Here is a 55,446-nt window from a genome sequence, read left to right as displayed (position 1 = left end):
TCTCAGATCTTTAAGTTCGCGGTCGGGTCGGGTTCCCGCCGGGAAGATCCGTCGTGCCCAGGTCGCGCGAGGATCCCTGACCCTTAACCGGTTCACCCCGGTCGACGTAGCCGTCGGGCACCACCGCCTGGGATCCCTTCGATGGACGGCGGGTCGGGATCGGGCCGGTCGCGGTCACCGGAACGGACGTAACCGAGGTCGTCGACGGCAGGATCGCGTGCCTCCGGGTGCCGCTCGACCCGCCGACCGGTCGGGCTTGCCACGGTGCGACATCACGGTTTCCGCGGGTTCGATCTCAGGTGAGCCGCTTCCCTTCGCGGCGCCGGACGCTGCCGGTGTCAGGTCAGGGACAGCGATCGAGGTCCGGCCGCCTCACGATCTCACCCGGAGCACGATCTTGCCTCCGAGCCGACCCTCCTCGGAGCGCGCGTGGGCGCTGGCGAGCTCGTCGAGGGGAAACTCCAGGCCGACTCGCGGCACCACGAGGCCGCGCTCGAGGAGGCGCGTCACGGCGTCGAGCTTGCGGCCGTCCTGGCGCGAGAAGACGAAGTGGTAGGTGGCGTTCCGGCCCCAGGCGTCGATGAGGTTCTGAGGCGTCGCGGTGTCGACCAAGGTGACGACGCGCCCGTCCTCGCGGAGGATGCGCGGGGAGCGCGCGAGCGTGTCGCGGCCGATCGTGTCCAGGACGACGTCGACGCCCCTGCCCTCGGTCAGGCGATCGACGGTGTCCACATAGTCCGCGCGCTCGAAATCGATGACGGCGGAGGCGCCGAGCCGCTCGACGCGCGCCACGTCGCTGCCGCGCGCCGTCGCCAGGACCCGTGCCCCGATGGCCTTCGCGACCTGGACGGCGATCGCCCCGACGCCCCCGGCACCGCCGTGGACGAGGACGGTCTCTGTAACCTGCAATCGGGCCCGCTCGACCAGCCCTTCCCAGACGGTCACGCCGACGAGGCTGACGCTCGCGGCCTCGGAATGGGTGAGGTTGACCGGCTTGCGCGCGACGATGCCGGCATCCGCCACGTGGTACTCGGCGTACGATCCCGGACCGTCGAAGATCCGCGGCGTGTAATAGACCTCATCCCCCGCGCGGAACTCGGTCACGTCGGATCCGACCTGGTCGACGACGCCGGACACGTCGTGCCCGATGATGGCCGGCAGCGCGACCTGATCGGCGTAGTCGCCGCGGCGGATCTGGCAGTCGAGCGGGTTGATCGACGTGGCATGCACGGCCACGCGGACCTGCCGGGGTCCCGGCCGAGGGTCCGGCAGCTCCCGGAGCTCGAAGCTGTCCGGCCCCCCGAACTTCGTCAACACCATCGCCTTCAAGAGAGCCTCCCGTCCTGACCGGCCAACCTTGTGTCAGCCGGGCTGCGGGATGACGAACGCGTTCTCCTCACGGGGTCGATGAGCTACGTTCAGCCATGACGATGCGGAGATCGCTTCCCCCCCTCGCGGCGCTCCGGGCCTTCGAGGCGGCCGGGCGCCGCCTGAGCTTCCGCGCTGCCGCCGACGAGCTGGGTGTCACGGCGACCGCCATCAGTCATCAGATCCGGCTTCTCGAGCAGATCCTGGGGCTGCGTCTCTTCCACCGCGAGACGCGCCGGGTCCGGCTGACCGCCGAGGGCACCGTTCTGCTGCCCGTGCTGCGCGACGGTTTCGACGCGTTCGCCCGAGCCATCGATGAGATCCGCGGCCGGCACGCGGCCGGCGTTCTCACGCTCTCGGCCCCGACCGCCTTCGTGGCGAAGTGGCTCGTGCCCCGGCTCGCCGACTTCCGGGCCGCGCATCCCGGTTGCGATCTGCGACTGCACGCGTCCGACAGCCTGGTCGACTTCGCCCGCGACGGCGTGGACGTCGCCGTCCGATACGGGCCCGGTCCCTATCCCGGCCTCGACGCGCACAGGCTGGTGGTCGACCGGGTCGCACCCGCTTGCAGTCCGCGTCTCGCCATTCGATCCGAGAGCGATCTGGCCCGCCACCCCCTGCTGCACTTCGAGTGGCCCGACCTGACCGACGAGACGCCGAACTGGCCGGCCTGGCTGCGGAAGGCCGGGATCACCGATATCGATGGCGGTGCGGGCATCCGCTTCAGCGACGAAGGTCATGTCATCCAGGCCGCGATCGCCGGTCAGGGCATAGCACTGGTCTCGGTCGTACTGACCGTCGACGACTTGGCGAGCGGCACGCTGATTCAACCCTTCGGGCCCGTCCTCGACGCGCACCCCTACTGGGTCGTCCACCCGCGACATCCGGCCCAGGCGGGACGCGTCGGGGTGCTGATCGACTGGTTGCGCAACGCAGCCATCCGGTGACGCAGGACCATGTGGCGAGGTCTGTATGAAGGTTCGCGAGCGGCCATCCGTCGGCGGTTCGGCAATCTTTGTTCGGGGCGGGACCCGGCATCTCGACCATGATGCGGCGACCGTCCGAAGCGTTGGCCCAAACTCCCTGCTCGATCGCAGTGCTCGTCGTGGAGCGAAATTTTCGCCGATCGCCGGTAAATCTCGGCGTCATAGCAAGCCTAAACCCAGTGTCCGGTAAAACCGAAGCTTAAGTCAGAATGACAGGCGATGCTGTGTCGTAAAGGCGCGGATGAAGACCGTCGACGGGACCTGTTGCAAGCCCGCCAAGGCGGTCAACGACGAAGGAGTGCGAATCTGAGATCTTTCGCGATCGATCGCCATCGTGGACGGCCGTTGTGAACCGCCCGATAGGTTCCGCCGGCGACACGTGCCGACAGGCCCTGGAGTGCCTCCAGGCGCGTCTCAGTTCGATAGATCGCTTCGCGCTTCTCGAGCTGGTCAAGCGCGCTGCGAAAGAAAGCGGCCGCCCTTGCCCGATCGAAGAGTGGAAAATGCTCAGCCGTCGCTTCCGGAAGCCGCTCGACGATATCGATCATGGCGGTCGTGGCTTCCCTGTAGGGATCCAAGCCCCCAGCTACCGTCCTCCGACCCGCGCTCCGCTCGCGCTCACCGTTTCCGAACAGATTATGGGCGTGCTGCCGATAGCGGACCAGGGGTACATCGATCTCGACGGTCTGACCGACGACTTGCGCCAGGAACATTACCCAACGGTCGTGAGCGATCATCTCGCTGGGGACAATGAAATCGATGAAACGGTCATCGACATCCCACAGATCCAAGAGTTCCCGTCGAAAGACAATCGAAAATCCGAAGAACGTCAACCACGGATCGTAGGTGAGCGGTTTTCTGAGGCCGGTACGATGAATGCCTTGCCGAAAGACGCCAAGCTCGCGATTGCTGGGGTCGATAGTGATGGCCGTGTGGGCGATCATCGAGACGCTGCGATCGTCCAGATAGGGCGAGCAAAACTCGATCTTCTTCGTGTCCCAGATATCGTCCTGATCGCAGAAGGCGACGAATTTTCCACGCGCCAACCGAGCGGCTCTCAAGAAATTGCTTCGAAAGCCGAGCGCGGGCACGTTCTCATGGATTTTGAACTCGATTGCGCTGCCGCAAGAGAAATTTCGGACAATTTCCAGCGTGTCATCCGTAGATGCGTCGTCGGAAACGATGATCTCAAGAGGATGTACTGTTTGCCCGACGAGAGTTTCAAGCTGTTCGCGGATAAATCTCGATCCGTTATGCGTGGCAAGAACAACAGAAACACCATGTTCATATCGCATGATGATGTCCTGACGAAACGGATTGCTATCTTCTGCGGTCGGAGCAACAATCAGACCATCTCTCGGTCACGGGTGGCCTCTCGAGTTCTTGCTATCGGGTGAGCGCGTATTCATTTGGGGCCACAGTCTTAATCGAGCGGATTTGGATACAAATAAATGAACGGAGCTGTGGCGGCCGAAGCAGATATTCTGCTCCCTTCTCCCGGTAAGATGTCGACCAAGAACGTCTTTCTTAAACTCGAAAGTGGCGCTTTGCGCCGACGCGGAGGCTGTTGATTTATCATCTTAGTCGTCGGTACTGTCTATAGCCTTCGCCACAAAAAGCAAGAGCGCTAATGAAGTTCTTGTTCTGCACGTTCCGATCATTGACCTGTACCCGCCGGGGGCCGGAAGGGATATCGACGCGGCCGGATGACGGCGTGCGCTCCGACAGATCTGCGACGCCGAAGCTGACCGGCGGGAATCCACGCCACGTTGCCGACTCGCAAGCTACCCAACCCAGGCGTTCGGAGAGCGGTCGTTGCCTGCCGAAAGCCGCCACTTATCGATCGTCCAGCAACCTCGGATTGAAGGCGCGGTTGGCATCCCACTAAGGAATCCCATTCGCCCCGTGGTCTCGGTAGCCGGATCGAGCGAGAAGGCGATCATGATAGGCCGAGACGGCGGGATAGCTCGGGCGCTCCATTGGCGTCATGCGCCAACGGTTTACGGACAAGCCGAGAACGACATCCGCCAACGTGAAGGCTCCTCCGGCCACATAAGCTCCGGTTGAGGAAAGATGGTGGTCAAGGATCCCCATATTCGCGTTCCAGGCCTCGACCCCCGCCACTATCCGGTCTGGATCGGCGTAGGCCGGATCACGACGAACGAGGCCGAGGAAAGCCGCCCGCCAAGACGCGTTCAACTCGGTCGCTTGCCAGTCCATCCATTGTTCAACCAGAGCGCGTCCACGCGGGTCAGCAGGGAGCAGATCCGTCCGAGCGGCGCTCGCAGCGAGGTAGCGGCAGATCGTATTTGACTCCCACAAGGCCCCTGTCGCGTCTTCAATCACGGGCACGAGGCCGTTCGGGTTGCGAGCCAGAAATTCCGGGGGATCCGTTGCTTGGAAGCCGCTGCCGTAATCCTGGCGATCGTAATCCAATCCGATCTCGGCACAGGTCCAAAGCACCTTGCGAACATTGATCGAGCTGGCCTTGCCGAGAATGCGGATCATGGGAGCGGGTTAGCCAACGCTGGAATGATGAAGAGACGACCACAGAGGGCGTGGTTGCATCTTCCACCCGCGGAGTTAACCGCCCTTGTCCCAAGTGCGCAAAGCGGATGCAGCGAGCGACCTCGAGAGGATCTCGAGCGATGTCCAAGGCTACGCCCGCTTCGATGCGTCCACAATCCAGATGCGGTCGGGCAGGGAACCATTCATCTGAGACGTTGGGGAGAGCCATGCGCGGCGGCAGAAGCTGGCCGAAAGATGCCGGTCTGCTCCGGAGTGAAACTGCCGGAAAAGCCGACACCTCCTGTCGCGCGTCGTCAGAACACCGCGTGGTCGCCGCGCTCGGCGACCGCCTCGCCACGGACCACGCGCGCATAGTAGTCGAAGAGCGTCTCCGATCCCGTCGACGGAGTGGCCTGGGCATCGTATCGCCCGGTCGCCGGGTCCAGGACGAGCATGGACTCCGTCGCGTAGTAGCGCCCGATCCGCGCGAGTTCGGCCTTGGCGGCCAGGGCCGGCACCCATCGGCCCATCGTCGTCAGAACGGCGACGATCGCGTCCAGCAGCACGACCGGAATGTGCGTGAAGCGCGGTTCGCGCCCCAGAAGGGCGAAGAGCCGCTCGCCCTGCGCGCGCGGCGTGATCGCCTCGCCCGGGCCGCCGATCGGCAGAACGCGATTGCGGCGGTCCCCATCGTCGAGGCAGTCCGCGAGATAGCGGCCAAGGTCGTCGTCGCTGATCGGCTTGCAGGCCGTCAAGGTCCCGTCCCCGAACACCAGAAATGGCTTGCCGCGTTTCACGCGTTCGATCTGTCCCGAGAGCGATTTGAAGAAGGCGGTGGGCCGAACGATCGTGTAGTCGAGCCCCGATGCGATCAGCTCTGCCTCGAAGGCGCGCTTGGCGTGCTGAAAAGCGAGGATCGGCTTCTGGACGCAGATCGCCGACAGAAGCACGACATGCGTGACGCCGGCCGTCCGGCCCGCGTGCAAGGCCTCGACCTGCGCGCCGTAATCGATCGCCCAGGCATCGTCGGGCAGCCCCGTGCGCGAGGCGAGGCACGACACCAGGGCGTCGAAGCGTTCGCCGCGGACACCGTCGCGCGCCAGCGACACCGTGTCGGTCAGATCCACGATGCGCGCGGTAGCGCCTGAGGGGATTGCGGTTTCGGCAGGGCGCCTGACGAGGCAGACGACCTCGTGGCCGCGCGAGACCAGTGCCCGAACCGTTGCCCGGCCGATTGTGCCGGTCGCTCCCAGGAAGAGGACACGGCGCGGCCTCACACCGTCCGGTCGATCCGCTTTCATGATCGCTTCATCACGACGTTCAACCATCCTAGCGCGACGGCGACGCTTGCGCTGCCCCGTCGAACGGCGAAAGAGAAGATACGACGGGATTGGCAGAATGATCCGCGTCAATCTTGACGTTCAGCTGCGCGAGACCGCCTGTCCAGTGTCGACCCTTGGCCTGAGGTGGCTTCCGCTCTCCACCCCAGGCAGTCGCGAAGCCGGACGGTGCGCACCCTGTAAGCGCGCAACCGGCAGTTCGCTCACTTGCGTCGCGCAACGCGGGGTGCGCAACGCGAACTTGCTGGCGCCCTCCCTGACGAGCCCGCGCTACGCCGCAGGAAGGTGGCGGGCGGGTTCGGCACGCGCCAGCGGGGCAGTTCCAGCGCGCCTTCGAGGAACCGTCGACCGCGGACAGGACGCCGGCGCAGGCCGGGACCGGGGTGGCGAAGTAGGCCGAGAATCTGGCCAAGCGAATGCCGGACGCCGGATGCCGGGCGCAGCGGCGCCGAAGGTGGTGGCCTGCGGTAGACCGGCGAGGCGGAGAGCGTCACGATTCCCGGTCAGTGGGGTGCAGATCCCCGACGACGTAGCCGACGGCCTGCAGGGCTGATCGTTAGCCGCGCCCCTTGGCCGCGAACCCCCAGACCGGCCGTCTCGAGAACGGTCTCTTCGTCTCGCGATCGGCTTCGAGCCGGTCAACGCGAGGGCGATTCGAACGGCACCACCGTCGCCATAGGCTGAACGATTCCGGTCGTCGCTACACTGACCGGTCGACCAAATGTCTGTGCCCAACTCAACTGAATGACGCAGATTCTTTCTTGTCCAACAGATCGTCTCCGAGATATCTCAATACGTCGACGTTTAGAGAAGCCGATCCAGCGCACGACCGGATGCGCGCACTTGTCACGTGAACCAAGCGATTGCCCGATTTGATACCGAACGCGGGTCGAGCATTTGCACTTTTGTCTCACGATGCACATGGAATGCGGCTCCCTCCGGCAGCAGTGAGGGGCCACTGCAGAATTCAGCCGGACGAGCTGGATCTATATTTCCATACGCTGAGCCTCGATGTCGGCCAGATGATAATTCAGTAATAATTTACCCGTCGATGATGATATAACATTGTTCGCTTGAGCTAGAATCGCGGCCAATGCGCGGGCCTGCAACTAAATAACGTCGCGCGGTGATACATTCGAGCGCGAATGGTGGTCTCCCACAGGCGAAATGCTCGACGGTCCCGCGACGAACTCTTTATTTCTGGACCAGCGAGACGCCTGCTCAGATCAGTCACCCTCGGGGTGCACCGGGATGCGCACCGCCGTTGCTGCCCCCCTCGATAGCGCTGTCGCCGAGGGAAAAGGCTGCGGGTGAGGTCAGGCTGACCGGTTTTCATCGCTGCGGGCTGATCCGAGCGTTTACCGATCGGCCGCGTTTCGGTCACCGACGGCGGCACCGGGTTGATCTGCGGGACCCGCATCCGCCGTCGGACTGGAAGCGTGCCGAGTGCGCCAGTGGCGTCGAGACCGGCCGGAAATGGAGAAGCCCGCGGCGCCCACGGCAGCGCTCACGAGGACTGTCTGCGCGATCGAGGGCGACATCCCGCGCGAGGGCGACGAGATCGACCGGCTTCCCGGAAGCATGGACTATGACCGGACCGTGATCGACACGGGCTCCGGCGAGCGCTTACTCTGCCGCGAGGTCGAGGCCGCGGGCTGGCGCGCGGCGCGCGGGTGATGGACGCGCCCGTTTCTGAACTTCCCTCGACGTCAACCGTTCCTGTGCCACAGCAATCGCAGGGACGACTTCATGACTCGCACGCTCGCGGCGCTCGCAGGAGCCTTGTCCATCGCCCTGGCCGCGCCGGTCTCAGCGCAAACGGTGACGGGCGGCGCGGGAAACACCGGGGTCGCCCCGCCGGCGACAACCGGAGGTGCCGGCCCGGGTGCCCGGGATCTCGGACCGAGCGCGGTCACCCGTGGAAATGAGGCCAACCCGAGCAACTCGTCGATCCCGGGCACGACGCCGGGCGTCAACATTGGCGGTACCCCCACGGGCGGGCCGCCCGGTACTGGCGGCACGTCGGGCGGCCCGTCCCTCGGTCGGTAAGCCCGCTCGGCCCCGCCCCGATCTGCTCACGGGGCGGGGGAGCGCCTGATCTCACCAGCGTGTGAGCCGAGCCGATACGCAACGCGGCCCGGCGGCAGGTTCGCGGCCCGCGGTTACCGGGCGGTATCCCATGCACCGAAAGCAAGTTTTAAGATTACCGTTCTATAAGTCTGACATCGCATTGCGTTCCGATGTTGACCATGACCCTCGCGCTGTTGGCCGTCCTGATTGCCGGGGCGCTGTGTCTCGGAATGATCTCCGCGTTCCTGCCGTTTCAGCGTCCGCGCGAGGAGATCGAGTTGGCAGAGTTCACCGACGACGAATTCTTCGACATCGGCGGCCCGATCATCGATTTGCAGGCGACGCGCTAAGGGCGCTCGACACGGACTCGCCATTCATCGGTCGGCGGGGCATCGACAGGCGCGCCACGGCGCGCCGGGCAGGTCAAAGCGAGAGGTGCTTCGTGGACCCCCAGCCATTCACCATCGACACCGAGGCCCAGGCTCAGACGTACCTGACCGATCTCCTCAACAATCCGAAGAACCGGTCGATGAGCGAGATCGCGAGACACTGCGCCCTGCGAGTCCGCAATCCGAAGATCAAGGCGTTCTTTCTGACCGAGGGCGCGAAGATGCTCGCCGAGATGAAGGCCTAGGGGCGAGACAAGAAGGCTCCGACCGGCGAACCGGGCGGCCCGTCCGGATTCGAGCCCCGGCGGGCGTGCAGCGGCAGCGAGAACGTCCCGCGCGGCGGTGCCGTCGGGGCTGAAGGCGGTAGCCTCGAGGGCATGCCGAGGCCCGGTCGACGCGTGGGCAGGCGGGACGGTTTAAGCCTCCGACGAGGACGGCGCCCGGCCTGCGTCCAGGCTGACCTGACCGGCCGCCTTCGGACCGAGCTGATCGAGAGGATCTGCCAGGACCGGAGGAGCCGCACAGGCGGCGCAGTCGGACGACGCGCGCGGAGCAGGTCGCGCCGAAGCTGCACCAGATCGAGGTGCAGACAGCCCGGGGCAAGAACTTGGCGCTTGCGTGCGCGGAAGCGGAGATCTCTGAGCAGAGTGCCTCACGCTGGCGCAAGGCGTACGCCGGTCTCCGAGTCGATCAGGCTCGGAAGATGAAGGATCCGGAGCGCGAGAAGGCTCAGCTGCGGCGGCTCGTGGCCGATCTGACCTTGAAGAAGCAGATGTTGGCGGACGTGGCGGCCGGAGCCTCGTAGCATCCGAACGACGCCGCTAGGCGGTTGCAGACATCCAAGAGAGGTACGGTCTTCCGGAACGCCACGCCTGCCGGACCGTCGACCAGCACCGCGGCACGCGACGCGATGTGCCCTCCGTGTCGGCCGAAGAAGACGCGTCGACCCCTGCCATCATCACCCTGGCATCCGAGTGCGGGCGCTGCGGCTGCTGCCGTGTCACCGCACTGCTGCGAGCGGATTGCTGGCAAGCGGGCCAGGATCGGGTTCGGCGCATCGGGCGTCGCGAAAGGCTCGAGGTCCCGCAGAATCCCTTTGACCAGGGAGGGCGTAACGACCGCGCGTCGCGACGGCCGGGAGATCGGCGCTGACACAGGCAACGCCCCGGGCTTCGAGGACCTCGCGTGGGCCCCGGGCCTCGCCGACCGCCGGCTCGGGATGCGCGGCCCGATTGTCCAAGAAAGCCTCGCTTGGCACACGGGAAGGCCGTTGACGATAGATGACGATCATAATAGATTATGGGCGTCATATCAAACCGTAGAGGGCCCGCGGGGGAGCCGGCGATGGATGCGGACTGGTCATCGTACGCACCGGCCTGGCCGGCCCGGATTTCCGTGACCCTGAAGCCAGCCTTGGTCCTGGCCTCCGAGGTCGCGCCGGCCGCGGGGATGGTCGAGGGTAGCGGCGCCGAGATCGAGGGCCTTGCGCAGTTCGGAGGCCCCATCGGCGTGACCATCGTCGACGCCAACATCCAGGTCTCGGATGGCCGGCCGGGGCTCCTGGCCAATCCCCCCGAAGCCGGACGAGGGGGCCCGACCTCCCGAGTCCGCTCCTCGGACATCGCGTAGCCGGCCGCCGAAGCTGTCACGGACGAGGAAGCCTTCATGGACATCAGGACGCGCCGACTGCTGACGGCCCCTCTCCTGCCGACGCTGGCCCGGATGGCCGTGCCGAATGTCGCGGTCATGGTCGTCCAGACCTCCATCGGCCTGATCGAGACCTACTTCGTCGCCGAGCTCGGCACCGACGCCCTCGCCGGAATGGCGCTCGTCTTCCCGGTGGTCATGCTCGTCCAGATGCTGTCCGCGGGCGGCATGGGCGGCGGCATCCAGTCGGCGGTCTCGCGCACCCTGGGCGCTGGTCGGCAGGACGCGGCGGGTCTGCTCGCGTGGCACGCCGCCGCCATCGGCCTCGGCCTCGGCGCGGTGACCAGCCTGCTCGCCTTGACCCTGGGACCGCGCCTCTACGCGGCGATGGGCGGTACAGGTGCCTCGCTCAGCGCCGCGACGGCCTACGCGACCGTCGTGTTCGGCGCGGCGATCCTGATCTGGCTGTTCAACGCGCTGGCGGCGGTGATCCGCGGGACCGGCAACATGGCGCTCCCGGCCGGCGTCACCTGCGCCGGGGCCGTCCTGCTGATCCCGCTCTCGCCCGCGCTGATCTTCGGGTGGGGGCCGTTCCCCCGCCTCGGGGTCGTGGGCGGCGGTGTCGCCTTCGCCGCCTACTACGCCGTCGGCGCCACCGTCTTCGCCGCCTACATCTGGTCCGGCCGGGGTGTCCTGCGCCCGAGCCCTCGCCCGCCGAGGCTGACCTGGGCGCCGTCCCGCGAGATCCTGCGCGTCGGCCTGCTCTCCGGCATCGCCAGCATGACCTCCAACGTCACCGTCATCGCCGCGACCGGCTTCGTCGGGACGGCGGGACCGGCGGCGGTGGCGGGGTACGGGACCGGCGCGAGGCTGGAGTACCTGCTGGTCCCCCTGGTGTTCGGGCTCGGCTCGCCGATCGCCGCCCTCGTCGGGACCGCCCTCGGGGCCGGGATGCACGCACGCGCCCGTCAGGCCGCGCTGACCGGCGCCCTCGTGGCGGGTGTCCTGACGGAGGCCATCGGCCTCACGGCCGCCCTCCATCCTGCCGGGTGGCTCGGCCTGTTCGGGCACGATCCGGCGATGCTCGCCACCGGCTCGACCTACCTGCGCGTCGTCGGACCGTTCTACGGATTCTTCGGGGCCGGCCTCGCCCTCTACTTCGCGGCCCAGGGGGCCGGGCGTGTCGGCTGGCCGCTCGCCGCGAGCGTCCTTCGGATGGCCGTGGCCCTGGGGGGAGCCTGGATCGCGGCGAGGCTCGGGCTGGGCTTGGTCGGGATGTTCGTTGCCCTCTCGGCCGGCTTCGTCGCCATGGGCCTCGTCAACGCGGCCGCCTTCGCGACCGGCCGGATGTTCCTGGCGGAGCCCGCGCCGAGCACATCCCCGGTTCCGCCGGGCCTGACGGCGGCCGCCAATTCGGGGCGCTGAGACGAGGCCTGCGACGCGGACGAGGCCGATGGGTGCCGGCGCCTCCGAGGCGAACGGCGTCCGCGTCCCGGGGCCGCGTCTCCTTCGGGATGAGCGGGGCGCCCGCCCATCTCGAGGCGACGGTGCTGGGAGCACCCGAGGAGCAGTTCGGCAGGATCCTCGAACCGACCGACCCGCGCTCGCGATCCGTGACGGAGATCGCCGATGAATCCTCCGAGACCCTGGACCGGATTGGCGAGGCCCTCGGATCTGGCTTGCTTTCAAAAATGATGATCATAATTTATATTGGGTCGCAGCGGGCAAGGTGCCGCGTGGATCGGAGGGCGATATGAGCAAGGGCAGCATCAAGACCGCGGTGGTCACAGGCGCCTCGTCCGGCATCGGGCTGGAGACGGCGAAGGCCCTTCAGGCTGCGGGCTACCGCGTATTCGGGACCAGCCGGAGGGCGTCTCCGGCCGTGGACGGCGGGATGGCCACCATCGTCTGTGACGTCACCGATGAGAGATCGGTCACTGAGATGGTCGAGACCGTCTTCGGCGAGACGGGGAGGATCGACCTCCTCGTGAACAACGCCGGCTTCGGCATCAGCGGCGCGGCCGAGGAATCGTCGGTCTCGCAGGCTCAGGCCATGTTCGACGTGAACCTGTTCGGCGTCATCCGGACGACCCGCGCCGTGCTTCCCCTGATGCGCGCGCAGAAGGGTGGCCGGATCGTCAACGTCAGCTCTGTCCAGGGCCTGATCCCGGCCCCCTACATGGCGCTCTACGGCGCCAGCAAGCACGCCGTCGAAGGCTACTCCGAGTCGCTGGACCACGAGGTTCGTGGGCAAGGGATCCGGATCGTGCTCGTCGAGCCCGCCTTCACCCGGACGGCCTTCGACCGGAACCTCGTGCGCCCCGACGCGCCGCTCGGCATCTACGAGGCGGAGCGCGCCGGTCGGGACCGGTTCCTGAGCGAGGTCATGAAGTCCGCCGATGCGCCCGAGGTCGTGGCGAAGGTCATCGTCGAAGCCGCCACCGCGACGAGCCCGAAGCGCCGTTACACGGCGGGCCCCAAGGCGAAGCAGGTCAGCCTGCTGCGCCGCTTCGTGCCGGCCACCGCCTTCGACAAGAGCTTCCGCAAGGAGATGCGCCTCCCGCAGGTCCCGTGATCACGAGTCCGGAGAGGTCGCGGATCCGGCGCGTGTCGGCGTGCAGGGGTTGAGATCGGCCGGGCGCCAGCGCCGTCGATCCTGACCCTCCGCGCCGCGTCGCGCGATGGCGAGTTTGGGCAGCGCGGAAGGGAGTTCTCACCAGGCACACCGACAGCACCCGCAGCTCCGCACCGCTTCGTCGACGTGTGGTGGAATGATCCGATCTGGCCAAGGCAGGGCGAAGCCTGGACGGCCGCGCCTACCTGCGGGCGCTGAAAGTCGGGGAGGCGCGCCTCCGCCGCCGGCCGCGCTGCTGGGGATCCAAGTCGATCGCCTCGTCAGAGAGCTCGGCGGCCTCGCGAAGCGCCGAGACGGTCGGGTTCGAGGCCATGGGCTTCGGCGACCCTTCGCCGCCAAGAATGCACCGACCGAGAATAGACCGTGGGTGGCTCTGGTGGCCCATAGTGCCCACGTGCACCGCGCGTTCCGCATTTGCTCGCGGACTGACCAGCGATCGTTCCAGGACAGAGCCTTGTTGCCCAAAGGCTTGAATGGTCGGAGTGGCGGGATTCGAACCCACGACCCCTAGTCCCCCAGACTAGTGCGCTAACCGGGCTGCGCTACACTCCGACGCCGCTAGGGCTCGCGGCTCTTAGCCTCCGCGCCGCGCCCGCGCAAGCCCTTCGGCGCGCGCGGGCCGCGCGGATGTGCTGGCTCTCGCGGGTCAGGCCCGCTACGGGGAGGCCTCGCCCCCGCGATTGCCAGAGGATCATGACGGACCGACCGATCGCCTTCGATCTCACGCGCCTCGTCACGCGGCTGCGCCACGCGAGCCCGTCGGGCATCGACCGCGTCGACCTCGCCTACGCGCGCGCCTATCTCGGCCGGGCGGAGACGGGCGTCGGCGTCGTCTCCACGGCGTTCGGGCCGCGCATCCTCGACCGCGCGCAGGCGCTGGAGATCGTCGAGGCCGTGGCGGCCGGCTGGGTCGAGGACCGGGACGCCGGGTCGGACTCGGTCTACCGGCGGCTCGCGTCCCGGTGCGGCGGTCCCGCCGCCGCGCCGCCCCCGCTCGCCGCGCCGCAGGCCGGGTCCGCCGAGAGGCGGCGGATCCAGGCGCGCAAGACCGTCGACATCGCGCTGCGCGGCCGGTCGGTCGCGGTCCTGCCCCGGGACGCGCTCTACCTGCACACCTCGCACCTGCGCCTCGACGACCCGCGGCGGTTCGACTGGCTCTATACCCGCCGGGACGTGCGGGCGGCGTTCTTCGTCCACGACCTCATCCCGATCACCCATCCGGAATACGGCCGGTCGGGCGAGGCCGACCGCCACCGGGCGCGCCTGCGCACGATCGGGCGGCACGCCTCCGCCATCCTGGTGAATTCGGAGGATACCGGCCGCCGCACCCTCGCGCACGTCGCCGCCGAGGGGTTCGGACGGCCGCCGGTGGCCGTGGGCCATCTCGGCGTCGAGCCCGCCTTCGGGCGCGACGGGCCGCGGTTCACGCCCGACCGGCCGACCTTCCTGGTCTGCGGCACCATCGAGTCGCGCAAGAACCACCTGCTGCTGTTCCAGATCTGGCGGCTCCTCGCCGAGCGCCACGGGGCGGCCGCGCCCCGGCTCGTCGTGGTCGGGCGCCGGGGCTGGGAGGCCGAGAGCGCCATCGACATGCTGGAGCGCTGCCCCGGCGTGCGCGCCCACGTCATCGAGGCCTCGGGCCTGTCCACACACGGTCTGGCGGCGCTCATGCGCAGCTGCACCGCCCTGCTGATGCCGTCCTTCACCGAAGGGTACGGGATCCCCGTCGTCGAGGCCGCGGCCTCCGGGCTGCCGGTCGTCGCCTCCGACATCGCCGTCCATCGCGAAATCGCCGACGGGTTCGCGCTGTTCCGCGATCCCCTGGACGGTCCGGGCTGGATCGAGGCGATCGAGGCGCTCGCGCGCGCCGGCGCGCCCCTCCGGTCCGAACTGGTCGGTCGTCTCGACGGGTATCGGCCGCCGGACTGGCCCGCGCATTTCGCCGCCGTGGCGCCGACGCTGGCGGCGCTCTGAAAGGGGCGGCCAGTGTGCGCTCCGGGCCGGCAACGGTCGGCCCGCCTGACGGCCGGACGCCGGTTGCGCACCGGCCGCGCGCCGACAACGCACGTTGCGCCGCCGGGGTCTGACGAATAAGGAAAAGCGTCAGTCAACCAGCCTGGCCGAGAGCGGGCGGAACGGAGATCCTGCCGATGCGGGTGGTCGACCTCGATCGCGAGACGGTCAAGCGCGGGCTCGATGACGGCTCGATGCTGGTCATCGATGTCCGGGAGCCGCATGAATACGAGGCCGGGCACATCCCCGGCGCCGTCTCGCACCCGCTCTCCAGCTTCGATCCGCAGGCGGTCGCGGCCCTCGTGGCTGAGGACGGCCGGCGGGCGGTCTTCTCGTGCGCCTCGGGCGTCCGCTCCGTCCACGCGCTGATGGCCGCGCAGAACGCCGGGCTCGACCTCGTCGAACATTACAAGGGCGGCTTCAAGGACTGGTACAGCGCGGGCGAAACCGTCGCCTGATCTGCCGTTTCATCCGGCTCGCGAGCCCGTGATGTGCGTTCGCGCACAAGCAACAACGTCTACCGCGGGTTACGGCGCACCCGCGGCGGAACAATCGTCAAGCTCGGCACGACCGGACGGTCGGCCAACGGACAGCAGGACCCGATGCGCAGCCGGCTTCCCAGCCTTCTCACCGTATTGTCAGGCCTGATCGCGGGTCTCGCGGCAGGCCCCCTCGCGACCCCCGCCCGCGCGCAGGCGCCGGGCGGCCCGCCGCCCAAGGTGACCGTGGCCAAGCCCGTGGTGCGCCAGATCGTCGAGCAGGATCAGTATACCGGCCGCTTCGACGCGATCGAGTACGTGGAGGTCCGCGCCCGGGTCACCGGCTACCTCGAGAAGATCAACTTCGTCGACGGCCAGACGGTGAAGAAGGGCGACGTCCTGTTCGTGATCGACCGGCGCCCCTACAAGGCGGCGCTGGAGCAGGCCCAGGCGGCCCTGGCCTCCGCCAAGGCGCGCCAGTCCTTCTCGCAGACGGACCTGGAGCGCGCGCAGACCCTGTCCCGCAGCGGCAACATCTCCGAGCAGGTCACCGACCAGCGCCGGCAGGCCTCGCAGACCGCCCAGGCCGACGTCGACAGCGCCCAGGCCGCTCTCAACAATGCCCAGCTGAACTACGACTTCAGCGAGGTGAAGGCGCCGATCAACGGCCGCATCAGCCGCCGCCTGGTGACCGAGGGCAACATCGTCAGCGCCGACCAGACCATGCTGACGACGATCGTGTCCCTCGACCCGATCTATTTCAGCTACACCGTCGATGAGAAGTCGTTCCTCAAGTACCAGAACAGCCTCGGCATCGGCATGGGCCAGACCCAGCAGGGTAAGGGCGTGCCGATCCTGATCGCCCTGTCGGGGGAAGCGAAGCCCACCCGCAAGGGCACGCTCGACTTCGTCGACAATCGCGTCGACAACGCCACCGGCACGATCCTGCTGCGCGCGACCGTCCCGAACCCCGACCTGTTCATCAAGCCCGGCCTGTTCGGCATCGTCTCGATGCCGGCGACCAAGCCGTTCCAGGGCATCCTGCTGCCCGACGACGCCGTGGCTGCCAACCAGGACAAGCGGATCGTCTACATCGTCGGGCCCGAGAACGTGATCCAGCAGAAGGACGTCGTGCTGGGACCGAAGGTCGACGGCTACCGGGTGATCCAGTCAGGGCTGAAGGGCGACGAGACCGTGGTGGTCAACGGCCTGTCCCGTGTCCGTCCGGGCGCGAAGGTCACCCCCGAGACGATCGAATTGCCCCCGAGCAAGACCTGAGCCCCCGGGGCTCGACACGAACGCCTTCGTGCGCGCCGCGCGGCGCGCCCCGCACCGACGACGCAGGGCCCCGTCCGGGAGACCGGCGGGCCTCAGAGGTTTGACCGATGCGTTTCGCCCATTTCTTCGTCGACAGACCGATCTTCGCGTCCGTCACGTCGATCGTCTTCCTGATCCTCGGCTTCGTGGCCTACGAGAGCCTGCCGGTCTCGCAGTACCCCGAGATCGTGCCGCCGACCGTGACGGTGCGCGCCTCCTATCCGGGCGCCAACGCCGAGACCGTGGCCGCCACGATCGCGACGCCGATCGAGCAGGAGGTCAACGGCGTCGACAACATGCTCTACATGACGTCGTTGTCGACCAACGACGGCAACATGCTGCTGACCGTGACCTTCAAGGTCGGCACCAACCTCGATATCGCCAACGTGCTGGTGCAGAACCGGCTCTCGGTGGCGCAGCCGCGCCTGCCGCCGGACGTGCGCAACCTCGGCGTCACGGTCCGCAAGGCCTCGCCCGACCTGATGCTGGTCGTGCACCTGCTCTCGCCGAACAAGACCTACGACCAGAACTACCTCGCCAACTACATCTACCTGAACATCCGCGACGAGCTGCTGCGCCTCGACGGCGTCGGCGACATCACGATCTTCGGCGGTAACGAGTACGCGGAGCGCGTCTGGGTCGACCCGAACAAGCTGGCCGCCTACGGCCTCTCGGTCACCGACGTCACGACGGCCCTGCAGGAGCAGAACGTGCAGGTGGCCGCCGGCCAGCTGAACGGTCCGCCGGCCGCCAAGGGCGAGGCGTTCCAGCTCGTCGTGCAGTCGCAGGCCCGGTTCAAGACGCCCGAGCAGTTCGCCGAGGTGATCATCAAGGCGCAGGACGGGCGCCTCGTCCGGGTCAAGGACATCGCCCGCGTCGAGATGGGCCAGAAGGACTACACGACCAACTCGTTCCTCAATGACACGCCCGCGGTCGGCATCGGCGCCTTCCAGCGGCCGGGCACCAACGCGCTCGACGCGGCGGCGTCGGTCAAGAAGGTGATGGAGGAGGTCAAGAAGAACTTCCCGCCGGACGTCGAGTACCGCATCGCCTACAACCCGACGGAGTTCATCGAGGAATCGATCCACGAGGTCTACAAGACCCTGTTCGAGGCGGTCGGCCTCGTGGTCATCGTGGTGCTGGTGTTTCTCCAGAGCTGGCGGACCGCCCTGATCCCGGTCATCGCGATCCCGGTCTCGCTGATCGGCACCTTCGCGGCGATGGCCGCCTTCGGCTTCTCGCTGAACAACCTGACCCTGTTCGGGCTGGTGCTCGCGATCGGCATCGTGGTCGACGACGCGATCGTGGTGGTGGAGAACGTCGAGCGCAACATGGCCGAGGGCCTGTCGCCGGGCGACGCCGCCCACAAGACCATGGACGAGGTCGGCGGCGCGGTCATCGCCATCGCGCTGGTGCTCGCCGCGGTGTTCGTGCCGACGGCGTTCATCCCGGGCATCTCGGGCCAGTTCTACAAGCAGTTCGCGCTCACCATCGCGGCATCGACCCTGATCTCGGCCTTCAACTCGCTGACCCTGTCGCCGGCGCTCTGCAAGCTGCTGCTGGTGCCCCACCACGCCCGCAAGGAGCCGAAGTTCTTCCTGACCCGGTTCGTGAACTGGCTGGCGAACGGCTTCAACCGCGCCTTCGACGCCACGTCGAACGCCTACGGCCGGACGATCCGGGTGCTCACCGGCGGGATCGTGGGCTTGGGCGTGATGCTGCTGGTCTACGCCGCGGTGATCGCCGGGACGCTGCATCTCGCGCAGACGACCCCTACGGGCTTCATCCCGGACCAGGATCAGGGCTACCTGATCGGCGTCGTCCAGCTCCCGTCCGGCTCCTCCCTCGACCGCACCACGGAGGTGTGCCTGCGCGCCGCCAAGCAGGCCCGGACGGTCGACGGCGTGGCCAACGCGGTGATCATCGCGGGCTTCGACGGCGCGACCTTCACCAACACGACCAATGCCGGCGTGATGTTCCTGACCCTCAAGGGGGCGAAGGAGCGCGCGGAAGTGGGTCGGAGCGCGGCCGTCATCACCGGCGACGTGCTGAAGGCGACCTCGGACATCCAGGAGGCGCGGGTCATCGTCATCCCGCCCCCGCCCGTCCGCGGTCTCGGCAACGGCGGCGGCTTCAAGATGCAGATCGAGAGCCGCCAGTCCTCGGATATCGGCCCGCTCATGGCCGCCGCCGGCGAGGTGATCGCCCAGGCGAACCAGAGCGCGGACGTGCAGCGCGTCTTCACGACCTTCGACAACTCGACGCCGCAGCTCTTCCTCGACATCGACCGCACCATCGCGCGGATGCTGAACGTGCCGCTGGCCAACGTGTTCTCGTCGGTCCAGGCGGATCTCGGCGGCACCTACGTCAACGACTTCAACACCCTGGGCCGCATCTACCAGGTGCGCCTGCAGGGCGACGCGGCGTTCCGCACGTCGGTGCAGGACATCTCGCAGATCAAGGTGCGCTCCTCCACCGGCGCCCTAGTGCCGATGGGCACCCTCGCCTCGGTGCGGGACGTGACCGGTCCGCAGATCGTGCAGCGGTTCAACCTGTACTATTCGGTCCCGGTGCAGGGCGTGGCCAAGCCCGGCGTCTCCACCGGACAGGCGCTCACCGCCATGGAGGAGATCGCCAAGAAGGCGCTGCCCGACGGCTACTCGTACGACTGGACCGAGATCGCCTACCAGCAGAAGGCGGCGAGCGGCACGGCCGGCGCGGTCTTCGCCCTCGGCGTGCTGCTGGTCTTCCTCGTGCTCGCCGCGCAGTACGAATCCTGGGCGCTGCCGCTCGCGATCCTGCTGGTGGTGCCGACCGGCGTGCTCGCCGCGCTCGCGGGTGTGCAGTTCCGGGGGCAGGACAACAACATCCTGACCCAGATCGGCCTGATCGTGCTCATCGGCCTCGCGGCGAAGAACGCGATCCTGATCGTCGAGTTCGCGCACGACATCGAGCAGCGGGAGCATCGCGGCCCGGTCGAGGCGGCGGTCGAGGCCTGCCGTCTCCGCCTGCGCCCGATCCTGATGACCGCCTTCGCGTTCATCCTCGGCACCCTGCCGCTGGTCGTGGCGACCGGCCCCGGCGCCGAGATGCGCCAGGCGCTCGGCACCGCGGTGTTCTTCGGGATGATCGGCGCGACCTTCTTCGGCCTGTTCCTGACCCCGGTCTTCTACGTGGTGATCCGCCACTTCTCGATCTGGCTGGGCCGGTTCCGGAAGAAGCACACGCACGGCGATCCCGGCGGCGCCGCCCCGGCCCACGGCTGACGGCACACGCCCCCGGGCCGCGGAACGATGGAAGCCGCGCCGGATCCGCGAGGATCGGGCGCGGCTTCCGCGCGACGGGCGGGGGCACCCGGTGTAGAGGCTCGCGGCATGCACGCCCTCGGTCGCCTGATTCTCGGGGCCTTCGCCCTCCTGCTCGCTGTCCCCACGGGGCTCGCGGTCCTGGTCCTGGCGCTGCTCGTCGACCCGGCCGCGCAGGCCTGGCTGACCGGCGGGGCGCTCGCCGGACTCGACATGGCCCTGTCGGACCTCTCGGCCGGGCTGCCGCCGGAGGGGCTCGCCCTGCTCCTCGCCGGCCTCGCCAAGGCGCTGTTCGCGCTGCTGTTCGTACCCCCGGCCGTGATCGGCCTCGGCGGTGAGATCCTCGGGCGCCGCGGCCTGCTGTGGTACGGCGCCGGCTGCGGGCTGCTCACCGCCGCCCTCCCCTGGCTGACGCGCGGCGCGCTCCGGTCCGGCGGCGCCCGCGACGCCGCCCTCCTCGCGGGCGAGGCGCGCCTGACGCTGATCCTGTTCGCGGTCGGTGCCAGCGCCGGCCTGGTCTACTGGCTGGTCGCCGGGCGCGGCGCGGGGCTCGTCCGGGACGGGCATCGCCCCGAGGGGACCTGACGCCGCCCGGCACGTCGCCCTTGGCCGCGGACACGCGGGCGCGCTACAGGGGAGCCGCCACGACACGGTTCCCGATGCTCGCCCTCCGCTCTCTCGCCTTCAACGTCTGCTTCTACGCCGTCACGACGGTCCTGGCCTTCGCCGGCCTGCCCATGCTGGTCTCCGGCCGGTCGGTGCTGCGGCTCGCCCGCGCTTGGGGGCGGATCACCCTGTGGCTCCTGCGGGTCGTCGCGGGAACGCGGGTCGAGTTCCGCGGGCTGGAGAACATCCCGGCCGGCCCCCTGCTGGTGGCGGCCAAGCACCAGTCGGCCCTGGAGACGCTGGCCCTCTGCACGGTGCTGCCGAACTTCGCCTACATCCTGAAGAAGGAGCTGCTGCTCATCCCGCTGATCGGCTGGTACCTGTCGCGCAGCGGCATGGTGGCGATCGACCGGTCGAAGGGCAGCCGGGCCATGAGCCTGATGAACGCCGCCGCCGGCGCGGCGATCCGGGACGGCCGCCAGCTCATCATCTTCCCCGAGGGCACCCGGCGTCCGGTCGGGGCGCCGCCCGCCTACAAGCAGGGGCTCTCGCACCTCTACACCGCCCTGAACGTGCCCTGCCTGCCCGTGGCGCTGAACACCGGCCTGTTCTGGTCGCGCAACAGCCTCGTGCGCCGGCCGGGCCGGGCGGTGATCGAGTTCCTGCCGCCCATCCCGCCGGGCCTGCCCCGCCAGGAGTTCCAGGCGCTGGCCCAGGAGCGGCTCGAGACGGCCTCGAACGCCCTCGTCGAGGGCGGCCTCCAGGGCCTCGCGGCCGAGGGGCACGCCGTGCCGGCCGACGAGGCGCCGGCCGCCGCAGACGCCCGACGCTGAGCCGTTCGCGAGCGCGGTTTTCCGCGTCGGACCGGCGCCCGGCGGCTTGTGGATAACGGCCATCGTCGCCACATCTCGCTCTAGGAACGTCGCCCTTGACGCCTGTGGATATCGCGCGTTAGGTTAGAACAAATGGCGAACAGAAGAGCCCTGTCCTGGTCGGCCGCGCTCCGCGACCTGAAGGACGATCGCACCCGGAGGCAGGATGTGCGTGAAGAACGCCTCAAGACGACCGCGGGTCTGCGCGGCTCCCCAGCGCTCCCGCTCTCGGCCTGGCGCGGCCGCTCCGGCCGGCGCTACGTGGTCGGTGTCCACCCGGCCGGCGGCTTCGACCTCGACGAGATGGCGCAGGCCGTGGTGATCGCCGTCCGCCGGGACAACGCCGGCATCGCCGAGATGGTCTCGGTGGCGAGTTCCAGCGAGAGCCCGCGCGACCATCTGCGCCGGACCTGGCTCGACCGTGTCCGCCGCCGGGGTGCCACCGAGATGCACGTCCACCGCCTCGCCGAGAACGAGACCGAGCGGACCGCGATCGTCGAGGATCTGCAGGTCGACACCGTCGAGCCGGCGCAGGTCTGACCGGAAACGCGCCGCGCGCGGGCGGATCGCGTCCGCGGCGGTCGACCCCGGGGCGGCGCTGCCCCAGTTTCGCCCCTTGCGTGGCCACAAGCCGGGGCCACGATGTCCCCGCGGGGACGGGTCGGGGAGCGGAACGCATGGTGCAGGATCGGACGCGGCCGGAGGGTGCCGCTGAGACAGCTTCGGTACGGGGCGCGCGGCGATCCCGGCGGGGGCTGTTCCTGCCCTACATCCTGCTCGCCCTCGTGGTCGTGGGCTGGTCGGCCGGCTGGCTCTGGATGCGGGAGCGCGCGGCCAGCGAGATCGACGGCTGGATCGCCCGCGAGGCGACCGCCGGACGCACCTGGACCTGCGCGGACCGATCCCTCGGCGGCTACCCGTTCCGCGTGGAGCTGCGCTGCAGCGCCGTGACCCTCGAGCGCGCCGACGGGCGCTTCCGGCTCGGGCCGAGCACGGCGGTGGCGCAGATCTACCAGCCCCGCCTGGTCGTCTTCGAGAGCGCGGGCCCGTTCCACGTCGAACAGGGCCCGCTGACCGGCGACGCGTCCTGGACCGCGCTCCAGGGCAGCTTCCACGGCGCCGCGGGGGGCTTCAGCCGCGCGTCCCTGGTCGTCGACAAGCCCGACATCACCGTGACGGGCGCCGAGCCCGGCCCGATCGCGGTCTCGGGGCGGCATCTCGAGCTGCATGCCCGGCCGAGCCCGGGCCGCTTCGACTCCGACGGCGCCGTGGATGTCAGCCTGCGCCTGAACCAGGCGGCGGTACCGCAGCTCGACGCCGTCACTGGAACGCAGGATCCGGCCGATCTGGCCCTGGACGCGACCCTGACGCAGGCGACCGTGCTGCGCACCGGGACGGTGGCGCGCGAGCTGGAGCGCTGGCGTCAGGCCGGCGGTGCCCTGGACCTGACGGCCCTGTCGCTCGCCAAGGGCCCGCAGCGCGTCCAGGCGAAGGGCAGCCTAGCCCTCGACGCCGCCCACCGGCCCGCCGGGCAGATCGACCTGCGGGCGGCCGGCGTCGACGCGCTGGTCGGCAGCATCGTCGGTCAGCGCTTCGGCTCGGACCGGGGCGCCCTGGTGGGCCAGCTGGTCGGCGGGCTCCTGGGGCTAGCCCAGCGCCCCGGCCCCGACGCGCCGGCCGACGGGACGCCGCTGAAGGCGCTCCCGCCCCTCCGGCTCGTCGACGGCAAGCTCGTCTTCAGCGGCTTCCCGATCCCGAACGTCTACGTGCCGGCCCTGTACTAGGCAAGCGGCCCTGCCGGCCGGCACTGCCGGGTGGGCGGTGCGGGCGCGACCGGTATGACCGCTCGGCGCGCCGCGGGCCTGCTCGTCGGCGTGGGATCGGCTATAGGAGGCCGATGGCCTCCTCCCCGTCCCAGACCCGCGTGAAGATCTGCGGGCTCAGCACCGAAGCGACCCTGACCGCCGCTCTGGAGGCCGGGGCGGACTGGATCGGCCTCGTGCACTTCCCCCGCAGTCCCCGGCACGTGGCGCTGGCGGGGGCCGCCGCGCTGTCCGCTCTGGCCCGCGGCCGGGCCGAGCGGGTCATCCTGCTCGTCGATCCGGACGACGCGCTTCTCGCCGCGTCCGTCGAGGCGGTGGATCCGGATCTCGTCCAGCTCCACGGCCGGGAGAGCCCGGAGCGCGTCGCGGCGATCCGTGCCCGGACCCGGCGGCCGGTGATGAAGGCGCTCGGCATCGCGACATCGGCGGATCTCGCGGCCCTGCCGGTCTACGCGGCGGTCGCCGACCGGATCCTGCTGGACGCCAAGGCGCCGCCGGACGCCGCCCTGCCGGGCGGCAACGGCCGGCGCTTCGATTGGGAGATCCTGCGCGGCGCCGCGCTCCCGCCCGGGACCATGCTGTCGGGCGGACTGGATGCCGGAAACGTGGCCGACGCCCTCGCCCGCACGGGGATCGGCGCCGTCGACGTCTCGTCTGGGGTCGAGACGGCGCCCGGGGTGAAGGATCCGGCGAAGATCGCGGCCTTCGTAGCGGCGGCGCGCGGCCTGCGCTGAGGGGACCGCCTCAGCGCGGGGCCGGCAGGGCCGTCCGGCCGGTATTCGGGACCGTGTAGACGCCCGAGGTCTCGGTCTCCGGCGCGTAGGCCCGCAGGCGGGTCGCCTCGCGCTCGTGCCGGACGGCCTCGCGGCGGTGGTAGCGCGCCCGCGCGCGGGTCTTGCCCTGGCCGAGCCACGTGAAGATGCCGCCCACCACGATGCCCAGGGCCACCGCGCCGAACAGGATCGCGTAGAGCGGGAGGTCGACGCTGAAGACCGGCGCGTCCACGTTGAACGGATCGAAGGAGAGCCGTACCGGCGCGCGGTTGGCCACTGCCAGGAGGATCACCAGGGCGGCGATCGGCAGCAGCACGAGGCTCTTCAGGAAACGGATCATCGCGCTCACAGGTCCTTCCTACTCGGCGGCCGAGGCATTCTCGCCGATCCCGGCGGCGTTGAGGCGCTGGCGCATCTCCTTGCCGGTCTTGAACACGGGGATCGCCTTCTCGGACACGGCAACGGCGGCACCCGTGCGCGGGTTGCGTCCCCGGCGCGCCTCGCGGCGCTTGACCGAGAAGGCGCCGAAGCCGCGCAGCTCGACCCGGTCGCCGCGGGCCAGCGCGTCGGAAATGGTGTCGAGGATCGCGTTGACCAGGATCTCCACGTCGCGCTGGTAGAGATGCGGGTTCTGCTCGGCGATCTTGAGGACGAGCTCCGACTTGATCATGGCGTGGGATCTTCTCGCGGGATCGGGGCGGGCTGCGCGGCGGCGGTCGTTCAGGGTTCCGGGCGCCAGAGGGCGAGCATCCCGCCTCGGGCGGCCTCGGCCTCGGCGCCGACGGACCGCATCCGCGCCGCGAGGCCTTCCAGGCCGAGGAGGTCGGCGCCGATCCCGGCGGCCGACCACAGGGAGAACCGGCTCTCCGAGGCAGGCTTCCAGTCCTTGATCGGCAGGTTCGTCTGGACGCCGCGGGCGCTCTCCAGCCACGCCACCGCCTGCCGCTCGCCGCCGAGCTCGTCGACGAGCTTCAGCGGCACGCTCTGGCGCCCGCTGAACACCCGTCCGTCCGAGACGGTGCTGAGCTGGGCCGGATCCATGCCGCGGCGCTCCGCGACGAGGCCCTTGAACCACGCGTAGGTGTCGCCCACCACGGAGGCCAGCGCGGCGCGCGCCTCCGGCGAGGTCGGGGTGAAGCCCGAGGGCTCGGCCTTGAGCGGCGACGACTTCACCGACTCGACCTTGACGCCGACCTTGTCCAGCAGACCCGAGAAGTCGGGGTACTGGAACAGCACGCCGATCGAGCCGACCAGGCTGGTCTCGCGCGCGACGATGTGATCGGCCGCGATCGCGGTGATGTAGGCGCCGGACGCGGCGGTGCCGTCCACGAAGGCCACGATCGGCTTCTTGGCGGCGAGCGCTCGGAGGTTGCGGAAGATCTCCTCCGAGCCCGTAGTCGTGCCGCCCGGCGAGTTGATCGAGACGATCACGCCCTTCACGGCGTCCGAATCGCCGACCCGCTTCATCAGCTTGGCGGTGGCCTCGCTCCCGGCGATGAAGCCCGAGACGGAGATGCGGGCGATCTGGGGCTGCACCGCGAAGGCGCCGTCCGCGCCCGTCCGCACCCGGTACCCGAGGGCCCCGACCGCAACGATGAGGCCGCCGACGCCGAGCACGCGCCAGAGGGACAACCTGCGGCGCAGGCGCCGCCGGTCAATCAGCAGTTCGGCATCGGCTGCCATGCTGTCGCTTCCCCTAAAGCACCCCGACCGGCCCCTCGACGGGGTGCGGGAGGCGTACCCCCGCGCCGGGCAAGTCCTTGGTTTCCTTCGGCTCGCCCGGCCCGAGCCGAGCGAGGCCGGTGTTCTAGAGCATTTTCCGCGGGCCTGGATACGGGGCGCGCGAAGAAAATGACGGGGCGGCCCGTCGCTGTCGCGCCGGGCGGCGCGACCCGGCCCGCCGCCCGCCTCCGGCAACCTTGGATTGCCGGCGCGAAATGAAAAACCCGCGCGGGACCAGGGTCCCGCGCGGGTCTCAACGAAGCGGAACCGCCGCCCGGACAGGCCGGGCGGCAGAGCCGGAGTGTCACTCGTCGTCGGAGCGCTTCTTGTTGAAGGCGGCGCCGAGGATGTCGCCGAGCGAGGCGCCCGAATCGGCGGAGCCGAACTGGGCCATGGCCTCCTTCTCCTCGGCGACCTCGAGGGCCTTGATCGAGACCTGCACGCGGCGGGCCTTCCGGTCGAACTGGACGACGCGGGCGTCGAACTTCTCGCCGGTGGCGAAGCGCTCGGGGCGCTGGTCGCCGCGGTCGCGGGCGAGTTCGGCCCGGCGGATGAAGGTCTGCATGTCGGTGTCGACGATCTTCACCTCGACGCCGGCATCCTTCACCTCGACCACCTCACAGGTGACGATCTGACCCTTCTTGATCTCGCCGGCCTCGGCGAAGGGGTCACCGCCGAGCTGCTTCACGCCCAGCGAAATCCGCTCCTTCTCGACGTCGACGTCGAGAACCTGGGCGCGGACCATGTCGCCCTTCTTGAACTCCTCGATGACCTGCTCGCCGGGACGGTTCCAGTCGAGATCCGACAGGTGGACCATGCCGTCGACGTCGCCCTCGAGGCCGATGAACAGGCCGAACTCGGTCTTGTTCTTGACCTCGCCCTCGACCTCGGAACCGACCGGGTGCTTCTCGGCGAAGGCCTCCCAGGGGTTCTGCAGGGTCTGCTTGAGGCCCAGCGAGATGCGGCGCTTGACCGGATCGACCTCCAGGATCTGAACCTCGACCTCCTGGGAGGTGGAGACGATCTTGCCCGGATGGACGTTCTTCTTGGTCCAGCTCATCTCGGAGACGTGGATCAGGCCCTCGATCCCCGGCTCCAGCTCCACGAAGGCGCCGTAATCGGTGATGTTGGTCACGCGGCCCTTGAGCTTGGCGCCCTCCGGGTAGCGGGCGGCGATGCCCTCCCACGGATCGGCGAGCAGCTGCTTGATGCCGAGCGAGATGCGGTGCGTCTCGTGGTTGATCTTGATGATCTTGACCTTCACGGTCTGGCCGATCGTGACCACCTCGGACGGGTGGTTCACGCGGCGCCACGCCATGTCGGTGACGTGCAGCAGGCCGTCGATCCCGCCGAGGTCGACGAACGCGCCGTACTCGGTGATGTTCTTGACGACGCCGTCGATGACCTGACCTTCCTCGAGGTTGGCCACCAGCTCGGAGCGCTGCTCGGCGCGGCTCTCCTCGAGGACGGTGCGGCGCGACACGACGATGTTGCCGCGGCGGCGATCCATCTTGAGGATCTGGAACGGCTGCGGGGTGCCCAGCAGCGGGGTGACGTCGCGGACCGGGCGGATGTCGACCTGCGAGCGCGGCAGGAACGCCACGGCGCCGTCGAGGTCGACCGTGTAGCCGCCCTTGACCTGGTTGAAGATCGTGCCGGTGACGCGGTCGTTGTTCTCGAACGACTTCTCGAGCTTGACCCAGCTCTCCTCGCGGCGCGCCTTGTCGCGCGAGATGACGGCCTCGCCGAGTGCGTTCTCGATCCGGTCGACGTAGACCTCGACCTCGTCGCCGACCTTCAGCTCGCCCTCGCGGCCGGGACCGGTGAATTCCTTGAGCGCGACACGGCCTTCCGTCTTGGCGCCGATGTCGATGACGGCCACGTCCTTCTCGATCGCGACGACGCGACCCTTGACGACGGAGCCTTCGGTGATCTCGTGTTCGAGGAAGCTCTCCTCGAGGAGGGCTGCGAAATCCTCGCGGCTCGGGCCACGCCCCAGAGCGGTACCTGCGGTCATTCTGTCTCCTGAACGGCCCCCGGCGGAGGCCCGTTGCGTCGGCGGCTCGCGTTGCAGGCGCCCCCGTTCGCCGCGGCCTTCCCGGAGTCTTTCGGGAGAGGCGACCGGTCCCGCGGGACCCGGTTTGCCGACGCGTCGATACGGATGACGAGGGCGGTCCGTCCGGCGGCCCGGCGGGCGCGCCAGAAGACGAGCGCGCGAGGGCGGATCCGGGAGGACGCGCGTCCCTTACAGCATCGGCCTTGCGACTTCAACCGATTAGGGTTTTAGGCTCGCGGGGCGGAGGACGGTCCGCGGGGTCCGGGCGATATCGGTGGTCTTGCCGCCGGCCGCAGATCCGGCAAACTTGTCCGCCGTCGAACGTTTGCGGTCGCGCTTCCGCCGACCGAGGGGGCAACCCCGCTCGACCGAGGTCCGCGCCGGTCGGCGATCCGGGGCGTAAGGGGGGGTGAAGCGTGGGTTGTCCTGATCTCGACTCTCGGGCTGCCCGCCGTCGGCGCGGCGGCACCATGCGCTCCGCGCGATCCGGGGCCTGAGCCCCCGATGCCGAACGGGTACAACACCCCGATGGAGATGCTGGCGCGCAAGCTCGACAGCATCGCGCGGCTCGCCGATTCCGACCGCGCGGCGCTTCTCGATCTGCCGCACACGGTCCGGAACCTGCCGGCCCGCCACGACATCGTCCGGTTCGGCGACCGGCCGACCCACAGCTGCCTCGTCCTGCAGGGATGGGTCTACCGCTACGCCGCCCTCGCCGAGGGCGGGCGGCAGATCCTGTCGTTCTACATCGCGGGCGACCTGCCGGACCTGCAGAGCCTCCACTTGCACCGGATGGATCACAACCTCGCCGCCCTGACGCCCTGCGTCGTGGCGCTGATCGCGCACGACGACCTGCGCGCGGTCCTCCTGCGCAATCCGGGGCTCGCCGGCACGCTCTGGCGCGACAGCCTCATCGACGCCGCCCATTACCGCGAGCGGATCACCAGCCTCGGGCGGCGGCAGGCGCTGGGCCGCGTGGCCCACCTGTTCTGCGAGCTCTATCTCCGGCAGAAGGCGGTCGGGCTCGCGCGCGGCCTGAGCTGCCCGCTGGTGCCCAAGCAGTCCGAACTCGCCGACGCGCTCGGCCTGACCAGCGTCCATCTCAACCGGGTCCTGCGCACCCTGCGTGGACGCGGGCTCGTCACGCTGAGCGGCGGCATCCTGACCATCGAGGATTGGGACGCGCTGACGGAGGTTGCGGAGTTCGACCAGACGTTCCTGCACCTGGCGAACAACGCGGCGCCGGCCCGAGAGACCGCCGAGGCGATCTAGCAGTTGGGGCCGGGTGACGCGGCGGGCGCGCGCCTCAGGCGGCCCGGGCCAGGGTCTCCGGCGGCTCGACCACCGCGTCGGTGTGGACGTCGAACCGGACCAGGTGGGCGACGCCGAAGCTCGTCGTCAGGGCGCAGTCGGTGGCGTCGCGGCCGCGGGCCATGACGATGCGGCCGATGCGGGGCCGGTTGTGCCGGGCGTCGAACGTGTACCAGCGAGGCCCCTCGGGCCCTTCGAGGAAGACCTCGAACCACGCCGAGAAGTCCATCGGCGCCGGGTCCTTCGGCACGCCAATATCGCCGAGATAGCCGGTGGCGTAGCGGGCCGGGATGTTCATGCACCGGCACAGGGCAATCGCCAGGTGCGCGAAGTCCCGGCACACGCCGACGCCCTGCGTGTAGCCGTCGAAGGCGGTGCGGGTCGCGTCGGCCTGCTGGTAGTCGAAGCGCAGGCGGGTGTGGGCGAAGTCGACGATCGCCTGGACGCGGGCCCAGCCCTCCGGCGTGCCGCCGAACAGGGACCACGCGATGCCCGACAGCTTGTCGGTGTCGCAGTAGCGGGAGCCGAGCAGGTACGGCACGACCTCGTCGGGCAGGTCCTGAACGGCGATCTGCCGGGCGCCTGGCGCCTGATCGTCCGGCAGCCCGCTGTCGGCGATCGTGAAATCGGCCGCCATGGTGATCCGGCCGCCCGGCGCGACGATGCGCGTGCAGACGTTGCCGAAGGCGTCGACGTGCTGCGACGCCGCGACCGGCGGATCGAAGGCGATCACCTCCGGCGTCAGGAGGTCGCCCCGCCGCTCCGGGCGCACGTTGAGGAGCAGGTTCATCGGCGTGGGGCCGAATGTGTCGAAGGCGATCGAGAAGCCGGTGCGGATATGCATCGTCGGGGACCGTGAGGAAGGACGCCGGCTGGCGGAGCGGCAGGCGGATCGTTACAGTACAGGGCCCAATAAGCCGCGAGCCGGGGTCGAGTTCCGTCGATCACGTCAGTTCAAGACAGTTTGAACTGCCCGAATATTTGGCAGAGTGGTGCCCGCGCCGGACGTGCCGCGCCCGGACCGGCCGGCATCCGATGAGCCATGCGGGAGCCATGCGGCGGGCCGGGGGCGGGGCTGCGGTCAAGCGGGGCGGTCCGTCACCGCGCCATGTTGCAACGCACACGGCGCCCTCTTATCCCAGGCCGCTCGACTCCAGGGCCTGCCGGCACCGCCCGGCCCGGCCTGCTGCCAGACGATCGACGCCCATGACGCCCGACAAGCTTTCCCTGCCGAAGGACAAGATCCGCGTCCTGCTGCTCGAGGGCATCAACGACAGCGCCGTGGCGCTGATGCGGGCGGCCGGCTACACCAACCTGACCCGCCTGCCGAAGGCGCTGGACCGGGAGGCCCTGCACGAGGCGCTCCAGGGCGTGCACATGGTGGGTATCCGCTCGCGCACGCAGCTCGACGCTTCCGCCTTCGAGGCGGCGGACCGGCTCCTGGCCGTGGGCTGCTTCTCGGTCGGCACCAATCAGGTCGACCTGGACGCGGCGCGCCACCGGGGCATCCCGGTCTTCAACGCGCCCTTCTCCAACACCCGCTCGGTGGCGGAGCTGACGATCGGCGAGATCGTGATGCTGCTGCGCCGGATCGTTCCGCGCTCGGTGGGCGCCCACGCGGGCCGCTGGGACAAGTCGGCGGTGGGCTCGCTGGAGGTGCGCGGCAAGACGCTGGGCATCGTCGGCTACGGCAATATCGGCACGCAGCTCTCGACCCTGGCCGAGGCCATGGGCATGCGGGTGCTGTTCTACGACCACACCGACAAGCTGCGCCACGGCAACACCGAGCCGGTCGAGACGCTGCACGCCCTGCTGGCGCAGAGCGACGTCGTCTCGCTGCACGTGCCGGAGACCGACGCCACCGCCAACATGATCGGCGCCGCCGAGATCCGGGCGATGAAGCCCGGCGCCTTCCTGATCAACAACGCCCGGGGCACCGTGGTCGATCTTGAGGCGCTGGCCGCGGCCCTGCGCGACGGCCATCTCAAGGGCGCGGCCGTCGACGTCTTCCCGGTGGAGCCCGGCTCGAACGCCGAAGCGTTCGTGAGCCCGCTCCAGGGCCTCGAGAACGTGATCCTCACCCCGCATATCGGCGGCTCCACCGAGGAGGCGCAGGAGCGGATCGGCTCCGAGGTGGCGCGCAAGCTCGTGGACTATTCCGATATCGGCTCGACGGTCGGCGCGGTGAACTTCCCGCAGGTGCGGCTCCCGGCCCGTCCGACCGGGACGCGATTCATCCACGTCCAGCGCAACCTGCCCGGCATGCTCGGGCGGCTCAACGACGTGTTCTCCCGCGGCCACGTCAACATCGCCGCGCAGTTCTACCAGACCGACGGCGAGGTCGGTTACGTGGTGCTGGAGACCGACGCCACCGACGCGGATGCCGAGGCGCTGCTCACCGAGATCCGCGCCATCCCGGGAACGATCCGGGCCCGCCTCCTCTACGAGCGCCGCTGATCCCGAGGCGGGCGCGGGAATTTACGATGCGCGCGTGAACGCGGCGGGTCTTGCCGCGTTCGTCTTGCGCGGCCAAGCTGGCCGCTGTTCAAGTCAGGGACGGCACCATCGACGGCCTCGGCCGGTCGAGCGCCCGGCCGGCGGAGGAATTGCGGTGACGAAGCGTGTAGCGTGCGCATGGGCCGGCCTCGTGCTCGGCATCGTCGGGTCGGTCTCGGTCGTCTCCGGCGCGTCGGCGGATTGCCTGCGCCGGGTCTACAACCGGTCGAACCTCGTTCTGGTCGCCCGTCAGGACGGCGGCCCGCCCGCCACGCTGCTGCCCGGCCAGTCGCTCCCGGTGCGGCTGGCGCGGCCGGGCCAGATCGACATCACGGCCTATTGCGGTGCGCCGGGCGCGGGCGGGACCCCGATCACCCAGCGGACCTTCGATTACGAGGCGGTGCTCGACCGCTGCTTCGTCCGGTTCGGGGGCGACCTGTTCGTGCCGCAGATCGGGCGCGGCTTCATCGGTCTCCAGGAGACGGCCCCGTTCACCGTCAACAACCCGCGCCAGGGCGACATCATCCTCGGGCCCGCGGCCGGCGCGTCTTGCCCGCTGCCGGCCGCCGCTCCCGTGCTGAGCCGCCGGGGTTGAGCGTCAGAGATAGTGCCGGAAGACGACGCCCGCGTCGTCGGTCGCGGCCGGTTGCGCGGGCGACACCGGCCCGATGAACGGGCTCGCGAGGCGCAGGGCCACGAGGCCGAGGGCCGCGAGCGCCGGGGCGAACAGGCGGAACGGGCGAGCGAGCATGGACGCCTCCGTCGCGCCGCCGATCCCGCCCGCGTCGTGCGGACAGACTGGGTGCGCCTGTGAAGGATCGCACCTTACGGCCGAGCTGGACGTGCCGAAGCGCACATGGGTAACGTTAAGGTCGTGCCCGGATCGCGGGGCCGGCGGGGCCGGCGGGGACGACGTGACGGTCGGGCGCTTGCGTCCATCACCTCGCTGGCAAGTCCGCCGATGCCCTCCTATGCTGCCCACATCGGGGGCTGCCTGGGATCGCGCTGCACGGGCCGCGGCGGCGCTTCCCGGGTAGAACCGACTGCGTGAACGAGGACGCGCGTATGCTGACCCAGACAGGCAACTCGATTCTCCGAGGCGATCTCGGCGTCGAGGAGACCACCGAGTCCGACAACATCGTCCGCTGGGACGGCGAGCGGCTCTACGTGGAGCAGGACGTCTACCACAACGGGCAATTGGTTCACCGCAAGTACCGTCGCACCGTCACCGAGCCCGTCGCCCACGCGCTCTGGGCGATCATCAACCGCGCCAAGCAGTGAGCTGGCAGTGAGCTGGCGGGCGCGTCGCGGACGCGCCCGCCCGATCCGGGCTTCCGCCAGCCCCGGCCGCGCCGGCGCGGAGCCTCGCGGACGTGTTCGGTGAGCCACGGCGAGTCGGGGACCGGATCTTCGAGCGGTGCGGCAGGAGACGCCGCCTGTATCGGTTGCGCGGCGGGGCGTTCGGTCCCGGATTCCGGTCCCTGCGTTCCGGATCCCCGCTATCCTCGACGATCCCGCGGCGGTGCGTCCCAGCCCGAGGCGCGGCCGCACCGACATCCCTTCCGCGCTGGGCGCTCCGGGCTCAGCCCGAGACCGCGCGCAGCTAGGCGGCGACGGCCGCCGTCGGTGCGACGAGGGTGAGATGGGCCGGCCGCAGCGCCTCGAGGCGGTCATGGGCGTTGTCGAACGCGGCCCGGATCGTCGTGCCCGCGTCCTCGACGGCGACCAGCACCGCCAGCTTCTGGGCGGTGGCCCGATCGGCGAGACCGCGCGCGGCCGAGACGAGCGACTGCTCCAGGCTCAGGAATTCCGTCTCGGCATCTTTCCCGGCCTCGCGCGCCACCGACGCGAGGCGGTCCAGTACGGCTTCCAGGGCGTGGCGCAGGACAAGCGTCCGCACGCGCTCCTGCAGGAGCGCCCTCTCGTCGATCTTCATCGGAATCGGTCCGGGTTCGGGAACACGTCCAAGCTCTCATACTTCGGGGCCGTGTGCAGCCACCTTTTTGCAACAGCGCAATACTGTCTCGCGACATGAGCGCTCCGCGGGTTCAACGTCTCGCGGGCCCGATCCGGCACAGTTGTTCTACAATCGTGTGCCGAGTATTTGGGCATTTCCAGAATCGAATGCGCCGTCTCGACAGATTCAGCGCACAGAAACGCCCGCTTGGAGGCCCGGTTCGCCGTCCGAATACCTCCGCTCCGGCAGGGGCGATGCTGGGGCCGCACCGCTCGAGCCACCGTCCGACCCGGGCCCGCGGCGTCCGGAGCGCGCTCCGCGGGTCAGTACGGCGTGCCGCCCCGGCGCCGGTCCCGCAGGGCCTCGGCGTGCCATTCCAGCTCGTCGAGGAAGCGGTCGGCCGCCGCCGCGAGCCAGGGCTCGGCGGGAACGCCCTGCGCGTCGATGACCTTCTGGAGTCGCGGGATCGGCAGAAGGGAGGGGATGCTGGACATGCCCATCTCGGCGAGCATGGCCCGCAGCGGCATCGCGGCCCGGACGCCGCCGAACTGGCCGGCCGAGTAGCAGCAGATGGCCGAGGGCCGCCAGAAATACTCCTCGAGGAAGTGATCGAGGGTGTTCGACAGTGCCGGCGGCACACCGTGGTTGTACTCGGCCGTGACGACCAGGAAGGCGTCGGCGCGGCGGAAGAGGTCGGCGCAGCGCTGCAGGGGCTCCGGCGCCGTCCCGGCCGGGTATTCCTTGTACATCCGGTCGAGGAGCGGGAGCGCCAGCTCGGCCGGATCGACCAGGGGGGCGGCGTGGCCGCGCGACTCCAGCTGCGCGATCAGGAAGCGCGCGGCGCGGATGCCGATGCGGTCGGTCCGAACGCTGCCGAGGATCACGGGGACGGTCAGGGCCATGGCGCTCTCCGGTTGCCCCGATCATGCCAGAGGCGGCCGCGCCGCTCCAGCCGCGGGCCCGGCCCGCGATCGTCAGGCCTTGGTGGTGCTGGTCAGCGCGGCCGCGATGCCGAGCGGTCCGCCGGCCGCGTAGGCGGTCACCGCCTTGGTCACCTGCTGCAGAAAGGATTGCAGGTCGCTGCCGCTGTCCGTCGCCGTCGCGGTATCGGCGGTCGCGGTGGTGGACGTGCTCGCGGACGTGCTCGCGGACGTGTCGGTCGCGGTGCCGGCCTGGGCAGCACCCTCGCTCTGCTCGGCATCCGAGACCGGCCGGTGGCCGTGATGGCCGCGATGGTGATGGACGGCGGAGGCGCCGCCCGCGGCCTGACCGGACGCCGTACCGGTGGCGGTGCCGGTCGTCGACGTGTCGTCGGCGTTGGCCGCGGCTTCCGCGGGCGCCGTGACGCCGTTCTGCAGCCCCATCTGGCTGAAGTCCGACTGCAGCTGGAGGAGCGACGCCATCAGGTCGTTCGACAGGGTCGGAGTCGAGGCCGTCCCGGTCGACGGGGCCGTGTCGTCCGCGGCAGCCTGCTTGCCGGTCTCCTGGTTCGCCGTCGCGGCGGTGCCGACATCGAGGCGGGCAACGTTCGCCGCCCGCGCCTGCCTGAGGGCGCTGACGAGATCCCGCTGGAGTGAACTGCCCGAAACCGTGTTGACCGACATGGTACGCCTCCGCGACCGCCCTCACGGTGGTCAGGCACGGGTCGTTCCAGAATTTTCCCAATGATTTCAGCGGCGCATCCGGGCTCTCGGCCGGCAGGTTCGGCCGAGCGGCAGAATCTGCCGGCCGCGCCGGCCGACAGATACCGCATCGGCATGGATCCGGTCGGGTCGCGCGCGCCGGTCGTCGCGACGGCGCAGCTTCTCGGGCGGTGCCGCGGTCGCCGCCACGGAGATCCGAGCCCGTTCGCATCGTCTCGCGCGGAATCTCGAACAGCCGCGACGTGCCGCCGTCGTCGCGCGATTGTCCGAAGTAGAACAGTCGATCGATCGCTCTATCGCAGTCGCGATGAGCGGAGGTGCGTGTGTCGTTCTATTCGCGCGCCACGGCTCAGCTCTCGAGCGTGGCCGGAACAACTGCGCCCGGAACGATGAGTACCCTGTCGGGTTGGCTCCTTACTGGCCACCACGAGGTGCACATGACGACCAAGCCACCGCCCGTCCCGCCGGCCAACCGGTCCGACAAGGGTCCCGGCAGCGCCAGCGAAGCGCCGCTCACGCAGGGGCGGGCCGGATCCCAGACCAAGGATCCGGACAAGGTCGGCCAGGCCGGAAACTCCAAGGTGAACACCACCAACCAGGGCTATCAGCAGGATCGCTGACCGCCCGATCCGCGCGGGCACCGCGAGCCGCCGTGCCCGAGACGTGATGATCCGCATCGGAGAGAGATCATGGCGAATGCCAGTCGGCACAAAGTCGGTCCCGGCGCTCAGGGCAAGGGGACCGGATCCGGGGCCATGTCGGACCTGCCCGAAGGCGTGCTGCCGGAGAACATGGTGCTCAGCAACCGCGACAAGTCGCGGCACAGCGACGAGCGCGGTCTGGACAGCAAGAACGTCCAGACCGAGCAGTACCAGGACCACGCCGGCAACCGGCAGGTGGTTGCCGAGACGGGCGCCGACACCGACGGCAACACGAGCGGCCTCGCGAACCCGAAGACGGACGAGTCCGGGGCGCAGAGCAGCCTCAAGGCTCAGCAGCACTCGTAGGTCTCCGGCTCACGAGCGGCGTGCCGCTCTCCGATCTGTGGCGGGACAAAAGGAAGCGGGATTGGCCGTCTCGGGCGCGACGTTGATCAGAGTAGACGCAACACAGCCTGAGTGGCGACCATGAACACGACAGTCACAGCGATCGCGTCGGCAATCCTTGCCGGCGCTCTCCTCGGGGCGCCGACCGGAGCCAAGGCGCAGGCGGGCAGCTTCGCCAACCACGGCTTCGGCAACCACAATTTCGGAGCGGCGGCCGTCGGCGGCGGCGGCTTCAGCAGTCCCGGTGTCGGGGCCGGCGCCGCGGGCGGCGGCTTCGCCAACCGGGGCTTCGGCAATCACGCCTTCGGGCCGGCTGCCGGTGCCGGAGGGGGTAGCTTCGCCAATAACGGCTTCGGCAACCACAATTTCGGCCGACCGGCTGTCGGCGGTGGATTCGCCAATCCCGGGTTTGGGCACGGGCTCGGCGCCCACCGGGGCTACGGTCATCATCGCCATTACGGCTACAACCGCGGCTACTACGGCCGCCCCTACGGCTACGGCTACGGACGGGGCGGATACGGGCTCGGCGGGCTCGGCCTCGGCGTCGCCGTGGGCGGTCTGTACGGCGGCTACGGTTATCCGGGATACGGCTACGACACCGGGTACTACGGCGGTTATGCGCCCGTCACGTACGGCTACGCCGACACCGAAACCTACCGTGTCGCGGACGACGACCGCTACTGCGCGCGCCGGTTCCGATCCTACGACCCGCAGAGCGGAACCTATCTCGGCCGGGATGGACGTCGCCACCGTTGCCGGTGAGCCGCGACCGTCCTGACGACGGCCGCATCCGGCTCGGACCATCCCCGCCGACGCTGCGGCGACGGCGGGGATGAAGGTGCCATCGTCACGACCGGCCGGGACGGCGCGGCGGATCGCCGGCGCTAGGCGTCCGCCTCGCTCGCGTCATCCCCGCCGGTCGCACCCAGTGCGGGCCCAGGCCGATACGCGTCGAGCGTCGCGTAGGCATCGGTGTCGGTGAGCCCGAGCCGTTCCATGTCGGTCAGGAAAGACAGGATGTCGGCGTCGACCGGCTCGCCGCTCTCCTTGCGCTCGATCAGGGTATTGACCAGCTCGAGGGCGCTGATCGACGGGGCGCTGGGTTCGTTCGCATCGGGGAAAGCCATGGCCGGTCTCTCGCAGGAGGGCTCCGAGAACTAGGTCACCGCGAGGCCATCGGCCACACGCGACGGCCGTCGCGGTCGATCGAGGTCGATCGAGGTCGAAGTCGCCGCGCGTTCCGACAGCGCGGTGCCACGTCCGTCACATCGTCGGATGCGACGTCGGCGCGCTCTCGCGATACAGGGCCTCGTGCTGCCACGTGGGATGGTGCGCGTCCGGTCCGACGTGCCGGCCGACATACAGGGACGCGAGCAGGCCGAGCAGGAGGAACAGACCGATGGTCACCGCGTCCGGATGCCGGCGCGCGCTGTGGATGCCGAAGCACCCCAGCGTGAAGACGGCCGCCAGGGCCGGGGAACCGAGCATGCCGCCCGACATCGGGATCACCGCCGTGCCTGTCGTCGTGGCTCAGCGCGCCGCGCCACATCGGGGCGGGCGGCACGGGCGCACGACGTAGACGTTCGAGGGCGCGCGAAACATCCCGCCATCCATCGGCGCCACCGCGCGCCGGATCCCGCGGGGAGTGTGGAGGATCGATCTGCGACGGCACCGGTCGGCAGAGGCGCCGGCACGCCCGCATCGCGCCAGTCGAACACGGCACGTCGCACGTATTGACGGATGCCGGAACGGCAACGCTGTTCCCGAACCTCAGAACCCGGGACGGGTGAGAGATCCGAAAACTCAGTTCGATCAAGATGTTGGTAAGTGGATGGCTCCCCGAGCAGGACTCGAACCTGCGACAAGGCGATTAACAGTCGCCTGCTCTACCAACTGAGCTATCGGGGATCACGAGGGGGTCTCTACACACCGGGATGGCGTGACGCAAGGGCCTCGATGCACGATCCGCGTCCAAACCGACGCGCTGCGCCCCCCGACACAGCGCGTGGCGCCTCCCGCGGAGGTCGGGAGGCCCGGAATGTGACTGATCGGCAACATCGTCGCCGAGGCCCGTCGCCGGCTCTGCCGGTCCGCGGCCGGTGGAAGTCATCCGTCTGTCGTCTCCCGCTCCTACGGGGACCGCCTGCCGGCGCGCCGGTGTGACGACCCTGCCGCTATGCCGACCCATCGCTGCCTCGACCCACAGGACCCCTACGCCGAACGCGAGGTGCGCGTCGCCTTCGAGTGGAGCGCCGACCATCCCCGCCTGATCGCGGCCCTGGACGAGCACGAGGCCGATATCCTCCCCGACCTCGTGGAGGCCCAGCGCGACGATCTCCGTCGCGAGATCGTGGCCGCCCTACCGCTTCCGGAGCCGTGCATCCCAGGTCGGACCGAGATCCGCCTGCCGTGATCGCCGACCCGTGTCCCGCGCGGTCGGGCGCGCGGCGATCCAGCTTCGTCCGGGCGAAACAGTGCTCCTGCCTGCCGGCGCATCTGCCGGCAGCGCTCGCGAGACTGAACTGACAATCCGGCACCGGCCGAGATCCGCGAATTCTTCCTCCGATGAGCTCTTGGATGCGGAGGTTGAGCCGGGCCGCGCGATGGCAAAAATTTCGGAGCTTCGGAGTATAAGATAAATGTTTTTGCCGGCTATATTTACCTGTTCAAAAAGTTTTGCTTCAATATAGCTGCGGTCACACGAATCTCCGGCCAGAAGCGGCTCGTCGCCATGCGCATCTCACTCGGCCTGAAGCTCTCCGCGGTGATCGGGCTGCTGGCCCTGGTGGCGATCGGCATCGCTGCCTTCGCGGTTCGACAATCGAACTGGGAGCAGGAGCGGGCGGCCGCCACCGACCGGATCTGGAACGCCGGCCTTCAGGCGGGCGCCCTGGGGCAGGCGATCGAGCACGCGGTGGTGCAGGCTACGGCCCTCTACACCGCGGAGGACACGACCGAGGCGCGCACGCGGCTGTCGGCGCTCCACGACGCCCTCGCCACCGTGGAGCAGGTGCGGGTGCCCTTCCTCGAGGCCATGGAGGATCAGCTCCCCGCCGACCGTCGGCGGCGGTTCGACCTCTTCGTCAAGGAATTCGTCGCCTACCAGACCGATACGGCCGAACTCGGCCTCACGGTCTCGCCCAAGGCCGCGCTGATCCAGGCGACCGACGAGGCGACCGTGAAGAACCGCGAGCGCATGGTCGCCGAGATCGGCATTCTCGGACGGGAGGTGCTGAACCGCCTGAACGCCCGCCGCGCCGCGGACGCGGCCGACCGCCGTCGGGCGCGGATCACCCTGGTGGCCGTGCCGGCCGCGGCGCTGGCGTTCGGCCTCCTCGCGGCGATCTGGATTATCGTGAGCCAGGTGCGGCGACCGCTGCATCGGCTCAAGGAGGGGATGACGGCGCTCGCCGCCAACGATCTCGGCCGCGCGATCCCGTTCACGCACCGCCGCGACGAGATCGGCGAGATGGCCGCCGCCATCGCGGCGTTCCAGACGGCGCTGATCGAGAAGCGCGACCTCGACGCCGAGGCGCAGGCGCGGCGCGACCGCGACCGCAGCCGGGCGGAGGCCCTGGCCGCGGCCACGCGGACCTTCGAGGCCGAGACGCATCGCGCCGTCACCGATCTCGCCGACTCGGCCGAGGCGATGCAGACGGCGGCCGACACGCTCTCGGGCAACGCGGGCGCGATGGCGGCCGAGTCGGCCGTCGTCGCCGGAGCGTCGCAGCAGAGCGCGGGCCTCGTCGACAGCATCGCCAGCGCGGCCGAGGAACTCTCGGCCTCGGCGCGGGAGATCGAGGCGCGGGTCCGTCACACCAGCGCGATCGCCACCTCGGCCCTCTCCGACACGCAGGGGCTCAAGGAGACGGTGATGAGCCTCTCGCAGGCGGCCGAGGAGATCGGCGCCGTGGTCACGCTGATCCGCGAGGTCGCCGAGCAGACGAACCTCCTCGCGCTCAACGCCACGATCGAGGCGGCCCGCGCGGGCGCCGCGGGGCGGGGATTCGCGGTGGTCGCCGCGGAGGTGAAGGCGCTGGCCGGCCAGACGGCGCTCGCCACCGACCGCATCACCGGGCAGGTCGGGGCGATCCAGGGGGCCGCCGGGCGCACGGTCGGCGCCATCGGCACGATCGGCGAGACCATCGCCCGGATGAGCCTGATCGCCTCCGAGGTCGCGGACGCCACCGACCAGCAGGGGCAGGCCAGCCAGGAGATCGCGCGGGCGATCTTCGGCGCGGCCGCGGAGGCCCGGCAGGTCTCCGAGAGCGTGGCGGGCGTTCAGGCCGCGGCCGCGTCCAACGAGGCGCAGGCCGGGCAGGTGCGCGGCAGCGCCGCCCGGGTCAATGCCGGGACCCACAGCCTGCAGCGGGCGATCGAGACCTTCATGGTGGAGGTCCACGGCGCCTGACGGGCGCGCACCGGCCCGTCACGGCCGGCACAATCTGTCTGGGAAGGATGGAGGCCTCGCCCGGAATCGAACCGGGGTGCAAGGATTTGCAGTCCTCTGCGTAACCACTCCGCCACGAGGCCTTCCCGAACGGCGCTGCCGTCCCGTCCGGAGCTTGGCGGACAGCTCCGGGTGCGCGTCTCTAGCAGAGGTCGGCGGTCGCAGGCAACGGCCCCGAGGCCCGGATCGCGCGGACCGCGTCAGCTCTGCCAGACCCGCGGCATCGGCAGGCCGCGGTAGCCCGCGAGGAAGCGGGCGACGAGCCCCCGCAGGGGCCCGACCGCGTCGCCCAGCGCGCGGACCGCCAGATGGCCGTTCCAGGCGCTCGCCGCCGCCGTCGTCCCGGGCGACGCGGCCTCGGCCAGCCGGGTCCGCGCCTCCTCGAGGCGCGCCTCCGCCCCGGCGGAGAGGTCGAGGATCGTCGCGCAGGCGCGGGCGCCGCCGCCGATGGCCGGGCGAGCGAGGTGGTCGCTGATCGGCCCCTCCAGCAGGAGGTCGTCGGCGTAGGCGAGGCGCCCGCCCCGGCGGATCCGCCAGGAATCCGCGAACAGCCCGTCGCCGATCCGCTCGCCCCGGGCGGCGCGGCCGAACGCCACGACCTCCACGGCGAGCAGCGCGGCCCCCTCGGCGAGATCGGCCACGAAGCGCCGCCGCACCCGGGCCCGATCGAACAGGATCGTCTCCTGCGGCAACCAGGCGAGGCCGGCCCCCTCCCCCAGATTCAGCGTGTTGACGATGCGGCTCACGGGGCCGTCAGAGCGATAGATCTTCTCGGCCGCCGTCGTGGTCAGAACCAGCTCGGCCCCCGGTTGGAGCGTGAGGTCGATGGCGAAGGTGTCGCCGCAGGCGACGCCGCCCGCCGTGTTGACGAGGACCGCCTCCGGCGCGCCGGTCCCCCGGGGGAAGCGCAGCCGCGACGGCCCGGCTTCTGCCAGATCCAGGATGCGCGTCCCGCCGCCCGGACGGGCCAGTCCGACACGCAGCTGGACGCGCCCGTCCGAGCGCTGGCGCGCGGGCGCGGTCATCTCGGGCGCGGATGAGGGCGCGAGAGGGCCGTGCATCAGGCGCGCCCGGCCGGCTCTGCCGGCACGGCCTCGATCGGCAGGGTCGGCCGGTCGAGGATGCGCCGGCCGAACAGGCTGGCCACCAGCTCGACCAACACCCGGGCGCTGCGGCCACGCTCGTCGAGGAAGGGGTTGAGCTCCACCACGTCGAGGGAGCGGACCAGACCGGAATCGTGGAGCATCTCCATGATCAGATGGGCCTCCCGGAAGGTGGCGCCGCCCGGAACGGTGGTGCCCACGGCCGGGGCGATCGACGGATCGAGGAAGTCGATGTCGAGGCTGACATGGAGGTGCGCGCCCCGCGCGGCGACGCGGTCGAGCACCCGCCGCAGGGGCGCCACGACGCCGAACTCGTCGATCGTGCGCATGTCGGTGACGCCGACCCGGCGCGCCGTCACGAGGGCGCGCTCGCCGGCATCGATCGACCGGAGGCCGAACAGGTGGACGTCGGCGGGCGGCAGGGGCGCCGGCGCCGGCTCGGCGAAGAGCGGCGGGAAGCCCGGCTCGCCGCACAGGGCGGCGAGCGGCATGCCGTGGACGTTGCCGGAGGGCGAGGTCGCCGGCGTGTTGAAGTCGGCGTGGGCGTCGAGCCAGAGGACGAAGACGGGCCGGCCGCCCCGCGCGCAGTGCCGCATCACCCCGTCGACGGAGCCCAGGGACAGGCTGTGGTCGCCGCCGGCGGTCAGCGGCAGCGCCCCCGCGTCGAGGGCGTCCTCCACGGCGCGGGACAGGGCGCGCGTCCAGGCGGCGACACCGTCCAGCCCGCGCGTCCCGGCAGGCCCGTCCGGAGCGACGTCGCCGCGATCCGCGATCGCGTGGCCGAGTTCGGCGAGCGCCCGCACCAGCCCGGCCGTGCGCAGGGCCGCCGGGCCCATGAGGGCGCCGGCCTCGCTGGTCCCGACCTCGATCGGGGCCCCGATCAGCGCGATGCTACGCGCCCGGTCCGGCTGGTCTTCGCCGCTCATCCCACCTCCATCGCCGTCGCGAAGCGCCCGTGCTCCGCGGTCGCTCTACCACCCGGACTCATAAACGGCCGATGACGCCGACCGCGAGACGGGATCGGCCAGCAAGATCCGTGACGGTGTGTCCGGGGCGGCCGCGGGACGACGGGCTGCCCGAAACGGGCTGGCCGAAACTTGGCCGGATGCCGCGCATCCCTCAACGCCGCGCGGGCGTCCGTGACGACCCGCGCGGCGAAATCTTGCCGGAACGGGCGCTCGACCATTCACAACTTGGAATCATGGTGCCAAGACTGTTCTTTAAGTTGTATGTTCCGCATGTGCTCAAGTTTTGAGCGGTGTATCGGTGTTTACGAGATTTTTATAAGGATTGGGCGATTGGTTCACGTCAAACCAATCTACCAAAGAATACAGGGGCATCATGATCTCGCTATCGCGGCTGAGCACGCGCCTTCCCGCGACGACCGTCGGCCTGGCGCTCCTGAGCGCCACCGCCATGGGCGGATTCAGCTGGTACTCGGCGCGGGCGGGCCTGATGACCGCGGCCCACGAGCGCCTCGAACTCGCCGCGGCGGCGCGCCGGGACGCGATCGAGCTGGTGGCGGATCGGGCGCAGGCCGACTTCCTGGCGGTGGCGGCCCACCCGCAGATCGTCTCGAACTTCCCCGACCTGCTCGAGAACCTCGACCCGGCGAAGCCCGACACCGAGAGCGTCATCGCGGCGTTCCGCGCGCCGCAGACCGCCGAGGCGCGGGTCGCCCTCGACGGCAGCGGCATGTCGTCGATGTATGCCCGCCGGCACGTCAAGGTTCAGGAGGTGGCGCGCAAGCTCGTGGCCCAGCCGGGCTACGCCGACCTGATGTTCATCGATGACAACGGCCGGATCGACTACACCACGACGAAGGGCGCCGATTTCGGCAAAGCGGTCACGGAGGACGGCTTGGCGGGGACGGCGCTCGCGCGCCTCGTCGAGCGCCTGAAATCCGCCGATCCGGGCGCGGTCCTGTACGAGGATTTCGCCGCCTACCCGGTGGACGGGGTCCCGGCCGCCTTCCTCGGCCGCGCCATGACCAAGCGGGCCAACGTCGCCATGGGCACCGCGCAGGCGGCCGAGCGGATCGGCTTCATCGTCATGCGGGTCACGCCGGCCCTGTTCGACCAGACGCTGTCGAAGCGGACCGGTCTCGGCGACACGGGCCAGATCCTGGCGGTCGGCGCGGACGGCCTCCTGCGCAGCAACCCGCCGCTGAACCCCGGCGTGCGGGCCGGCGCGGGCCTCGCCGGGATCGGCCTCGCCGCCGACCGGGTCAAGGCCGGCGGTCCCGTCGACTTCGCGGCGGAGAACGGCACCCACATGGCGGCCGCCTCGCCGGTGACCGTCCTGGGCGCGCCCTGGACGGTGGTGGCGGAGCAGACCCAGGCCGAGGCGATCGACGCGGTCCAGGCCCTGTCGCGCACGCTGATCCTGACCGGCCTGTTCGTGCTCGCCGGAACGGCCCTGCTCGGCCTGCTGCTCGCCCGCTCGATCGTGGCGCCGCTCGGTGCCCTCACCCGCGCGCTCAAGGCCCTCGCCGATCGCCAGGCGCTGACCGACGTGCCGGGCAGCAAGCGGCGGGACGAGATCGGCGACATCGCCCGCGCCGTGGTCACGATCCGCGACATGTCGCTGGAGGAGGCCGCCCAGCAGCTCCAGACCACCGAGGCCGCGCGCCTGCGCGAGGAGCAGAGCCGGCGCGCCATGCTCAAGCAGCTGGCCGACGGCTTCGAGCACTCGGTCGGCGGCATCGTCGAGGGCCTGACCGGCGCCGTCACAGAGCTTCAGGGCGCCTCGGACACGATGCGCGCCGCGGTCTCCAGCACCTCCGAGCGCTCGACCAGCGTCGCCGGGGCCGCGCAGCAGACCTCCGACAACGTCAACACCGTGGCGGCCGCGGCCGAAGAACTCGGCGCGACCGTCCAGGAGATCGGCCGGCAGGTCGAGCAGGCCGCCGGCATGTCCGCCACCGCCGTCGGCGAGGCCCGCCGGGCCGAGCAGACCATGACCGACCTCGCCGCCGCCGCGACGCGCATCGGCGACGTGGTCGGCATGGTCTCGACCATCGCCGGGCAGACGAACCTGCTGGCGCTCAACGCCACGATCGAGGCCGCCCGCGCCGGCGAGGCGGGCCGCGGCTTCGCGGTGGTCGCCGCCGAGGTCAAGGAGCTCGCCGCCCAGACCACCCGCGCCACCGAGGAGATCAGCCGTCAGGTCGCCTCGATCCAGACGGTCACGGGCGACGCGGCCGGGGCGATCCAGGGCATCACCGCCCAGATCGAGGCGATGAACCAAGTGTCGACCAGCATCGCCGCCGCGGTGGACCAGCAGGGCGTCACCACGCAGGACATCGTGCGCAGCATGGGGCAGGCGTCGGCCGGCACCGGCACGATGACCCTGGAGATCGCCGAGGTCGCGCGGGTCGCTGGCGATGCCGGCGAGGCCGCGGACTCGGTCGCGCAGGCGTCCGACTCGCTGGCGACGCGCTCGGAGCAGCTCCGCGCCGAGGTGGCGCAGTTCCTCCGCAACGTGCGGGCGGCGTAGAAGCGAACGGGACCCGAGGCGGCCTCAGGCCGCCTCGGCCGGGAGCGGCGCGGGCTTGTGCGCCGCGCGCCCCGCGAAGGCCTGGGCGGCCAGGGGCAGCTCGATCGCCGCGCAGAGCCCGCCCTCGGGGCGGTTCTCCAGCCGCAGGCGCCCGTTATGGGCCTCGACGATGGCCTGCACGATCGAGAGGCCGAGGCCGAAGCCGCTGGCCTCGTTGAGATTGCGCGCCCGGTCGCCGCGCACGAAGGGCTGGAGCATCGCCTCGCGCTCCGCCTCCGGGATCCCCGGGCCATTGTCCAGGATGCAGACCCGGACGCCGCGCTCGGAGGCCTCCATCTGCACGTCGGCCCGGCCGCCGTACTTCACGGCGTTGTCCACGAGGTTGGTCACCGCCCGCTGGAGTTCCTCGGGCCGCCCCTGGACCAGGACGTGCCGGCTGCGGCTGACGCTGACCGGTGCGCCGAAATCCGAGAAGTCGTCGCAGACCGTCTGCACCACCGAGGCGAGATCCACGAGGCTGTGGCTGTTCGCGTCGCGGATCTGGCCGTCGCGCACGAAGGAGAGCGCCGCCTCGACGAGGCCGTTCATCTGGTCGAGGTCGCGCAGGGTCGAGGCCCGGGCGTTCTCGTCCTCGATGAACTCGGCGCGCAGGCGCAGCCGGGTGATCGGCGTGCGCAGGTCGTGGCTGATCGCCGCCAGCATCTGCGTCCGGTCGTCGATCAGGCGGCGGACGCGCGACCGCATCCGGTCCAGCGCCCGGGACACGGCGAGCACCTCGCGCGGCCCCGCCTCCGGCAGCGCCACATGGTCGTCGCGGGCGCCGAAAGCTTCCGCCGCGCCCGCGAGCCGCTTCAGCGGCGCCGTGAGGGCGCGCGTGGCCCAGACGCAGAGCAGCGCCAGCGTCAGCGCCAGGAACACCACGGTGAAGATCAGCGCCCCCTGGCGGGGGCCTCTCAGGGGGTCGTTCGGCAGCGTCGCCTGGACCCGCACACCCGCCGGCGTGACGATGCCGATATGGAGGCGGCCGTCCGACTTGTCGCGCGCCGGATCGGCCGCGGCGAGGTCGGTGATCGTGACCGGCCGGCCGGCGCCGTAGCGCAGCTTGCGGATCACCGGCAGGTCGGGGGCCGGCTTCGCACCCGGCGGCACCGTCCCGTCCCAGGGCTCGACTTGGATCAGCGGCAGGCTGCGGCCGCTCGCCAGCAGCGCCGGTCGCGCCGCCGGGTCGGCGGCGTCCATGAGCCTCACCAGAACGCCGAGGCGGCTCGCGGCCACGCCCGGCAGCGTGTCGGGATTCTGCGACTCGTGCAGCATCAGGAACGCCGCGGTGGCGACCACGTGCGCCACCGCGATGCCGGCGACCACGAGCAGCGCGATCTGGCCCGCGATCGTCTTCGGACGCAGCCGCGCGCGGAGGCGCCCCAGACCGCTCATGACCGCGTGACCTCGGGCGTGAACAGGTAGCCCCCGGACCGGATCGTGCGGATGAATTCGGGGTTGCGGGTGTCGCGCTCGATCTTCTGGCGGATCCGGGAGATCAGCACGTCGATGCTCCGCTCGAACGGGCCCGCGGCGCGGCCCTGGGTGAGGTCGAGGAGCTGGTCCCGGGACAGCACCCGCCCCGGCCGGAGGCACAGGGCGTGGAGGAGGTCGAACTCCGCACCGGTGATCGAGATGCGGGCGCCCTCTGGCGACAGGACCTGCCGCAGGGAGACGTCGAGGGTCCAGCCCGAGAAGTGCAGCCGCCGCCGCTCGTCGGCGTCCGGCGCCTCGGCGGCGACCCGGCGCAGGATCGCGCGGATCCGGGCGAGCAACTCCCGCGGGTTGAACGGCTTGGCGAGGTAGTCGTCGGCGCCGAGTTCGAGGCCGAGGATCCGGTCCACGTCCTCGGATTTCGCGGTCAGAATCAGGATCGGGATCTGCGAGGTACCGCGCAGGCGCCTGCACAGGCTCAGGCCGTCCTCGCCGGGAAGCATCAGGTCGAGCACGATGAGGTCGATCCGCGCTTCCGCCAGGACCCGGTCCATGTCGGCGCCGTCGCCGGCCAGCGTGACGCGGCAATCGTTGCCGCGCAGGTAGCGCGCGATCAGCGCCGAGATCTCCCGATCGTCCTCGACGACGAGGATGTGGGGTGTTGCGGGTGCGCTCATCGCGAAGGAGTCGGTCTGCGGTTCGGCCTGCATCATCAAGCTATTATGACCCCGTCCGCCGATTATTCGAAGATGGGGCACGGAACCATTTTGTAAGCGCGTGTTTCCCGCACGGACCTGAACTGAGTTGCCGCACGGCGTCACATCACAGGGGGGAACGATGACCGGAACCGAGGATCGGAAGGACCTGATCGCGCCGAAGCCGCCGGAACTCGCCTCGCCCTGGCGCACCGAGGCGCGTGCGGCGCTGCAGGACGAGGCCCGGGCCTTCGCCCGCGACACCGTCCTGCCGCTCGCCGACGAGCTCGACCGTCACAAGGCCGAGATGCCGCGGTCGCTCATCGACGCCATGGCCGAGAAGGGCTGGTTCGGGATCACGATCCCGGCGGAGCACGGCGGCCTCGGGCTCGGCGTGTTCGAGTACTGCCTCGTCTCGGAGGAGTTGGCCCGGGCCTGGCTCTCGGTGGGCAGCATCCTGGCCCGCGGTCAGGGTCTCGGCACCCAGACCCTCGACCCGGAGCGCCGGGCGGAGCTGCTCCGGCGCTCGGCCCGGGGGCAGTGGATCGGCTCGATCTCGCTGTCGGAACCCGATGCCGGGTCCGACCTCGCCGGCGTGCAGACCCGCGCGGTGCGCGACGGCGACCGGTGGCGGATCACCGGGACCAAGCGCTGGGCGGGATTCGCCAAGGGCGCCGACTTCATCGAGGTTCTGGCCCGGACCCGCGACCCGGAGCCGGGCGAGTCGCGCTCGGCCGGCCTCGAGCCGTTCCTCGTGCTCAAGGAGCGCGACAGCTTCCCGCCCGGCGTGACCGGCCGGGTGATCGACAAGATCGGCTATCACGGCTTCCAGACCTTCGAGCTGAGCCTGGAGGACGTGTGCGTGCCCGAGAGCGACCGGCTCACCGGGCTCTACGGCGACCAGGGGGCGGACGCGGATTCCGGAGGGTTCGCCGCCGTCCAGCGCGGCCTCAACATCGCCCGGGTCCACACGGCGGCGCGGGCCGTCGGCGTCGCACGCGCGGCGGTCGAGGATTGCCAGTGCTACCTCCAGGAGCGGGTCCAGTTCGGCCACCCGATCGGCGACTTCCAGGCGCTGCGCTTCGCGCTGGCCGACATGGCCGCCGAGGTCGCGCAGGCGCGGGCCTTCTGGCATCAGGCCGCCCACCTCCTCGACCAGGGCGAGCCCGCCGAGAGCGAGTCTGCGATGGTGAAGCTCTTGGCCACCGAGATGGCGGTTCGGGTCACCAACCAGGCGATGCAGCTCCACGGCGGCAACGGCTACACCACCGAGCGCCGGGTCGAGCGCTACTGGCGCGACGCGCGGCTGACGACGATCTTCGAGGGCACGAGCGAGATCCAGCGGCGGATCATCAGCGACCGTATGCTGCCGCGGCCCGGGGCCTGACCGACCGGGAGCGATCGCGCGCGGCCGTGCGGCGAATCGTCGATCGGGACTCCCCGCCCGGCGCCGCCCGGCTACCTCAGGACTCTGTCCTGCCCGGCGGACCGGGTGCCGCCATCCGGAAGCCCCGTGTCGAAGCCCATCAGCGATTACGCCCTCATCGGTGACACCCATTCCTGCGCGCTGATCGCCCGGGACGGCTCCATCGACTGGCTGTGCTGGCCGCGCCACGATTCGCCGGCGCTGTTCGTGAAGCTCCTCGACGACGAGAAGGGCGGATCGTGCAGCCTCGCCCTCGACGGCCCGACCGGGAGCGCGCGCCGCTACCTGCCGGACACCAACATCCTGGAGACGACCTTCACCACGGAGACCGGCCGGGCGCGCCTCGTCGACCTGATGCCCGTCAACCCGCCGAGCCCGGAGCCCGACGAGGGGCCGGACGGCGAGAGCGAGAGCCGCCTGATCCGGCTGCTGACCTGCGAGCAGGGCCGGGTCTCGGGCGTGTTCCGGATCCGTCCGACCTTCGACTACGCCCGCCGCCCCTGCACCCCGCTGGTCGAGGGCGGGTCGGTCCTGTTCGAGGCCGGTGACTGGCGCGTGCGGGTCAACGCGCACGCGTGCCCGACCCTCGCGGGCGACGCGGCCGAGGTCCGCTTCGACCTCGCGGAGGGCGAGACCGCCTACCTGGTCCTGACCCACGGCGAGGACCAGGACGAGGCCTGCATCGAGGATTTCGCCGGCGCCCAGAGGCGGCTGGAGTCGACTGCCGATTACTGGCGCCGCTGGTGCGCCCGGAGCACCTATCGCGGCGCCTACCGGGACGCGGTGATGCGGTCCGCCCTGTGCCTGAAGCTGCTGACCTACTCGCCCTCGGGCGGGATCGTGGCGGCGGCCACGGCCGGCCTGCCCGAGGCGGTGCCGGGCAACCGCAACTACGATTACCGCTTCACCTGGATGCGGGACGCCGCCTTCACGGTCACCGCCTTCGTGATGCTGGGCTACGTCCGCGAGGCGTCCGAGTTCCTGCGCTTCCTGCGCGAGCGCGACGGCACCTTCGGGCGGGCGACTCGGCTCATGTACGGCATCGCCGGCGACATGCCGCCGGAGGAGGAATTGAGCCACCTCGCCGGCTGGAACGGCGTGGGGCCGGTGGTGATCGGCAACATCGCCGAGTGCCAGGACCAGCACGACATCTACGGCGAGCTGCTCCGGGCGCTGTGCGTCTTCCTCGAGGCGGTCGATTACGACCCGCCCGAGAAGGTTAACGACCGGCTGCCGGAGGTGCTGGACAACCTCACCGCCCGGGCCATCCGCCACCGCCACGACGCGGATAACGGCATCTGGGAGCTGCGCACCGGGCCCCGCCAGCAGGTCCACACCAAGGCGATGCTCTGGGTCGCGCTGCGGGACGCGGCCCGGATCGCCCGCAACATCGCGGGCGTGCCGGAGGCGAAGATCGCCGAGTGGGAGCGGATCGCCGCCGAGATCCGGTCGGAATACCTGGAGAAGGGCTGGAACGCCGAGAAGCAGGCCTATGTCGGCGCCTACGACTCGCACCACCTCGACGCCGCGGTCCTGCGCGTCGCCCTGTTCGGGGCCCTCGACCCGCGGGAGCCGCGCATGCGCGCGACCCTGGCGGCGGTCGAGCGCGAGCTGGGCGCCGGCGACCTGATCTACCGCTACCGCATGGAGGACGGGCTGGAGGGCGACGAGGGCACGTTCACGGCCTGCGCCTTCTGGCGGGTCGGCTGCCTCGCCCTCGACGGGCGGACCGGCGAGGCCAGGGCCGCCTTCGAGCGGCTGATCGCTCGGTGCAACGATGTCGGGCTGCTCGCCGAGGAGATCGACCCGGCCACCGGGGCGCAGCGCGGGAACACGCCGCAGGGCTTCTCCCACATGGCCCTGATCAACGCCGCGCTGCGGCTGGAGGACAGCATCGCGCGCTTCGGCGTGGACGACGGGGCGGAGACCGTCACGCGGTCGGCTGCCGAGTAGCGGCGCCCCGGCCCCCGGCACGGGCCAATCCACGCCACGTCGCCGTTGACCAAGCGAGTGTCGCTGGCGTGGCAGCGGGCGGCCGGTCCGGCGACGATAGTTTCGGGGCCTGAATGGCTCCGGAGGTCCCATGCTCGACGTGACGCCGACCCCTCTGCAGCGTCTCTGGCGCGAGCGCCGTCGCGGCTACAGCCTGCCGGCCGAGTTCTACCTGAGCCCCGAAGTCTTCAAGGCCGACATGGCGGACATCTTCGGCCGCCACTGGATCTACGTCGGCGTCGAGCCCGACGTGCCGGAGGCCGGCGAGGTCATGGTCGTCGACATCGGCAAGACCTCGGTGGCGATCGTCCGGGACGACGACGGCGCCGTGCGGGCCTTCCACGATAGCGCCTACGATCCCGCCGGCCGGGCCGCCCGGATCGTCGCGGCCCTGACAGCGCTCGATCCGCGCCACGTCCTGTTCCCGGAATCCCTCGACGGCGGCGACGTCGCCCGCCGGGTCGCGGTCCGGCTCGGCGCGCCGCTGTTCACCCAGGCCGAGGGCGTCTCCGCCTCCGGGCTGATCCGCCCGGCGCGGGGCCGCAGCGTCGAGCAGCGGGCCGCGCCCGGGCTGCTCGCCACCGTCGCCCCCGACGCGGTGGCCGAGTATGCCGGCCCGCCCAGGGAAGCGCGGCCGCTGGCGGTCGCGACGGCGGGGCTCGCGCCCGCCCGGACGGTGATCCTCTCGGCGCAGAACGTCCCGGCAGACCCCGCCACGGTGCCGCTCGCCCTCGCCGCGTTCGTCACCGCCGCGGGCAACGGCGTCACCGACCTCGACGCGTTCCGGCAGCTGGTCGCGGCGCTCCGCGCGACCCCGGGCGCGAGCCGGGTCCTGTGCGACTCCGGGCTGATGCCGCGTCGGACCCAGGTCGGCGCCTCCGGCACCGTCCTGGCGGCGACCTGCTACCTCGCCCTCGGCATCTCGGGGGCGCCGCAGCACCTGCAGGGTATCGCGGGCTGCGAGCACGTCGTGGCGGTCAACACCGACCTGCACGCGGCGATGATCGAGCGGGCGGGCCTCGCCATCGTGCAGGACGCGCAGGAGGTCATGCCCGCCCTGCCGCGGCTGGAGGCCCAGGCGATCCGCCTCGCGACGGGCCTCGGCGAGGCCGTGGGCCTTCACGCCGGGCCGGCCGCGGCCGCCGTCGCGGACGCGCTGGGCCACGGCCTGTCCCGGATCGTCCACGTCCGCGTGCCGGCGGGGGCAGATCCAGTGCCGGCCCTCTCCGCGCGCCTCGCGGGGATGGCGCCCGGCCTGATCCTCGCGGGCCGTCGCGGCCAGGGGGGCGACGAGACCGGGATGGTTCCCTACGCGGTCGCGGAGGCCCTCGACGGCCTCCTGATCCCCGACATCGTCGCCCTCGCGGCCGGCAACGCGGGCAAATTGTCCCTCGACCAGACCCTCGGCCGCGGTGCCCGCCGCCGCGTGAGCCTGCGCGGGCCGGTCCTGGCCACGATCCATCCCGACGCGCCCGCGGCGCTCCCCTTCGCCTACGGGCAGGCGCCGCACGGCGTGATCGAGACCGTTGCGGGCGACCCGGCCGCGGCGGCGGTCCCCGTCCCGGTCTTCGAGGAGCGCCCCTATCGCCGCCGGCCGAAAATCGTGAAAGGTGCGCCGTCCGTCGGCGGGCGCCTCCTCGTCCGGCCCGAGCCCGACGAGGCCGCCCGGGAGATTCTGACTCACCTGCGCCGGATCGGCGTCCTCGGTCCGCCGGCCCGCGAATCCCGATGAGGAAACCGATGGCTATGACCTCTGACGATCTCCTGGCCCGGCTGCGCGCGCTCGGGGTCGCCTACAAGCTCTACGAGCACGCGCCGGTCCTGACCGTCGAGGCGATGATGGCGGCCTGCGGCGACATCGTCGGCGCGCACACCAAGAACCTGTTCCTGCGCGACGGCAAGAAGACGTACTTCCTCGTCACGCTCCGTCACGACGCCCAGGTGGACCTGAAGGCGTTCCGGGCCGTCCTCGGCGCGCGGGGCGGCCTGTCCTTCGCCAGTGCCGAGGCGCTCGGCGCGCAGCTCGGCGTCGCGAGCGGCGCGGTGTCGCCGCTCGCCGCCCTCAACGCCGCGCCGGGCAGCGTGCGGATCTTCGTCCAGGACAGCCTGCTCGCGGAGGCGCGGATCAACGTCCATCCCCTGGTGAGCACGCGCACCCTCAACCTCGCGCCCGACGACCTGCTGGCCGCGCTCCGCGCGGAGGGTCACGCGCCGGAGCCGTTCGCGCTGCCGGGAGCGTCGCAGGCGGCCTGACACGGTCCCCTGCGAGGCCGCGCGGGACGTCGCGCTCAGCAGGCGGCGACGTTGACCGCGAGGCCGCCGAGGGAGGTTTCCTTGTACTTGGCCTGCATGTCGTGGCCGGTCTGGCGCATCGTCTCGATGACCTGATCGAGGCTGACGAAATGCACCCCGTCGCCGTGGAGGGCGAGGGATGCGGCCGCCACCGCCTTGTTGGCGCCGAAGGCGTTGCGCTCGATGCAGGGGATCTGGACGAGCCCGCCGATCGGGTCGCAGGTCATGCCCAGATGGTGCTCCATGGCGATCTCGGCGGCGTTGGCGACCTGCCGCGCGTCGCCCCCGAGGACGGACGCGAGCCCGGCGGCCGCCATGGCGGCCGCGGAGCCGACCTCCCCCTGGCAGCCGACCTCGGCGCCCGAGATCGAGGCCCGGCGCTTGATCAGGCCGCCGATCGCCGCGGCGGCGAGGAGGTAATCGCGGCCGCGCGCCTCGCTCCAGCCGGGATAGAAGTCGACGATGTAGCGCAGCACCGCCGGCACGATCCCGGCCGCGCCGTTGGTCGGCGCCGTGACGATCCGGCCGCCGGACGCGTTCTCCTCGTTCACCGCCAGGGCGAACAGGCTGATCCAGTCCATGATCTCGTGGGCCGGCCGGCTGTTCGTGAGGCGGTTCGCCTCGAGGGTCTCGTACAGGCGCTTCGCGCGCCGCCGGACCCTGAGGCCGCCGGGCAGCTCGCCGTCCATGCGCAGGCCACGACTGATGCAGGCCAGCATGGCGTCGCGGACGGCGTCGAGCCCGGCCTCGATCTCCGCCTCGGTGCGCAGGGCGCGCTCGTTGGCCATCTGGACCTGCGGGATGGTGAGGCCGGTCTCGGCGCAGATCCGCAGCAGGTCGGCACCGCTCTCGAACGAGTGGGGCACCGCGACGGCGCCGAGGCCGCCGGTCTCCCCCGCCCCCTCCTCCTCGACGAAGCCGCCGCCGACCGAGTAGCAGACCACCTCGTCCAGCACGGCGCCGTCGGCGTCCAGGGCGCGGAAGCGCATGCCGTTGGTGTGGCGGGGCAGGACCTCGGCGAAGTTGAAGACAAGGTCCTTCGTCGTGTCGAAGGCGACGCCCGGCAGGCCGATGGCGCCGGTCTCGGCCAGGGTTCGCGTGTAGCCCGTCACGGCGTCCGGATCGACGGTCGCGGGCTCGTGGCCGAGCAGGCCGAGGAAGATCGCCACGTCGGTGCCGTGGCCGCGCCCGGTCCAGGCGAGGGAGCCGAAGATCTCCGCGGACACCCGCGCGACGCCGGCCCGGCCGGCGACGCGGTCGCGGAAGCGGCGCGCGGCCACCATGGGCCCGATCGTGTGGGAACTCGACGGGCCGATCCCGATCTTGAACAGATCGAAGGCGCTGATCATCGCGCGGCGGCTCTCTCCAGCGGGCCGGCCCCGAAGGCGGCTTCCTGCAGCAAGCCATACACGTAGGTCGCGAAGGACCGCCAGCACTCAACCCGGTATGTCGGGACCGGGCCGGGGCGACGGATCAGCACGATCTCGGCCTTGCCGAGGAGCGTGCGGGTGGCGCTGCCCGCCGGGAAGGCGGCGTCGCCGAGGTCGAGGGGGCAGCCGGCGTTGAGGGCGATCGCGGCCGCGTCCCCGCGGACGTCGATCCCGACATTGCGGTGCGACACGTCCACGAGGGCGTGCGTCCGGCCGGCGAGGTCGGTGCTCACGGCGGCGGCCAGGATGGCGGCATTGGTCTCGGGCGCGCCGATCAGCCACTCGTCGGGGCCGAGGCGGGCGATCCACCGGGTCTCGTCGCCCGACAGGGTGTTGATCGGGCGGTCGAGGGGGAGACCGGCCGCCGACGTGCGGGGACCGCGCAGGCGCAGGGAGAAGCGCGCCTCGGCTTCGGCCGGCCGGATCAGGAGTCCGGCGCCGGCCGGCGCCTCGGTGCGGCCGAGCGGGAGCGCCCGGGCGGTGCGGTAGCGTGCCTCAAGCATGGATGCGCTTCCCCTTGGGATCGAAGAACACCGGCTCGGCCACGGTCGCGGTGGTGAAGCCGTCCGGGGTCGTGACGTGGAGGGTCCGGCCGAATAGATCGCGCGCGCCCGTCACGAGGGCCAGCGCGATGGAGCGGTCGCAGTTCGCGCTCCAGTAGCTCGAGGTGACGTGGCCGAGCATCCGCATCGGGATCGGCTGGTTCGGGTCGGCGACGACCTGGG

The 55,446-nt window shown here is 70.6% G+C and carries 51 protein-coding genes, 3 tRNA genes and 2 pseudogenes (1 of these 56 only partly in view); 31 read left to right on the top strand and 25 right to left on the bottom strand.

Going from position 1 to position 55,446, the window contains the following annotated elements; genetic code table 11:
• Positions 1-372: 372 nt before the first annotated feature.
• Positions 373-1,329, bottom strand: a complete 957-nt coding sequence (locus BMY19_RS07455; RefSeq protein WP_100251318.1) for a zinc-dependent alcohol dehydrogenase family protein — start codon at positions 1,327-1,329, stop codon at positions 373-375.
• A 95-nt stretch (positions 1,330-1,424) separates the two neighbouring features.
• Between BMY19_RS07455 and gcvA the strand changes: the two genes are divergently transcribed.
• A complete protein-coding gene (gene gcvA / locus BMY19_RS07450) occupies positions 1,425-2,315 on the top strand; it encodes a transcriptional regulator GcvA (RefSeq protein WP_100251317.1) in 891 nt (296 codons plus the stop codon).
• 323 nt (positions 2,316-2,638) lie between these two features.
• Here the strand turns inward: gcvA and BMY19_RS07445 are convergent, their stop codons facing one another.
• The 3 genes from BMY19_RS07445 to BMY19_RS07435 all read right to left on the bottom strand — a co-directional run bounded on the left by BMY19_RS07445 (position 2,639) and on the right by BMY19_RS07435 (position 6,163).
• Complete coding sequence (locus BMY19_RS07445) at positions 2,639-3,649, bottom strand: glycosyltransferase (protein ID WP_100251316.1); 1,011 nt, start codon at positions 3,647-3,649, stop codon at positions 2,639-2,641.
• Between the two features lie 589 nt (positions 3,650-4,238).
• On the bottom strand, positions 4,239-4,862 hold the full coding sequence (locus BMY19_RS07440) for a glutathione S-transferase family protein (protein WP_100251315.1): 624 nt from the start codon (positions 4,860-4,862) through the stop codon (positions 4,239-4,241).
• A 314-nt stretch (positions 4,863-5,176) separates the two neighbouring features.
• Entirely contained in the window at positions 5,177-6,163 is a 987-nt protein-coding gene (locus tag BMY19_RS07435; RefSeq protein WP_042672400.1) for an NAD(P)H-binding protein, read from the bottom strand.
• 1,515 nt (positions 6,164-7,678) lie between these two features.
• On the opposite strand from BMY19_RS07435, the gene BMY19_RS07425 reads away from it, so the two are divergent.
• The 7 genes and pseudogenes from BMY19_RS07425 to BMY19_RS07395 all read left to right on the top strand — a co-directional run bounded on the left by BMY19_RS07425 (position 7,679) and on the right by BMY19_RS07395 (position 12,883).
• The gene (locus BMY19_RS07425; RefSeq protein WP_100251313.1) at positions 7,679-7,879 is read left to right on the top strand and encodes a nuclease; all 201 of its coding nucleotides are present in this window, start codon (positions 7,679-7,681) and stop codon (positions 7,877-7,879) included.
• 572 nt (positions 7,880-8,451) lie between these two features.
• Entirely contained in the window at positions 8,452-8,622 is a 171-nt protein-coding gene (locus BMY19_RS30820) for a hypothetical protein (protein ID WP_170855082.1), read from the top strand.
• A 92-nt stretch (positions 8,623-8,714) separates the two neighbouring features.
• Complete coding sequence (locus BMY19_RS07415; RefSeq protein ID WP_020095026.1) at positions 8,715-8,906, top strand: hypothetical protein; 192 nt, start codon at positions 8,715-8,717, stop codon at positions 8,904-8,906.
• Positions 8,907-9,160: 254 nt separating this feature from the next.
• Positions 9,161-9,747 (top strand): annotated as a pseudogene (locus BMY19_RS31255) (transposase); the annotation flags it as partial.
• A gap of 309 nt (positions 9,748-10,056) precedes the next feature.
• Positions 10,057-10,290 (top strand): hypothetical protein, encoded by a 234-nt coding sequence (locus tag BMY19_RS07410; RefSeq protein WP_139215622.1) that lies wholly within the window; start codon positions 10,057-10,059, stop codon positions 10,288-10,290.
• A gap of 36 nt (positions 10,291-10,326) precedes the next feature.
• The gene (locus BMY19_RS07405) at positions 10,327-11,733 is read left to right on the top strand and encodes an MATE family efflux transporter (protein WP_100251310.1); all 1,407 of its coding nucleotides are present in this window, start codon (positions 10,327-10,329) and stop codon (positions 11,731-11,733) included.
• Positions 11,734-12,061: 328 nt separating this feature from the next.
• Complete coding sequence (locus tag BMY19_RS07395; RefSeq protein ID WP_100251308.1) at positions 12,062-12,883, top strand: oxidoreductase; 822 nt, start codon at positions 12,062-12,064, stop codon at positions 12,881-12,883.
• A 534-nt stretch (positions 12,884-13,417) separates the two neighbouring features.
• Here the strand turns inward: BMY19_RS07395 and BMY19_RS07390 are convergent.
• Positions 13,418-13,495 (bottom strand) — tRNA-Pro (locus BMY19_RS07390).
• A 141-nt stretch (positions 13,496-13,636) separates the two neighbouring features.
• Between BMY19_RS07390 and BMY19_RS07385 the strand changes: the two genes are divergently transcribed.
• The 9 genes from BMY19_RS07385 (at position 13,637) to BMY19_RS07345 (ending at position 24,092) form a co-directional block, all read left to right on the top strand.
• Entirely contained in the window at positions 13,637-14,917 is a 1,281-nt protein-coding gene (locus BMY19_RS07385; RefSeq protein WP_100251307.1) for a glycosyltransferase family 4 protein, read from the top strand.
• A 176-nt stretch (positions 14,918-15,093) separates the two neighbouring features.
• Entirely contained in the window at positions 15,094-15,414 is a 321-nt protein-coding gene (locus BMY19_RS07380) for a rhodanese-like domain-containing protein (protein ID WP_100251306.1), read from the top strand.
• A gap of 144 nt (positions 15,415-15,558) precedes the next feature.
• Positions 15,559-16,713: an efflux RND transporter periplasmic adaptor subunit gene (locus BMY19_RS07375; protein WP_100251305.1), complete on the top strand. Its 1,155-nt coding sequence runs from the start codon at positions 15,559-15,561 to the stop codon at positions 16,711-16,713.
• 107 nt (positions 16,714-16,820) lie between these two features.
• A complete protein-coding gene (locus tag BMY19_RS07370; protein WP_056530065.1) occupies positions 16,821-20,018 on the top strand; it encodes an efflux RND transporter permease subunit in 3,198 nt (1,065 codons plus the stop codon).
• 108 nt (positions 20,019-20,126) lie between these two features.
• A complete protein-coding gene (locus BMY19_RS07365; protein ID WP_100251304.1) occupies positions 20,127-20,642 on the top strand; it encodes a hypothetical protein in 516 nt (171 codons plus the stop codon).
• Positions 20,643-20,716: 74 nt separating this feature from the next.
• Positions 20,717-21,496 (top strand): lysophospholipid acyltransferase family protein, encoded by a 780-nt coding sequence (locus BMY19_RS07360; RefSeq protein ID WP_091976381.1) that lies wholly within the window; start codon positions 20,717-20,719, stop codon positions 21,494-21,496.
• Between the two features lie 132 nt (positions 21,497-21,628).
• A complete protein-coding gene (locus tag BMY19_RS07355) occupies positions 21,629-22,075 on the top strand; it encodes a hypothetical protein (protein WP_100251303.1) in 447 nt (148 codons plus the stop codon).
• Positions 22,076-22,212: 137 nt separating this feature from the next.
• Entirely contained in the window at positions 22,213-23,319 is a 1,107-nt protein-coding gene (locus BMY19_RS07350; RefSeq protein WP_100251302.1) for a DUF2125 domain-containing protein, read from the top strand.
• A 113-nt stretch (positions 23,320-23,432) separates the two neighbouring features.
• Entirely contained in the window at positions 23,433-24,092 is a 660-nt protein-coding gene (locus tag BMY19_RS07345; RefSeq protein ID WP_100251301.1) for a phosphoribosylanthranilate isomerase, read from the top strand.
• Positions 24,093-24,102: 10 nt separating this feature from the next.
• On the opposite strand, the gene BMY19_RS07340 is transcribed toward BMY19_RS07345, so the two are convergent.
• The 4 genes from BMY19_RS07340 to rpsA form a co-directional block, all read right to left on the bottom strand.
• Positions 24,103-24,471, bottom strand: coding sequence for a LapA family protein (locus tag BMY19_RS07340; protein ID WP_026604778.1), 369 nt, complete (start codon positions 24,469-24,471; stop codon positions 24,103-24,105).
• Positions 24,472-24,489: 18 nt separating this feature from the next.
• A complete protein-coding gene (locus BMY19_RS07335) occupies positions 24,490-24,801 on the bottom strand; it encodes an integration host factor subunit beta (protein ID WP_012319412.1) in 312 nt (103 codons plus the stop codon).
• A 50-nt stretch (positions 24,802-24,851) separates the two neighbouring features.
• Positions 24,852-25,814 (bottom strand): signal peptide peptidase SppA, encoded by a 963-nt coding sequence (gene sppA / locus BMY19_RS07330; protein WP_100251300.1) that lies wholly within the window; start codon positions 25,812-25,814, stop codon positions 24,852-24,854.
• A gap of 343 nt (positions 25,815-26,157) precedes the next feature.
• Positions 26,158-27,870, bottom strand: a complete 1,713-nt coding sequence (gene rpsA, locus BMY19_RS07325; RefSeq protein ID WP_010683172.1) for a 30S ribosomal protein S1 — start codon at positions 27,868-27,870, stop codon at positions 26,158-26,160.
• Positions 27,871-28,413: 543 nt separating this feature from the next.
• Between rpsA and BMY19_RS07320 the strand changes: the two genes are divergently transcribed.
• Entirely contained in the window at positions 28,414-29,181 is a 768-nt protein-coding gene (locus tag BMY19_RS07320; RefSeq protein ID WP_100251299.1) for a Crp/Fnr family transcriptional regulator, read from the top strand.
• A 34-nt stretch (positions 29,182-29,215) separates the two neighbouring features.
• Here the strand turns inward: BMY19_RS07320 and BMY19_RS07315 are convergent, their stop codons facing one another.
• The gene (locus BMY19_RS07315) at positions 29,216-30,064 is read right to left on the bottom strand and encodes a transglutaminase-like domain-containing protein (protein WP_100251298.1); all 849 of its coding nucleotides are present in this window, start codon (positions 30,062-30,064) and stop codon (positions 29,216-29,218) included.
• Positions 30,065-30,426: 362 nt separating this feature from the next.
• Between BMY19_RS07315 and serA the strand changes: the two genes are divergently transcribed.
• Positions 30,427-31,677, top strand: coding sequence for a phosphoglycerate dehydrogenase (gene serA, locus BMY19_RS07310; RefSeq protein WP_100251297.1), 1,251 nt, complete (start codon positions 30,427-30,429; stop codon positions 31,675-31,677).
• A gap of 154 nt (positions 31,678-31,831) precedes the next feature.
• Entirely contained in the window at positions 31,832-32,311 is a 480-nt protein-coding gene (locus BMY19_RS07305) for a hypothetical protein (protein ID WP_100251296.1), read from the top strand.
• Positions 32,312-32,314: 3 nt separating this feature from the next.
• Here BMY19_RS07305 and BMY19_RS30815 read toward each other — a convergent pair whose 3' ends face one another.
• Positions 32,315-32,467 (bottom strand): hypothetical protein, encoded by a 153-nt coding sequence (locus BMY19_RS30815; RefSeq protein WP_170862921.1) that lies wholly within the window; start codon positions 32,465-32,467, stop codon positions 32,315-32,317.
• A gap of 314 nt (positions 32,468-32,781) precedes the next feature.
• Here BMY19_RS30815 and BMY19_RS07300 point away from each other — a divergent pair, with 314 nt between their 5' ends.
• A complete protein-coding gene (locus tag BMY19_RS07300; RefSeq protein ID WP_020092165.1) occupies positions 32,782-32,997 on the top strand; it encodes a hypothetical protein in 216 nt (71 codons plus the stop codon).
• A gap of 322 nt (positions 32,998-33,319) precedes the next feature.
• Here BMY19_RS07300 and BMY19_RS07295 read toward each other — a convergent pair whose 3' ends face one another.
• The 3 genes from BMY19_RS07295 to BMY19_RS07285 form a co-directional block, all read right to left on the bottom strand.
• Positions 33,320-33,652 carry a hypothetical protein gene (locus BMY19_RS07295; protein WP_020092164.1) on the bottom strand — a complete coding sequence of 111 codons (333 nt, stop codon included), beginning with the start codon at positions 33,650-33,652 and terminating at the stop codon, positions 33,320-33,322.
• 344 nt (positions 33,653-33,996) lie between these two features.
• Positions 33,997-34,575 carry an NADPH-dependent FMN reductase gene (locus tag BMY19_RS07290; RefSeq protein WP_100251295.1) on the bottom strand — a complete coding sequence of 193 codons (579 nt, stop codon included), beginning with the start codon at positions 34,573-34,575 and terminating at the stop codon, positions 33,997-33,999.
• Between the two features lie 72 nt (positions 34,576-34,647).
• Positions 34,648-35,277, bottom strand: coding sequence for a cell wall anchor protein (locus BMY19_RS07285; protein ID WP_100251294.1), 630 nt, complete (start codon positions 35,275-35,277; stop codon positions 34,648-34,650).
• Between the two features lie 476 nt (positions 35,278-35,753).
• On the opposite strand from BMY19_RS07285, the gene BMY19_RS07280 reads away from it, so the two are divergent.
• The 3 genes from BMY19_RS07280 to BMY19_RS07270 all read left to right on the top strand — a co-directional run bounded on the left by BMY19_RS07280 (position 35,754) and on the right by BMY19_RS07270 (position 37,124).
• Positions 35,754-35,936: a hypothetical protein gene (locus BMY19_RS07280; RefSeq protein WP_091976393.1), complete on the top strand. Its 183-nt coding sequence runs from the start codon at positions 35,754-35,756 to the stop codon at positions 35,934-35,936.
• Positions 35,937-36,005: 69 nt separating this feature from the next.
• A complete protein-coding gene (locus tag BMY19_RS07275) occupies positions 36,006-36,323 on the top strand; it encodes a hypothetical protein (protein WP_100251293.1) in 318 nt (105 codons plus the stop codon).
• Between the two features lie 120 nt (positions 36,324-36,443).
• On the top strand, positions 36,444-37,124 hold the full coding sequence (locus BMY19_RS07270; RefSeq protein WP_100251292.1) for a BA14K family protein: 681 nt from the start codon (positions 36,444-36,446) through the stop codon (positions 37,122-37,124).
• 122 nt (positions 37,125-37,246) lie between these two features.
• Here BMY19_RS07270 and BMY19_RS07265 read toward each other — a convergent pair whose 3' ends face one another.
• The 3 genes from BMY19_RS07265 to BMY19_RS07255 all read right to left on the bottom strand — a co-directional run bounded on the left by BMY19_RS07265 (position 37,247) and on the right by BMY19_RS07255 (position 38,270).
• On the bottom strand, positions 37,247-37,489 hold the full coding sequence (locus BMY19_RS07265) for a hypothetical protein (RefSeq protein WP_091976397.1): 243 nt from the start codon (positions 37,487-37,489) through the stop codon (positions 37,247-37,249).
• Positions 37,490-37,625: 136 nt separating this feature from the next.
• Complete coding sequence (locus tag BMY19_RS07260; protein WP_244534855.1) at positions 37,626-37,850, bottom strand: hypothetical protein; 225 nt, start codon at positions 37,848-37,850, stop codon at positions 37,626-37,628.
• 344 nt (positions 37,851-38,194) lie between these two features.
• Positions 38,195-38,270 (bottom strand) — tRNA-Asn (locus BMY19_RS07255).
• 268 nt (positions 38,271-38,538) lie between these two features.
• Here BMY19_RS07255 and BMY19_RS07250 point away from each other — a divergent pair.
• Both BMY19_RS07250 and BMY19_RS07245 read left to right on the top strand, forming a co-directional pair.
• Positions 38,539-38,775 carry a hypothetical protein gene (locus BMY19_RS07250; RefSeq protein WP_056527886.1) on the top strand — a complete coding sequence of 79 codons (237 nt, stop codon included), beginning with the start codon at positions 38,539-38,541 and terminating at the stop codon, positions 38,773-38,775.
• A gap of 318 nt (positions 38,776-39,093) precedes the next feature.
• The gene (locus BMY19_RS07245; RefSeq protein WP_100251290.1) at positions 39,094-40,773 is read left to right on the top strand and encodes a methyl-accepting chemotaxis protein; all 1,680 of its coding nucleotides are present in this window, start codon (positions 39,094-39,096) and stop codon (positions 40,771-40,773) included.
• Positions 40,774-40,821: 48 nt separating this feature from the next.
• Here BMY19_RS07245 and BMY19_RS07240 read toward each other — a convergent pair.
• The 3 genes from BMY19_RS07240 to rocF all read right to left on the bottom strand — a co-directional run bounded on the left by BMY19_RS07240 (position 40,822) and on the right by rocF (position 42,841).
• Positions 40,822-40,895: transfer RNA gene (locus tag BMY19_RS07240), tRNA-Cys, on the bottom strand.
• A 117-nt stretch (positions 40,896-41,012) separates the two neighbouring features.
• The gene (locus tag BMY19_RS07235) at positions 41,013-41,873 is read right to left on the bottom strand and encodes an urease accessory protein UreD (protein WP_100251289.1); all 861 of its coding nucleotides are present in this window, start codon (positions 41,871-41,873) and stop codon (positions 41,013-41,015) included.
• Entirely contained in the window at positions 41,873-42,841 is a 969-nt protein-coding gene (gene rocF, locus BMY19_RS07230) for an arginase (RefSeq protein ID WP_100251288.1), read from the bottom strand. The genes BMY19_RS07235 and rocF overlap by 1 nt, the downstream gene beginning before the upstream one ends.
• 415 nt (positions 42,842-43,256) lie before the next feature.
• On the opposite strand from rocF, the gene BMY19_RS07225 reads away from it, so the two are divergent.
• Positions 43,257-45,413 carry a methyl-accepting chemotaxis protein gene (locus tag BMY19_RS07225; RefSeq protein ID WP_091676677.1) on the top strand — a complete coding sequence of 719 codons (2,157 nt, stop codon included), beginning with the start codon at positions 43,257-43,259 and terminating at the stop codon, positions 45,411-45,413.
• 24 nt (positions 45,414-45,437) lie between these two features.
• On the opposite strand, the gene BMY19_RS07220 is transcribed toward BMY19_RS07225, so the two are convergent.
• Positions 45,438-46,847, bottom strand: coding sequence for an ATP-binding protein (locus BMY19_RS07220; RefSeq protein WP_056527902.1), 1,410 nt, complete (start codon positions 46,845-46,847; stop codon positions 45,438-45,440).
• Complete coding sequence (locus tag BMY19_RS07215) at positions 46,844-47,599, bottom strand: response regulator (protein WP_020092151.1); 756 nt, start codon at positions 47,597-47,599, stop codon at positions 46,844-46,846. The genes BMY19_RS07220 and BMY19_RS07215 overlap by 4 nt, the downstream gene beginning before the upstream one ends.
• A 124-nt stretch (positions 47,600-47,723) precedes the next feature.
• Between BMY19_RS07215 and BMY19_RS07210 the strand changes: the two genes are divergently transcribed.
• The 4 genes from BMY19_RS07210 to BMY19_RS07195 all read left to right on the top strand — a co-directional run bounded on the left by BMY19_RS07210 (position 47,724) and on the right by BMY19_RS07195 (position 53,252).
• Positions 47,724-48,968, top strand: a complete 1,245-nt coding sequence (locus BMY19_RS07210; protein WP_100251287.1) for an acyl-CoA dehydrogenase family protein — start codon at positions 47,724-47,726, stop codon at positions 48,966-48,968.
• A gap of 126 nt (positions 48,969-49,094) precedes the next feature.
• Positions 49,095-50,960, top strand: coding sequence for a glycoside hydrolase family 15 protein (locus tag BMY19_RS07205; protein ID WP_100251286.1), 1,866 nt, complete (start codon positions 49,095-49,097; stop codon positions 50,958-50,960).
• Between the two features lie 130 nt (positions 50,961-51,090).
• Positions 51,091-52,731 (top strand): FAD-binding protein, encoded by a 1,641-nt coding sequence (locus tag BMY19_RS31250; RefSeq protein ID WP_244534854.1) that lies wholly within the window; start codon positions 51,091-51,093, stop codon positions 52,729-52,731.
• An 8-nt stretch (positions 52,732-52,739) separates the two neighbouring features.
• Positions 52,740-53,252: a prolyl-tRNA synthetase associated domain-containing protein gene (locus BMY19_RS07195; RefSeq protein ID WP_056527911.1), complete on the top strand. Its 513-nt coding sequence runs from the start codon at positions 52,740-52,742 to the stop codon at positions 53,250-53,252.
• Between the two features lie 35 nt (positions 53,253-53,287).
• On the opposite strand, the gene BMY19_RS07190 is transcribed toward BMY19_RS07195, so the two are convergent.
• From BMY19_RS07190 to BMY19_RS07180, 3 genes and pseudogenes are all read right to left on the bottom strand, one after another.
• A complete protein-coding gene (locus BMY19_RS07190; protein WP_100251285.1) occupies positions 53,288-54,640 on the bottom strand; it encodes an L-serine ammonia-lyase in 1,353 nt (450 codons plus the stop codon).
• A complete protein-coding gene (locus tag BMY19_RS07185) occupies positions 54,637-55,224 on the bottom strand; it encodes a sarcosine oxidase subunit gamma (protein ID WP_100251284.1) in 588 nt (195 codons plus the stop codon). The genes BMY19_RS07190 and BMY19_RS07185 overlap by 4 nt, the downstream gene beginning before the upstream one ends.
• Positions 55,217-55,446, bottom strand: a pseudogene (locus BMY19_RS07180) (glycine cleavage T C-terminal barrel domain-containing protein) (its annotated part continues 232 nt past the right edge of the window); the annotation flags it as partial. The gene BMY19_RS07185 and the pseudogene BMY19_RS07180, both read right to left, overlap by 8 nt.

The organism is Methylobacterium sp. UNC300MFChir4.1, from assembly GCF_900110155.1.
In the GTDB taxonomy this organism is placed as follows: domain Bacteria; phylum Pseudomonadota; class Alphaproteobacteria; order Rhizobiales; family Beijerinckiaceae; genus Methylobacterium.
This window is presented reverse-complemented; position numbering and strand designations above follow the sequence as displayed.

Bases quoted from the DNA above. Each gene is read 5' to 3' on its own strand.
- BMY19_RS07405 (WP_100251310.1), top strand. From the start codon at position 10,327: ATGGACATCAGGACGCGCCGACTGCTGACGGCCCCTCTCCTGCCGACG.
- BMY19_RS07370 (WP_056530065.1), top strand. From the start codon at position 16,821: ATGCGTTTCGCCCATTTCTTCGTCGACAGACCGATCTTCGCGTCCGTC.
- BMY19_RS07265 (WP_091976397.1), bottom strand. From the start codon at position 37,489: ATGGCTTTCCCCGATGCGAACGAACCCAGCGCCCCGTCGATCAGCGCC.
- rocF (WP_100251288.1), bottom strand. From the start codon at position 42,841: ATGAGCGGCGAAGACCAGCCGGACCGGGCGCGTAGCATCGCGCTGATC.
- serA (WP_100251297.1), top strand. From the start codon at position 30,427: ATGACGCCCGACAAGCTTTCCCTGCCGAAGGACAAGATCCGCGTCCTG.
- gcvA (WP_100251317.1), top strand. From the start codon at position 1,425: ATGACGATGCGGAGATCGCTTCCCCCCCTCGCGGCGCTCCGGGCCTTC.
- BMY19_RS07345 (WP_100251301.1), top strand. From the start codon at position 23,433: ATGGCCTCCTCCCCGTCCCAGACCCGCGTGAAGATCTGCGGGCTCAGC.
- BMY19_RS07425 (WP_100251313.1), top strand. From the start codon at position 7,679: ATGGAGAAGCCCGCGGCGCCCACGGCAGCGCTCACGAGGACTGTCTGC.
- BMY19_RS07340 (WP_026604778.1), bottom strand. From the start codon at position 24,471: ATGATCCGTTTCCTGAAGAGCCTCGTGCTGCTGCCGATCGCCGCCCTG.
- BMY19_RS07350 (WP_100251302.1), top strand. From the start codon at position 22,213: ATGGTGCAGGATCGGACGCGGCCGGAGGGTGCCGCTGAGACAGCTTCG.
- BMY19_RS07235 (WP_100251289.1), bottom strand. From the start codon at position 41,873: ATGCACGGCCCTCTCGCGCCCTCATCCGCGCCCGAGATGACCGCGCCC.
- BMY19_RS07225 (WP_091676677.1), top strand. From the start codon at position 43,257: ATGATCTCGCTATCGCGGCTGAGCACGCGCCTTCCCGCGACGACCGTC.
- BMY19_RS07385 (WP_100251307.1), top strand. From the start codon at position 13,637: ATGACGGACCGACCGATCGCCTTCGATCTCACGCGCCTCGTCACGCGG.
- BMY19_RS07380 (WP_100251306.1), top strand. From the start codon at position 15,094: ATGCGGGTGGTCGACCTCGATCGCGAGACGGTCAAGCGCGGGCTCGAT.
- BMY19_RS07440 (WP_100251315.1), bottom strand. From the start codon at position 4,862: ATGATCCGCATTCTCGGCAAGGCCAGCTCGATCAATGTTCGCAAGGTG.
- sppA (WP_100251300.1), bottom strand. From the start codon at position 25,814: ATGGCAGCCGATGCCGAACTGCTGATTGACCGGCGGCGCCTGCGCCGC.
- BMY19_RS07275 (WP_100251293.1), top strand. From the start codon at position 36,006: ATGGCGAATGCCAGTCGGCACAAAGTCGGTCCCGGCGCTCAGGGCAAG.
- BMY19_RS30820 (WP_170855082.1), top strand. From the start codon at position 8,452: ATGACCCTCGCGCTGTTGGCCGTCCTGATTGCCGGGGCGCTGTGTCTC.
- BMY19_RS07320 (WP_100251299.1), top strand. From the start codon at position 28,414: ATGCCGAACGGGTACAACACCCCGATGGAGATGCTGGCGCGCAAGCTC.
- BMY19_RS07375 (WP_100251305.1), top strand. From the start codon at position 15,559: ATGCGCAGCCGGCTTCCCAGCCTTCTCACCGTATTGTCAGGCCTGATC.
- BMY19_RS07260 (WP_244534855.1), bottom strand. From the start codon at position 37,850: ATGCTCGGTTCCCCGGCCCTGGCGGCCGTCTTCACGCTGGGGTGCTTC.
- BMY19_RS07355 (WP_100251303.1), top strand. From the start codon at position 21,629: ATGGCGAACAGAAGAGCCCTGTCCTGGTCGGCCGCGCTCCGCGACCTG.
- BMY19_RS07315 (WP_100251298.1), bottom strand. From the start codon at position 30,064: ATGCATATCCGCACCGGCTTCTCGATCGCCTTCGACACATTCGGCCCC.
- BMY19_RS31250 (WP_244534854.1), top strand. From the start codon at position 51,091: ATGCTCGACGTGACGCCGACCCCTCTGCAGCGTCTCTGGCGCGAGCGC.
- BMY19_RS07290 (WP_100251295.1), bottom strand. From the start codon at position 34,575: ATGGCCCTGACCGTCCCCGTGATCCTCGGCAGCGTTCGGACCGACCGC.
- BMY19_RS07300 (WP_020092165.1), top strand. From the start codon at position 32,782: ATGCTGACCCAGACAGGCAACTCGATTCTCCGAGGCGATCTCGGCGTC.
- BMY19_RS07295 (WP_020092164.1), bottom strand. From the start codon at position 33,652: ATGAAGATCGACGAGAGGGCGCTCCTGCAGGAGCGCGTGCGGACGCTT.
- BMY19_RS30815 (WP_170862921.1), bottom strand. From the start codon at position 32,467: ATGCTCGCTCGCCCGTTCCGCCTGTTCGCCCCGGCGCTCGCGGCCCTC.
- BMY19_RS07190 (WP_100251285.1), bottom strand. From the start codon at position 54,640: ATGATCAGCGCCTTCGATCTGTTCAAGATCGGGATCGGCCCGTCGAGT.
- BMY19_RS07250 (WP_056527886.1), top strand. From the start codon at position 38,539: ATGCCGACCCATCGCTGCCTCGACCCACAGGACCCCTACGCCGAACGC.
- BMY19_RS07215 (WP_020092151.1), bottom strand. From the start codon at position 47,599: ATGATGCAGGCCGAACCGCAGACCGACTCCTTCGCGATGAGCGCACCC.
- BMY19_RS07245 (WP_100251290.1), top strand. From the start codon at position 39,094: ATGCGCATCTCACTCGGCCTGAAGCTCTCCGCGGTGATCGGGCTGCTG.
- BMY19_RS07335 (WP_012319412.1), bottom strand. From the start codon at position 24,801: ATGATCAAGTCGGAGCTCGTCCTCAAGATCGCCGAGCAGAACCCGCAT.
- BMY19_RS07445 (WP_100251316.1), bottom strand. From the start codon at position 3,649: ATGCGATATGAACATGGTGTTTCTGTTGTTCTTGCCACGCATAACGGA.
- BMY19_RS07360 (WP_091976381.1), top strand. From the start codon at position 20,717: ATGCTCGCCCTCCGCTCTCTCGCCTTCAACGTCTGCTTCTACGCCGTC.
- BMY19_RS07210 (WP_100251287.1), top strand. From the start codon at position 47,724: ATGACCGGAACCGAGGATCGGAAGGACCTGATCGCGCCGAAGCCGCCG.
- BMY19_RS07280 (WP_091976393.1), top strand. From the start codon at position 35,754: ATGACGACCAAGCCACCGCCCGTCCCGCCGGCCAACCGGTCCGACAAG.
- BMY19_RS07435 (WP_042672400.1), bottom strand. From the start codon at position 6,163: ATGAAAGCGGATCGACCGGACGGTGTGAGGCCGCGCCGTGTCCTCTTC.
- BMY19_RS07220 (WP_056527902.1), bottom strand. From the start codon at position 46,847: ATGAGCGGTCTGGGGCGCCTCCGCGCGCGGCTGCGTCCGAAGACGATC.
- BMY19_RS07185 (WP_100251284.1), bottom strand. From the start codon at position 55,224: ATGCTTGAGGCACGCTACCGCACCGCCCGGGCGCTCCCGCTCGGCCGC.
- rpsA (WP_010683172.1), bottom strand. From the start codon at position 27,870: ATGACCGCAGGTACCGCTCTGGGGCGTGGCCCGAGCCGCGAGGATTTC.
- BMY19_RS07395 (WP_100251308.1), top strand. From the start codon at position 12,062: ATGAGCAAGGGCAGCATCAAGACCGCGGTGGTCACAGGCGCCTCGTCC.
- BMY19_RS07195 (WP_056527911.1), top strand. From the start codon at position 52,740: ATGGCTATGACCTCTGACGATCTCCTGGCCCGGCTGCGCGCGCTCGGG.
- BMY19_RS07365 (WP_100251304.1), top strand. From the start codon at position 20,127: ATGCACGCCCTCGGTCGCCTGATTCTCGGGGCCTTCGCCCTCCTGCTC.
- BMY19_RS07270 (WP_100251292.1), top strand. From the start codon at position 36,444: ATGAACACGACAGTCACAGCGATCGCGTCGGCAATCCTTGCCGGCGCT.
- BMY19_RS07285 (WP_100251294.1), bottom strand. From the start codon at position 35,277: ATGTCGGTCAACACGGTTTCGGGCAGTTCACTCCAGCGGGATCTCGTC.